Origin of the sequence: Gemmata algarum (genome assembly GCF_034097035.1) — a bacterium.
Lineage (GTDB): Bacteria > Planctomycetota > Planctomycetia > Gemmatales > Gemmataceae > Gemmata > Gemmata algarum.
Window position 1 is genome coordinate 1 of sequence record NZ_JAXBLV010000194.1, and the last position, 57195, is coordinate 57195.

Annotated in this window: 51 protein-coding genes and 1 pseudogene (1 of these 52 only partly in view); 23 read left to right on the forward strand and 29 right to left on the reverse strand. The window is 69.8% G+C overall.

All coding sequences use genetic code 11. The features are described from left to right. Nucleotides 1–271: 271 nt before the first annotated feature. The 3 genes from R5W23_RS20220 (at nt 272) to R5W23_RS20230 (ending at nt 3203) form a co-directional block, all read left to right on the forward strand. Nucleotides 272–619, forward strand: coding sequence for an endonuclease domain-containing protein (locus R5W23_RS20220; RefSeq protein WP_320687848.1), 348 nt, complete (start codon nt 272–274; stop codon nt 617–619). Nucleotides 620–687: 68 nt separating this feature from the next. Then, nucleotides 688–1437 carry an ABC transporter ATP-binding protein gene (locus tag R5W23_RS20225; protein WP_261185244.1) on the forward strand — a complete coding sequence of 250 codons (750 nt, stop codon included), beginning with the start codon at nt 688–690 and terminating at the stop codon, nt 1435–1437. A gap of 41 nt (nt 1438–1478) precedes the next feature. Then, on the forward strand, nt 1479–3203 hold the full coding sequence (locus R5W23_RS20230; RefSeq protein ID WP_320687849.1) for a putative ABC transporter permease subunit: 1725 nt from the start codon (nt 1479–1481) through the stop codon (nt 3201–3203). A gap of 208 nt (nt 3204–3411) precedes the next feature. Here the strand turns inward: R5W23_RS20230 and R5W23_RS20235 are convergent, their stop codons facing one another. The 3 genes from R5W23_RS20235 to R5W23_RS20245 all read right to left on the reverse strand — a co-directional run bounded on the left by R5W23_RS20235 (nt 3412) and on the right by R5W23_RS20245 (nt 7898). Further along, nucleotides 3412–4758, reverse strand: a complete 1347-nt coding sequence (locus tag R5W23_RS20235; protein WP_320687850.1) for a c-type cytochrome — start codon at nt 4756–4758, stop codon at nt 3412–3414. Between the two features lie 170 nt (nt 4759–4928). Beyond that, entirely contained in the window at nt 4929–6365 is a 1437-nt protein-coding gene (locus tag R5W23_RS20240; protein ID WP_320687851.1) for a sigma-54-dependent transcriptional regulator, read from the reverse strand. 63 nt (nt 6366–6428) lie between these two features. Next, the gene (locus R5W23_RS20245) at nt 6429–7898 is read right to left on the reverse strand and encodes a sensor histidine kinase (RefSeq protein WP_320687852.1); all 1470 of its coding nucleotides are present in this window, start codon (nt 7896–7898) and stop codon (nt 6429–6431) included. A 194-nt stretch (nt 7899–8092) separates the two neighbouring features. On the opposite strand from R5W23_RS20245, the gene R5W23_RS20250 reads away from it, so the two are divergent. Next, nucleotides 8093–8290 carry a hypothetical protein gene (locus tag R5W23_RS20250; protein WP_320687853.1) on the forward strand — a complete coding sequence of 66 codons (198 nt, stop codon included), beginning with the start codon at nt 8093–8095 and terminating at the stop codon, nt 8288–8290. A gap of 123 nt (nt 8291–8413) precedes the next feature. Here the strand turns inward: R5W23_RS20250 and R5W23_RS20255 are convergent, their stop codons facing one another. Next, a complete protein-coding gene (locus R5W23_RS20255) occupies nt 8414–9049 on the reverse strand; it encodes a class I SAM-dependent methyltransferase (RefSeq protein WP_010046777.1) in 636 nt (211 codons plus the stop codon). A 120-nt stretch (nt 9050–9169) separates the two neighbouring features. On the opposite strand from R5W23_RS20255, the gene R5W23_RS20260 reads away from it, so the two are divergent. Both R5W23_RS20260 and R5W23_RS20265 read left to right on the forward strand, forming a co-directional pair. Beyond that, a complete protein-coding gene (locus R5W23_RS20260; RefSeq protein WP_010046775.1) occupies nt 9170–9367 on the forward strand; it encodes a hypothetical protein in 198 nt (65 codons plus the stop codon). An 11-nt stretch (nt 9368–9378) separates the two neighbouring features. Further along, entirely contained in the window at nt 9379–10401 is a 1023-nt protein-coding gene (locus R5W23_RS20265; protein WP_320687854.1) for a TIGR02996 domain-containing protein, read from the forward strand. Nucleotides 10402–10568: 167 nt separating this feature from the next. Here R5W23_RS20265 and R5W23_RS20270 read toward each other — a convergent pair whose 3' ends face one another. Then, nucleotides 10569–11306: a hypothetical protein gene (locus R5W23_RS20270; RefSeq protein WP_261185228.1), complete on the reverse strand. Its 738-nt coding sequence runs from the start codon at nt 11304–11306 to the stop codon at nt 10569–10571. Nucleotides 11307–11518: 212 nt separating this feature from the next. Between R5W23_RS20270 and R5W23_RS20275 the strand changes: the two genes are divergently transcribed. From R5W23_RS20275 to R5W23_RS20285, 3 genes are all read left to right on the forward strand, one after another. Beyond that, on the forward strand, nt 11519–11794 hold the full coding sequence (locus R5W23_RS20275; RefSeq protein ID WP_320687855.1) for a hypothetical protein: 276 nt from the start codon (nt 11519–11521) through the stop codon (nt 11792–11794). Nucleotides 11795–12630: 836 nt separating this feature from the next. Continuing rightward, the gene (locus R5W23_RS20280) at nt 12631–12963 is read left to right on the forward strand and encodes a DMT family transporter (RefSeq protein ID WP_320687856.1); all 333 of its coding nucleotides are present in this window, start codon (nt 12631–12633) and stop codon (nt 12961–12963) included. 31 nt (nt 12964–12994) lie between these two features. After that, complete coding sequence (locus tag R5W23_RS20285) at nt 12995–13984, forward strand: cupin-like domain-containing protein (protein ID WP_320687857.1); 990 nt, start codon at nt 12995–12997, stop codon at nt 13982–13984. A gap of 6 nt (nt 13985–13990) precedes the next feature. Here R5W23_RS20285 and R5W23_RS20290 read toward each other — a convergent pair whose 3' ends face one another. Beyond that, nucleotides 13991–15019: a hypothetical protein gene (locus tag R5W23_RS20290; RefSeq protein WP_320687858.1), complete on the reverse strand. Its 1029-nt coding sequence runs from the start codon at nt 15017–15019 to the stop codon at nt 13991–13993. A 26-nt stretch (nt 15020–15045) separates the two neighbouring features. Then, nucleotides 15046–15762, reverse strand: a complete 717-nt coding sequence (locus tag R5W23_RS20295; protein WP_320687859.1) for a DUF6134 family protein — start codon at nt 15760–15762, stop codon at nt 15046–15048. Nucleotides 15763–16170: 408 nt separating this feature from the next. Here R5W23_RS20295 and R5W23_RS20300 point away from each other — a divergent pair, with 408 nt between their 5' ends. The 4 genes from R5W23_RS20300 to R5W23_RS20315 all read left to right on the forward strand — a co-directional run bounded on the left by R5W23_RS20300 (nt 16171) and on the right by R5W23_RS20315 (nt 19453). Next, on the forward strand, nt 16171–17283 hold the full coding sequence (locus tag R5W23_RS20300) for an SDR family oxidoreductase (RefSeq protein ID WP_261185221.1): 1113 nt from the start codon (nt 16171–16173) through the stop codon (nt 17281–17283). A 35-nt stretch (nt 17284–17318) separates the two neighbouring features. After that, nucleotides 17319–17522 carry a hypothetical protein gene (locus R5W23_RS20305; protein ID WP_320687860.1) on the forward strand — a complete coding sequence of 68 codons (204 nt, stop codon included), beginning with the start codon at nt 17319–17321 and terminating at the stop codon, nt 17520–17522. Nucleotides 17523–17727: 205 nt separating this feature from the next. Then, nucleotides 17728–18783 (forward strand): hypothetical protein, encoded by a 1056-nt coding sequence (locus R5W23_RS20310; protein WP_320687861.1) that lies wholly within the window; start codon nt 17728–17730, stop codon nt 18781–18783. Nucleotides 18784–18976: 193 nt separating this feature from the next. Beyond that, entirely contained in the window at nt 18977–19453 is a 477-nt protein-coding gene (locus R5W23_RS20315; RefSeq protein ID WP_320687862.1) for a hypothetical protein, read from the forward strand. 298 nt (nt 19454–19751) lie between these two features. Here R5W23_RS20315 and R5W23_RS20320 read toward each other — a convergent pair whose 3' ends face one another. After that, nucleotides 19752–21188, reverse strand: coding sequence for a sigma-54-dependent transcriptional regulator (locus R5W23_RS20320; protein ID WP_320687863.1), 1437 nt, complete (start codon nt 21186–21188; stop codon nt 19752–19754). A gap of 131 nt (nt 21189–21319) precedes the next feature. On the opposite strand from R5W23_RS20320, the gene R5W23_RS20325 reads away from it, so the two are divergent. From R5W23_RS20325 to R5W23_RS20365, 9 genes are all read left to right on the forward strand, one after another. After that, nucleotides 21320–24451 (forward strand): PAS domain S-box protein, encoded by a 3132-nt coding sequence (locus R5W23_RS20325; protein ID WP_320687864.1) that lies wholly within the window; start codon nt 21320–21322, stop codon nt 24449–24451. A 269-nt stretch (nt 24452–24720) separates the two neighbouring features. Beyond that, nucleotides 24721–25824 (forward strand): catalase family peroxidase, encoded by a 1104-nt coding sequence (locus R5W23_RS20330; RefSeq protein ID WP_320687865.1) that lies wholly within the window; start codon nt 24721–24723, stop codon nt 25822–25824. A gap of 2 nt (nt 25825–25826) precedes the next feature. Beyond that, complete coding sequence (locus R5W23_RS20335; RefSeq protein WP_320687866.1) at nt 25827–26429, forward strand: cytochrome b; 603 nt, start codon at nt 25827–25829, stop codon at nt 26427–26429. A gap of 70 nt (nt 26430–26499) precedes the next feature. Continuing rightward, a complete protein-coding gene (locus tag R5W23_RS20340) occupies nt 26500–27240 on the forward strand; it encodes an SDR family oxidoreductase (RefSeq protein ID WP_320687867.1) in 741 nt (246 codons plus the stop codon). Nucleotides 27241–27267: 27 nt separating this feature from the next. After that, on the forward strand, nt 27268–28824 hold the full coding sequence (locus tag R5W23_RS20345) for a Na+/H+ antiporter (protein ID WP_320687868.1): 1557 nt from the start codon (nt 27268–27270) through the stop codon (nt 28822–28824). 367 nt (nt 28825–29191) lie between these two features. After that, nucleotides 29192–30373, forward strand: coding sequence for a cupin domain-containing protein (locus R5W23_RS20350; protein ID WP_010040886.1), 1182 nt, complete (start codon nt 29192–29194; stop codon nt 30371–30373). Between the two features lie 305 nt (nt 30374–30678). After that, nucleotides 30679–31161: a VOC family protein gene (locus R5W23_RS20355; RefSeq protein ID WP_320687869.1), complete on the forward strand. Its 483-nt coding sequence runs from the start codon at nt 30679–30681 to the stop codon at nt 31159–31161. A gap of 47 nt (nt 31162–31208) precedes the next feature. Next, nucleotides 31209–31625 carry a VOC family protein gene (locus R5W23_RS20360; protein WP_320687870.1) on the forward strand — a complete coding sequence of 139 codons (417 nt, stop codon included), beginning with the start codon at nt 31209–31211 and terminating at the stop codon, nt 31623–31625. Nucleotides 31626–32012: 387 nt separating this feature from the next. Further along, a complete protein-coding gene (locus R5W23_RS20365) occupies nt 32013–32540 on the forward strand; it encodes a peptidylprolyl isomerase (RefSeq protein WP_029601130.1) in 528 nt (175 codons plus the stop codon). Nucleotides 32541–32679: 139 nt separating this feature from the next. Here R5W23_RS20365 and R5W23_RS20370 read toward each other — a convergent pair whose 3' ends face one another. The 7 genes from R5W23_RS20370 to R5W23_RS20400 all read right to left on the reverse strand — a co-directional run bounded on the left by R5W23_RS20370 (nt 32680) and on the right by R5W23_RS20400 (nt 38940). Beyond that, entirely contained in the window at nt 32680–33450 is a 771-nt protein-coding gene (locus tag R5W23_RS20370; RefSeq protein ID WP_320687872.1) for a carboxylesterase family protein, read from the reverse strand. A 69-nt stretch (nt 33451–33519) separates the two neighbouring features. Next, nucleotides 33520–35031, reverse strand: a complete 1512-nt coding sequence (locus R5W23_RS20375) for a glycine betaine ABC transporter substrate-binding protein (protein WP_320687873.1) — start codon at nt 35029–35031, stop codon at nt 33520–33522. After that, the gene (locus tag R5W23_RS20380; RefSeq protein WP_320687874.1) at nt 35028–35765 is read right to left on the reverse strand and encodes an ATP-binding cassette domain-containing protein; all 738 of its coding nucleotides are present in this window, start codon (nt 35763–35765) and stop codon (nt 35028–35030) included. Before R5W23_RS20380 ends, R5W23_RS20375 begins: the two co-directional genes overlap by 4 nt. Before the next feature lie 7 nt (nt 35766–35772). After that, nucleotides 35773–36057, reverse strand: coding sequence for a DUF427 domain-containing protein (locus tag R5W23_RS20385; RefSeq protein ID WP_010045465.1), 285 nt, complete (start codon nt 36055–36057; stop codon nt 35773–35775). 20 nt (nt 36058–36077) lie between these two features. Next, complete coding sequence (egtD, locus tag R5W23_RS20390) at nt 36078–37028, reverse strand: L-histidine N(alpha)-methyltransferase (RefSeq protein ID WP_320687875.1); 951 nt, start codon at nt 37026–37028, stop codon at nt 36078–36080. After that, the gene (gene egtB / locus R5W23_RS20395) at nt 37025–38290 is read right to left on the reverse strand and encodes an ergothioneine biosynthesis protein EgtB (RefSeq protein WP_320687876.1); all 1266 of its coding nucleotides are present in this window, start codon (nt 38288–38290) and stop codon (nt 37025–37027) included. The genes egtD and egtB overlap by 4 nt, the downstream gene beginning before the upstream one ends. Continuing rightward, nucleotides 38278–38940 (reverse strand): IS1595 family transposase, encoded by a 663-nt coding sequence (locus tag R5W23_RS20400; protein ID WP_320687877.1) that lies wholly within the window; start codon nt 38938–38940, stop codon nt 38278–38280. Before R5W23_RS20400 ends, egtB begins: the two co-directional genes overlap by 13 nt. A 335-nt stretch (nt 38941–39275) precedes the next feature. On the opposite strand from R5W23_RS20400, the gene R5W23_RS20405 reads away from it, so the two are divergent. Further along, nucleotides 39276–40067: a sulfite exporter TauE/SafE family protein gene (locus R5W23_RS20405; protein WP_320687878.1), complete on the forward strand. Its 792-nt coding sequence runs from the start codon at nt 39276–39278 to the stop codon at nt 40065–40067. Here R5W23_RS20405 and R5W23_RS20410 read toward each other — a convergent pair. The 14 genes and pseudogenes from R5W23_RS20410 to R5W23_RS20470 form a co-directional block, all read right to left on the reverse strand. Next, the gene (locus tag R5W23_RS20410) at nt 40051–42915 is read right to left on the reverse strand and encodes a heavy metal translocating P-type ATPase (RefSeq protein WP_320687879.1); all 2865 of its coding nucleotides are present in this window, start codon (nt 42913–42915) and stop codon (nt 40051–40053) included. The genes R5W23_RS20405 and R5W23_RS20410 overlap by 17 nt on opposite strands. A 491-nt stretch (nt 42916–43406) precedes the next feature. After that, nucleotides 43407–44282: a c-type cytochrome gene (locus tag R5W23_RS20415; RefSeq protein ID WP_320687880.1), complete on the reverse strand. Its 876-nt coding sequence runs from the start codon at nt 44280–44282 to the stop codon at nt 43407–43409. After that, on the reverse strand, nt 44279–45097 hold the full coding sequence (locus R5W23_RS20420; RefSeq protein ID WP_320687881.1) for a cbb3-type cytochrome c oxidase subunit II: 819 nt from the start codon (nt 45095–45097) through the stop codon (nt 44279–44281). Before R5W23_RS20420 ends, R5W23_RS20415 begins: the two co-directional genes overlap by 4 nt. A gap of 118 nt (nt 45098–45215) precedes the next feature. After that, nucleotides 45216–46670, reverse strand: a complete 1455-nt coding sequence (locus R5W23_RS20425) for a cbb3-type cytochrome c oxidase subunit I (RefSeq protein WP_320687882.1) — start codon at nt 46668–46670, stop codon at nt 45216–45218. A gap of 319 nt (nt 46671–46989) precedes the next feature. Further along, nucleotides 46990–47313 carry a cbb3-type cytochrome oxidase assembly protein CcoS gene (gene ccoS / locus R5W23_RS20430; RefSeq protein WP_320687883.1) on the reverse strand — a complete coding sequence of 108 codons (324 nt, stop codon included), beginning with the start codon at nt 47311–47313 and terminating at the stop codon, nt 46990–46992. Further along, nucleotides 47310–47693, reverse strand: a complete 384-nt coding sequence (locus R5W23_RS20435; RefSeq protein ID WP_320687884.1) for a hypothetical protein — start codon at nt 47691–47693, stop codon at nt 47310–47312. Before R5W23_RS20435 ends, ccoS begins: the two co-directional genes overlap by 4 nt. 35 nt (nt 47694–47728) lie before the next feature. After that, the gene (locus R5W23_RS20440; RefSeq protein WP_320687885.1) at nt 47729–49006 is read right to left on the reverse strand and encodes a hypothetical protein; all 1278 of its coding nucleotides are present in this window, start codon (nt 49004–49006) and stop codon (nt 47729–47731) included. A 30-nt stretch (nt 49007–49036) separates the two neighbouring features. Further along, nucleotides 49037–50068: a c-type cytochrome gene (locus R5W23_RS20445; protein ID WP_320687886.1), complete on the reverse strand. Its 1032-nt coding sequence runs from the start codon at nt 50066–50068 to the stop codon at nt 49037–49039. Nucleotides 50069–50128: 60 nt separating this feature from the next. Then, nucleotides 50129–50836 (reverse strand): DUF3341 domain-containing protein, encoded by a 708-nt coding sequence (locus R5W23_RS32760; protein WP_407936153.1) that lies wholly within the window; start codon nt 50834–50836, stop codon nt 50129–50131. Then, a pseudogene (gene nrfD, locus R5W23_RS20450) lies at nt 50822–52219 on the reverse strand (NrfD/PsrC family molybdoenzyme membrane anchor subunit); the annotation flags it as partial. The gene R5W23_RS32760 and the pseudogene nrfD, both read right to left, overlap by 15 nt. Nucleotides 52220–52292: 73 nt before the next feature. After that, nucleotides 52293–52673: a hypothetical protein gene (locus tag R5W23_RS20455; RefSeq protein WP_320687888.1), complete on the reverse strand. Its 381-nt coding sequence runs from the start codon at nt 52671–52673 to the stop codon at nt 52293–52295. Continuing rightward, the gene (locus R5W23_RS20460; RefSeq protein ID WP_320687889.1) at nt 52670–56155 is read right to left on the reverse strand and encodes a 4Fe-4S dicluster domain-containing protein; all 3486 of its coding nucleotides are present in this window, start codon (nt 56153–56155) and stop codon (nt 52670–52672) included. The genes R5W23_RS20455 and R5W23_RS20460 overlap by 4 nt, the downstream gene beginning before the upstream one ends. Nucleotides 56156–56237: 82 nt before the next feature. Further along, complete coding sequence (locus R5W23_RS20465; RefSeq protein ID WP_320687890.1) at nt 56238–56903, reverse strand: cytochrome c3 family protein; 666 nt, start codon at nt 56901–56903, stop codon at nt 56238–56240. A 134-nt stretch (nt 56904–57037) separates the two neighbouring features. Then, a protein-coding gene (locus R5W23_RS20470; RefSeq protein ID WP_320687891.1) for an aldo/keto reductase crosses the window boundary here: on the reverse strand, nt 57038–57195 show its final stretch. The gene runs 829 nt beyond the window's last position; the window shows 158 of its 987 coding nt (coding positions 830–987); the start codon falls outside the window, past its right edge — the gene reads right to left on this strand; it ends in the stop codon at nt 57038–57040.

Genomic DNA, 57195 nt, shown 5'->3' on the forward strand with positions numbered 1-57195 from the left:
TGCCGACCAGCGTGACGAATTGCATCGCCCTCAACCCACCCCCCCGGCCCCCCTCGTCATGCTCGCCGGCCCTGCCAGCGAAGCTTCCGCGGGCCGACGGGAAGGGAGGGGGGAGGTTGCGCTTGAGAGGCCAAAACGGAATCGGAAGCGCAAGTTGTCTTTCTCCCCCCTCCCTACAGGGAGGGGGGCTGGGGGGGTGGGTGACCCCGTTCGCCCGCCCGTGCCGCACCTCGTTACCGGTCAAAAGCTCACCGAGACAAAAGCCGCGCTGGTGCAGCGCCTCCGCCGCGACATGACGCCCGCCGAGCAGTTTCTTTGGTCGCGTCTGCGCGGGAACCGCCTTCGCGGCCTCCATTTCCGCCGCCAGCAGATCGTTCACGGGTTCGTCGCCGATTTCTACTGCCACGCCGCCGGCGTCGTTGTGGAAGTGGACGGCGGCGTTCACGACACCCAGGTCGAATACGACGCGGCCCGCGATCAGGCGTTCGCCGCGCTTGGCCTGCTTGTCCTGCGGTTCCGCAACGAAAATGTGACCGAGAGCATCACGACCGTCCTTGATCGCATCGGCGCGGCCTGTACGGAACGCATCACAGCAGCTACGGGATCACCGGCCGGATGAGTGCCCGCCTGTCTTGCTCCCCTCCCTTTAGGGAGGGGGTGGGGGTGGGTCTTCGGAGCGAGTTTACCATGATCCAAATCGACACCGTCACGAAGCTCTACGGCCCCAAGGTCGCGGTGCGGGACCTCACCCTGCACGTGCCCGCGGGCGAGCTGTTCGCGTTCCTGGGGCCGAACGGGGCCGGGAAGACCACCACCATCAAGATGCTCTGCGGGCTCCTGTTCCCCACCACGGGGAGCGTTCGCATCGGCGGGTTCGACGTGCGCGCCCAGGGCGACCAGGCCCGCGCGCTCGTCAGCTACGTGCCCGACCAGCCGTTCCTGTACGAGAAGCTCACCGGCCGCGAGTTCCTCCAGTTCACCGCGGACCTGTACGGGATGCCCCCGGGCCGGTCCGCGGACAAGATCGAAGAGGTGATCGAGCTGTTCCACCTCAACGAGTTCGTGGACGACCTCACCGAGCGGTACTCGCACGGGATGCGCCAGCGCACCGTGTTCGCCGCGGCGCTGGTCCACGAGCCCAAACTGCTCATCGCCGACGAGCCGACCGTGGGGCTCGACCCGAAGAGCATCCGCGAGCTGAAAACGCTGCTCCGCCGGCTCGCGTCCGAAGGGATGACGGTGTTCCTCAGCACCCACACGCTCGACATCGCCCAGGAGCTCGCCGACCGCATCGGGATTCTGGACCGCGGCACGCTCCTCGGGTGCGGCACCCTGACCGACCTGCGCAAGCAGGCCGCGATGGACGGCAGCCTGGAAGACCTGTTCATGAAGATCACCGAGGAAGACGCGCCGCAGCCGGCGCTGCCCCCCGCGTAGCGCGTCCCACCCGGCCCGCCCCTCACACCCACCGGTGGCCCATGTCCTCAACCATCGACGCCCGGCCGGCGGCGCCCGCGCAAGCGGCCCTGTTCCGGCGCCTGCGGCTGCAACTGTTCCGCAACGGGCTGCGCGTCGCGCTCGAGAACGGCCGCGTGCGGCTCGTCACCATGATCGCCACCAGCGCCGTGGTCGCGGCGTTCACGTTCGCGGTCAGCCTGTACCTGTTCAACCAGCTCCGGGTGAACAACATCCCGTTCAAGGGGGCCATCGTCGAGGCGCTCTTCGAGCTGCTGTTCTTCACGCTCGGGACGATGCTCATCTTCTCGACCGGCATCATCCTCTACGCGAGCCTGTTCACCAGCCCCGAGGCGCGGTTCCTGCTGTGCTCGCCGGCCCGCGCCGACCAGATCTTCGCCACCAAGTTCCAGGCCGCGGTGACGTTCAGCTCGTGGGGCTTCGTGATCCTCGGCGTGCCGATCTTCGTGGCCTACGGGCTGATGTCGGGCGTGCCCTGGTACTTCTACCCGCTGCTGCCGCTGTACCTGCTCGGGTACGTCATCCTGCCGGGCTCGGTGTCGGCCGCGGGGTGCCTCCTGCTGGTGCGGTACATGCCGCGGAACCGCAAGCAGTTCTTCGCGCTCGTGGGGCTCGTGGTCGCCGCCGGGCTGCTGTTCTGGGGGTACCGAATTCTCGTGGGGTTCCGCCGGTCGCTGGTGAGCAGCGGGCGGGAGCTGGACGACCTGATCGGCCAGTTCGACCTGCTCCGCAGCGGGTTCTCGCCGAGCCACTGGATGACCCGCGGCGTGATGGCCGCGGCCCGCGGGGACCTCACCGCCGCACTCGTCCCGCTGGCCCAGGTGTGGAGCAACGGGCTGCTGTGCTTCCTGGGCGCGGCGTGGGTCGCGGGGCGCGTGTACCGCACCGCCTACGACCGCCTCTCCGCCTTCGGGCGCGACAAGAAGGTCTACAAGACGAGCCCGCTCGACCGGCTCATGGAGGCGCTGGTGTTCTACCTCGACCGCCGCACCCGCGTGCTGGTGGTGAAGGACTTCCGCACCTTCCGGCGGGACCCGACCCAGTGGGCCGTGCTGGCCATCTTCGGGGTGCTGATGCTGATCGGGGCCAGCAACTTCCGGCAGTACTACTCCGCCGACCTCGGCATCATGGACAAGTACGCCATCAGCCTCATGAACCTGAGCGGGACGGCGGTCCTCCTGTGCGCCGGGCTGAGCCGGTTCGTGTTCCCGCTGATCTCGCTGGAGGGGCGGAAGTTCTGGATCCTGGGGCTCACCCCGGTGAGCCGCGACCAGATCCTGTGGGGCAAGTTCGCGTTCGCGGCGACCGGCTCGCTGGTCGTGGCCGAGGCGCTCATCCTGACCAGCGACGCGCTCCTCGGGCTGCCGCTCGAAGGGCTGGCGCTGCACGCGGCGGCGGTGGCGGTGGCGGCCCTGGGGCTGAGCGCGCTGAACGTGGGCCTGGGCGCGTACCTGCCGACGTTCCGCGAGACGGACCCGTCGAAGATCGTGGTCGGGTTCGGCGGCACCGTGAACATGGTGACCGGGCTCGCGTTCCTGGTCACCGTCATCGGCGTGATGGTGGTGCCGTTCCACGTGGCCCAGCTCGCGAAGGGCGCGACCGCCGGCGCGGCCAAAATCAACCCGTGGGTGTACGCGGGCATCCCGGTGGGGCTGGTTCTGGGCGCGGCGGCGGTGGTGCTACCGCTCCGCGCGGGGGCGAAATCGCTCCGCGAGATGGAGTTCTGAGCGCGGGACCGGACCGGAAGGCGTTTTGACAGGACCAACGGAATAAGCAGGTGCCGACGGCGCTTCGGAATGAAGAAGACAGGGAGGAAGCAGTTTTTGACAGGATCGACAGGATGGACAGGATTTAAGACAAGCACTGTTCTGCGGTCTTTGAAATCCTGTTCATCCTGTCGATCCTGTCAAAAACTGCTTCCGTCTTGAGCGGGCGTTACAGCGTCTTGAGGTACTCGATCACCTGGGCGCGTTCCTCGGCGCTGAAGTCGTCGCCGTAGGTGTGCCCCGCGTTGCTGCGGCCGGGCTTGGACGTGTCGTAGATCTTCCGCGCCTCGTGCGGCGCGAGGTTCGCGGGCGCGGCGCGCAGCTCGGTCACCTTCCAGCCCACGTTCACCTTGTCGTAATCTGCCTCGTCAGTCTTGTAGCTGCGGGTGTACAGTTTCGGCCGCGCCTTCGAGTTCAGGACGCCGTCGAGGGTGGGCACGCTCGCGTTGTGGAAGTACGGCGCCGTGGCCCAGACGCCGTCGAGCGGCGGGGCCTGGTAGCCGTCGGTCCAGCGGAGCCGCTTCCCGTTCACGAACCACCCGCCGCTCTCCTCCTTCCCGAACCACGACTCCGAGTACTCCTTGCCGTACTCGGCGCTGATCCCCTTGTGCCGCGTCGGGTCGGTGCCGATCTCCGCGAGCGGGATCACCTTGTTCGGATACGTCCACTTCGCGCCGTAGGTGCCGTGGCACGTGGCGCAGTGCTGTTTGAAGAGCGATTCGCCCTTAGCGGCTTTTTCCCGCTCGATCGGGAACGGGTACTTCGGCGGTTCGAGGTTCGCGAGGTACGCGGAGATGTCGCGGAACGCCGGCTCGTGCTTGTCGAAGTCCTTCGCGGTGGTGAGCGGGTGCATCATGAACTGCATCAGCGTGCGCACCGACCGGGCGTCGGTGGCCCCGGTGTAGTAAATGGTGCGCTTCTTCTTCATCAGCCACCACGCGGGCACGTCCTCGCACAGGTCGTCGCGGAGCCCCAGCTCCTTGCGCGGGGTGCGGAGGCTGAGGTCCGGGTTGCGGAACCCGAGCAGGTACACCCCGAACCCGCCGGCCTCGGTGGTGCCGCGGACGTTCGAGAACGCGAACGGCAGCTTCGGCGTCAGCCCCTCGGCCCGCGCCAGGTCCTCGAACAGCGATTGAATGTCGAGCGTGCTGTTCCCGAGCCCGACGTAGCTCCGACCGAAGATCGAGCCGCCGTGGCACAACATGCAGTCGATGCCGACGCCGGTGTTGAGGAGCAGCGGGGCCTTGCGCAGCCCCATCGGCAGCCCGTCGTTGGGGTACGGCGCGGCGTGCAGCCCGTAGCGCTCCATGACGGCCCGGTCGTAGTCCGCCGGCCGCTCGCCCACGCCCCAGCTCTTCCAGGCGTTGGGGAGCGCGAGCCGGGTCCAGAACGCCGGGATGAACGCGGTGCGCGTGAGCGCCTGGTAGCCGCGTTCCGCGGGCGCGGGAGCCTTCTCCGCGGCGCCCGCCGGCGCCGCAACCGAAACCGCGAGCAGCGCGACGGCGAACCGTGTCATCACTTCCTCCTGCGGGCCACCGGACGTGGGGCATTTTACCCGACGCGAGCGCCAGCTCCAATCTCCTGCGGAGCGCGCGGGCGAAACGCTGTGCCCGGGGCGCGTGCCGCCCGCCCCGCCTCCGAACGGAGCACCCCGACGGTTCGCACCACTCTTGGCCCGCGCTCCCGCTACTCCGTCGGTGCGTCGGCGACGACCTTGTCGAGCGTGATGCCCAACTCGCGCAGCTTGGTGCGGAGCGTCGTGCGGTTGATCCCGAGCAGGTCGCTCGCCTGCGCTTGGTGCCCGTGCGTGCGCCGCAGCGCGCGTGTCAACAACTCGCGCTCGACCAGCGCCGTCACACGGGCGTGAACGTCCCCGGCCCCGTCCCGGAGCATCGCCTCAATGGCGCCGGTCAGGTCGAACGGCGCGGTGCCCGCGGCGGGTTCGGCGCTCGCGGCGGGGGCCGCGCCCCGAGCGACCAACCCCGGTAGGTCGGCCGGCGCGAGGACGTGCCCCACGGTCTGATACACGGCGGCGCGAACGCAGTTCTGGAGCTGGCGCACGTTCCCCGGCCAGTCGGCCCGCTGGAGCAGGTCGAGCGCCTCGGGGACGAACCCGCGGACGTCGCGGTTCGCCTCCCGCGTGTAGCGGAACAGGAAGTGGTGCGCCAGCTCCGGGATGTCCTCGCGCCGGTCGCGCAGGGCCGGCACGTGGATCGTCACCACCTTCAGCCGGTAGTACAGGTCGTGCCGAAACTTCCCCTCGGCGATCAGCTTTTCGGGGTGCTGATTGGTCGCCGCCAGCACCCGCACCCGGGTCGCGATCGCTTGGCTCCCGCCGACCCGCTCGAACGTCTGGTCCTGGAGCAGGCGCAGCATCTTCGCCTGTGCCGCCAGCGGCATGTCGCCGATCTCGTCGAGCAGCAGCGTGCCGTCGCCGCACTGCTCGAACTTCCCGACCCGCTGCCGGTCGGCGCCGGTGAACGCGCCCTGCTCGTGGCCGAACAGCTCGCTCTCCACGAGCGTGTCGGGGATGGCGGCGCAGTTGATCGCCAAAAACGGCCGGGCGGCCCGCTTCGAGTGCGAATAGATGGCCCGCGCCACCAGCTCCTTGCCGGTGCCGCTCTCGCCCAGAATGAGCACGCTCGCGTCCTGCGGCGCGATGCGGCCGATCAGCTTACACATCTCCTGCATCACGGGTGAGCGCCCGATGATCCGGTCCTCGCCCGGGTCGGTGGGCAGCGCCGCCGGCTCGCGCATCAGCCGCGCGGCCTCGAACGCCCGCCCGAGGACCGCGCTCATCTGCGCCAGATCGACCGGCTTCGTGAGGTAGTCGAACGCCCCGCGCTTCATGGCCTCGATGGTGGTTTCCATGGTGCCGTAGGCGGTGATGACCACCACCGGGCGCCGCGGGTCGGCGGCGCGCACCTTCTCGAACAAGTCGAGCCCGGTGCCGTCGGGGAGTTGCAGGTCGGTGACGATGACGTCCGGCCGGTCGCGGCCGACGGCCGCCCACCCCTCTGCCACCCCGCCCGCCGTGAGCACCTCCACGTCCGGCCCGGAAAACGCCCGGCGGAACGAGTGGCAGATGATCGGCTCGTCGTCTACAACCAGGAGCTTTTGCATGGTACTCGGTACGAGCGGGGAGTGAGGGGCGGGGGCGGGCCGTCGTCTGCGCCGCGGTTGCGCTCACTCGTCACTCCCCGCTCCCTTCGGGAGTGTGAGTGCGAACATGGCCCCCCCTTCGGGCCGGTTCGTGGCGGTGAGCGCGCCGCCGTGGTCGCGGGCGATGCGGCGGGCGACGGTCAGCCCGAGCCCGGTCCCCGTCGGTTTCGTGGTCGCGAACGGCGTGAACAACTTCCCCATCGTCTCCGGAGCGATTCCCGGGCCGGAGTCGCTCACGGTTACGGTCGGGGCGCCGTCCGGCGCGCGTTCGACCCGCACCGAAACGTTCCCGCCCGCGGGCGTCGCGTCAACGGCATTAAACAGCAAATTCGTGAGCAGCGAAAGCATCTGGTCGCGGTCCGCGGAGACCGCCAGCGGAGTGGCCGCCCGTTCGACCTTTACGGCAACGGGTTTGCGCTCCGCTCGGGCGCGGGCGCGGTTGACGGCCTCGGACACCAGCGCGCGCAGGTCGTGCGGGCGGCACTCGAGCGGCGGGGTGCGGGCGAAGTCGAGCAGCCCCTGCACCGTGCGCTCCATGCGCACGATTTCCTGGCGGATCAGGTCCAGGTCTTCGTCCGTGAGCGCGGCCCGGTTCGCCGGCCGCAGCGCCCCCTCGACGAGGAGCTTGATCCCGGTGAGCGGGTTCCGCACCTCGTGCGCAACGCCCGCCGCGAGCCGCCCCACCGCGGCCAGTTGCTCGGCCCGCAGCAGGTCGCGCTCCTGGTCCTGCAACCGCCGGCACACTTCCGTCACCCGCTCCACCACCCGGTCGAACTGTTCGCCCAGGTCGGCGGTCGGCGGGTCCACCGACAGCGCGCCGACCTCCTGATCGAGTTGCGACTGAACCGCGCGCACCCGGACCGACAGTTGCGCGGCCCGGCGCCGCTGCCCGCGAGCGGTCGCGTACCCGGTCACCAGCCCGCCGAACGCCCCCGCGGACCCCAGCGCCAGCAGCACCCGCCCGGCCCACGCGGTGTCGGCCTCGCTCCGGGCCAGCCCGGCGTCCATCCGGGCGCGCTGCCGGTCGGACAGTTCGCGGCACGGCTGGAGCAGGTCGCGCATGGGGTGCGCGTCCGACCACCGGACCAGTTCGGTCAGGGTCGTGATCGGCCCCGCCGGGGCGCCGGGGCCGAGCTGCTGCTTGTACGTCGCGTAGTCGGATTCAATGACCGCGAGCAGCCCCGCGTCCTCCGCGGTGATGTCGGCGCGGATCGCGGCGAGCGCGGCGTCGGCCTGGGCGGTGTCGCGGCGGACGACCTCGCGCCGCGCGCCCGTCGGATCCGCGGCGCACACGACGGAGTGGAACCGGAGGTGCCGCAGTTGCACCTGGAACTCGTCCGCCGCCTCCATCCGCGCCGCGTCGTGCCGCACCGCCCGGGCCAGGTCGCCCTGGAGCCGGTTGATGTACCAGGTGCTCGCCAGACAGGCGGCTGCGAGTAACCCGCCGAGCGCCACGAACGGCCACGAGGACCGCGCGAACAGGAACTGGCTCATCGTGCCCCTCGGAACGCCCGTTACGGCCGGAACCCATTTTATCCCCGCGGGGGCTGAAAGCGCGCGGCGCCGGGGCGGTATGAGAAGCGAGCTTTTCGGCCCCGACCGCCCGAATCGGCCCCGCGGCGTTGACACCGGCCCGCCGGCCGCCGAAACTGATCCCGTTGCCACGCACACCACGCACGGAGTGAACCATGCTGAGCCTGTTCGCGCACCACGCGGAGGCCTTCTTCAAGGTCGAGATCAACGGCCGCGACTACCCGGACGGGATGACCGAGCACGCGATCTTCGCGGCCGTCGCGGTGTTCGTGCTCGGGATGATGAGCTACGGCATCTACGCCGGCGTGCGCGACTTCCGCCGCTGGCGCCGCCCGGTCGAGGTGAAGGCGTAAGTGGAACACCCGGCATGGGGCGCGAGCCCCGTGCCGACGAGGCTCATCGGCCCGTCGGTTTAGCCCGTCGCTCTGCGCACGGATCGAGAGGGAAATTCGCGCGAGCGGCACCCGGCACCGCGGTCAGCGCCCGCGGCGCTTCCGTTTGCCGCCGTCGCGCACCTTGCGCTTGAGCCGGAACTCGGCGCTACCGTGGTACGTGGCCAGCACCGCCCCGGCGCCCGCGTAGTGGTCGAACAGGTCGAACACCACCGCCTCCTCGTCGGGCCACGGGTAGGCGAAGATCACGTCCATGTCGTCGATCTCGAGTTCCAACTCCTCGTACGCCTGGTCGCCCTCGGTCGCGAGCCAACTGTACGCTCCGGCGCGGTGGACCCGGTCCTCCGCGCCGGGCGGCACGAAGCTCCCGTGGATCAGTTCCACCGACAGGTCGTAGTCCTCGGCGAGTTGGAGCCCCTCATCGACCAGCGCGCTCTCGATCTCGATGCCGCAGGCGTCGAACCCGACCATCTCCGCCAGCCCCGCGACCACCCCGAACCCGCACCCCCACTCGCAGAACCGCTGCCCGCGCAGCTCGTCGCTCTCGGCGAGGGCGCGGAGCACCTTGTACGCGGTCTCGTAGTCGCACGGCACGAACGCCGGCACCCGGCACGCGAGCTGGAACCGGTCGATCCGGCGCTCGGCGTCGCGCAGGAACTTGCGCACCGCGGGCGGCGGGTCGTCGTCCGAAACCGGCACCAGCAGTTCGCGCAGTGACATAGAATCGGACCGCGGGGGAAACGAGTTCGCGTTCGTCGCGGGAATTTTGCGCCCGGGCGGAAGCGGGTTATTAGGATGGAGGAAGTTGTTATACTGGTTCCCGGAACGACGAGGTCCGCGATGAGTGACGAGCAACCCGGTCCGCTCACGGTAGATCAGCGCCGGGCGATCTTCAAGGCCCTGGTCGACGCCCAGGACGGCGGCGCCGGGGTGGCGGCGTCGCGCACCACGGTGGCCGGCAAGTTCGAGGTCACCGAAGATCAGGTGCGCGACATCGAACGCGAGGGCATGGCCCAGCAGTGGCCGCCCCTCGGCTGAGGGCCTTCCGCATGACGGTCACCGACGAGCAGGCGTTCCTCGGCGCGATCCTCCGGCACCCGGACGACGACACGCCCCGGCTCGTGTTCGCCGACTGGCTCGACGAGCGCGGCACGGGCGACGACCCCGCCCGCGCCGCCCTGATCCGCGCGCAGTGCCGGCTCGAAACCCTGCCCGAGGGCAAGGAGCGCAAGGCCGCCGAGAAGGAAACCAAGGCGCTGCTGCGGGCGCACGCGCGGCGCTGGACCGCCCCGCTCCGCGGCGCCTCGCTGGGCGAGAACTGGACGTTCCGCCGCGGCTTCATCGACGGCTGCTCGATCTCGCCCACCAGCTTCGTCAACCACGCCGAGCTCATTTTCCGGCACGCCCCGCTGCTCCGGACGGTCCGCTTCCCGTACGCGAAGGGCGAGGTGGACGGCCTCGCCGCGTGCCCGTTCCTCGCCCGGCTCGCGGCGGTCGACCTGCAACAGATGTGTACCTGCGGGCAGTGCCCCATCGACGTGGAGCTGCGCGCCCTGTTCAAGTCGAAGCACGCGAGCGGGCTGTCGCGGCTCGGCGTCGCGTTCGACCGGATCGACGCGGACATGGCCCGGGCGCTGGTCGCGTCCGAGCCGCTGCGGCGCCTCGCGGCGCTCGACCTCTCGGGCAACCCGCTCGGGGAGGCCGGCGTGCGGGTGCTCGCAGGCGCGCGGCACTTCACCCGGCTCGCCGAGTTGACCCTCAACGTGACCGAACTGGACGCGGCGGCCGTGGCCGCGCTGGGAACGGCCCACCTTCCGGCGCTCACGAAGCTGAGTGTGGTCGGCAACAACCTGCGGCCGGGGGCGGTTCGAGCCCTGGTCGCCGCCCCCCTGTTCGCGCAACTCGCGGAACTGGACCTGTCGGACAACCGGATCGGCGAGGGCGGCGCCGCGGCGCTCGCCAAGCTCCCCGCGGCCGCGCCGCTCAAACTGCTGGACGTGCGCCGCAACGCGCTGAGCGAGAAGGCGATCCGGGCGCTGAAGGCGCGCTTCGGCAAGGGCGTGTGGGTCTGATTCGCGATCCGGATTGGTGTGTCTGTTTCTTGTGGCACAGACATTCCGGTCTGTGCGGCGCGTTAAGGCCGCACAGACCGGAATGTCTGTGCCACAAAGCCAACAACTACGTCCGATACCGTAAATCGAACCGGGCGCGCATCTGTTCGGTCGCTTATCAGCCGGCCCTACTTCGGCCCCTTCCGGTTCCGCGCCGCGGCCTGGCGCGGGACCGCGCCGACCGGCAGCAGCTTCGGCCGCGGCACCACCGCCCCGACGATCCCGCCGTGCGCCTCCCACAGCTCGCGCGCGCCGGCCCGCAGGAACGCGAACGCGGCCGGGGCCGGGTGGTCGGCGAGGTAGTCGTCCACCAGTTCCCCCATCCGCTCGTCGTACCGGTCCTTCGAGTGCGAGTGAACGGCGTACCGGCCCGGGTGCCGGCGCAGGTCGCCGTTGAAGCTCGGGGCCATGTGGTACAGCTCGTGGAACACCGTGATCAGCTTCTCGCGGAACGTCTGGTCTAGGAATCGGGGCAGGCAGAACGTGAGCACGTACAGCATCTCGCGCCCGTCCACGAAGAACCGCTGCACCTGGTAGTCCGTGGGGCCGTGGGAGCGGGTCAGCGCGCCGTCGCGGAACCGCAGCGGGGTGACGCGGGCCTGGAGCCCGTACCGGCTGCGGTTGCGGCTCGGGGTGAACGACACCAGCACCCGCGGCATGTGGACGTGGCGCAGCTCCTCGCACCGGGCGGCGACGTCCGCGCACAGCGCGGACATCCGGGCGCTGAAGTCGAACGCGGCCCCGGCGCGACCCGGGGCGGGCGGCCGCACGCCGTCGGGAACGACCCACCGAGAGGGGAGTGGGTGCCGGTCGTCCCAGCGGAGCTCCAGCGGGAGTGTGCGGGCGCTGTGCCGTGTGCCTGGCATCCGTCGGTCCGGCGTGGGACGATTGGTGGTCAGGGTGCCATGCTAGGGCGGAACGCGGGCCGGGTCAACACGCGCCCGGCCCGCGCCCGCACGACCCCGAAATTTGTCTGAAGCCTCACGCCCGGATCAACCGATAGAAGCAGCGTTCACGGGCGGCGCCCGCGCGGGAGTCGCGGACCGTCGTTCGGCACGTAACGGGAGCGAGGATACAGATGCGAACCAATCGGCGCTGGCTGGCGAGCGTCGCGGCCTTGCTCGGGCTGACACTGACCTGTTCGAGCGGCTGCCAGACGGTGATGGGCGGGATGACGCTGCCCAGCGGGCGGTACCTGGACCACTACCCGCAGTACTTCGCTCCGGACTCGGCGCACCCGCTGCCGCGCGAGCTGGCGAGCCAGGAAGACCCGGCCGGCGAGGCCCGGCGCGGCGCCGTCCCCGGGGCCGCGGCCCCGGTCGCCCCGGCCGGCCCGGTTCCCGGCCAGCGGTAGTTGGGGATGAGGGGTTAAGGAGTGAAGAACGCCGCTCACACACGATCCGGTCACAGGTGCCTGTTTTCGTTTTGTTTTTGTGGCACAGGCGCCCACCACCCGAACCGTGAACGAGGCCGGCCTTCTTCGCTTCTTTCTCCGTGACTGTTTCGTGTTTCACATTGGGTCGCGGGACGAACGGGCCGGCCGTTCGACCGGAGCGCACGGACGCGCTCGCCAGCCAGCGTCGGCCGAGTTAAATCGGAACCCGCGCGCCCGGTGAAACACGGAATCGGTCGCTCCTCACTCCAGAGCCATTGAACGTTTCATCTTGGCGAAATGGGGGCGTGTGCTATTCCGTCCCTCCGCCGTCGCGATTGGGGCGCCGGGCGTTTGGCGTGCTTCGACGCCTCCCACCGGCCTGTTGGATGCGTTAGCCGCCGCTCCTGAACCACGAGATAACTCGGCTCCCATCCTCGCCCTGCGGTCGTCGGCATTCTCTTGAGGCGGCGCTCGCCCGGAGCGATCGCCCCAACGGGCCGCCGATTACGGCGGCGACTCCGCCTTGATTCTGGGGTCTCCGCGGCGACGATAGCCCACGCGGATCAATGCGGCACGCATCGGCTCGCGCACGCCGAAGCCGACAACCACGCGCGATACGCAGGTTGACCGCTCGACTACACGAGGCGATCAACCTCCACACTTCGCCACAGCGAAACTTTCAATAGCCCTGGAGCCCTGAGCCCTGGTCTGCGGCCCTTGCGGGCCGCGCTCTGGCCTTGTCGCGTTCGGGTTCGTTGGGCTATGAACACGTCGTTGGCATCCAACATTCGGTCCGGTTCTGCCGAGGTCCCGTGATGGTTTGGCACGTCCTGATGCTGCTCGTCGCGATCGCGTGCGAGACGGTCGCCACCGGGCTGCTCAAGCTGTCCGACGGGATGTCCCGGCTGTGGCCCAGTGTGGGGATGCTCGCCGGGTACGTCGCGTCGCTGTTTCTTCTGTCGGTGGTCCTCAAGTCGATGCCCGTCGGGCCGGTGTACGCGGTGTGGTCGGGGCTGGGTACGGCGGTCACCGCGGTCGTCGGGGTCTGGGCGTTCGGGGACCGGCTTTCGAGCGGCGCGTGGCTCGGCTTGGCCCTCGTGATTAGCGGCGTCGCGCTGCTCTCGTACCACCTCCCGCGCCACGACTGACCACCCGCTTCGCACACCGGAGTGACCCTCGATGCAAACGCTCGCAACCGAACCGCGTCTCAGGCGCGGCGCGTCCGTCCGCGGCCCCGAGTTCCGGTTCGTTCCCGAGGTCCGCGCGGCGGACCTGGCCCGCGCCGGCGGGTTCGGCCGGCGTTCCGGCCCGGTGCTCGTCAAGGGGGCCGTGACGGCGTGGCCCGCCTGGGAGCGGTGGTCGTTCGAGTCCCTCGCGGGGTTGCGCAAGCCGGACGGCTCGGAGGCGGTCGCGCGGTTCATCACCGGCGTCGTCGAGCAGGGCGCCACCCGTGAGCAGTTCGACGCTCCCGTCGGCCCGTATTTGCGCGACCTGTCTCGCACCGCGGAGCGATTTGCGGGGGACCGACCCGCCGGGGGCTTGCTGCCCGCGCGCCGCCGCGCGGAGGTCGCCCCGGGCGACGGCTTTCACCTCGACTGGGGCCACCTCGGCACGTTCGAGCCGGACCGCGTGTACCTGTCGCAGTGGGAGATCCTGCGCGAGTTCCCGGAGCTGCGCCGCGACTTCGCGATCCGCGACCTGTGGCCCGGGCGGCGGCTCACCTGGGAGTACGTGTTCGTCGGCCCCGCGAACACCGTCACCGGCTTCCACTTCGACTTCCCCGATAACTGGTTCTGCCAGGTGCGCGGCACGAAGGAGGTGCTCCTCGTGACGCCGGAGCAGTCGCACCTGATGTGCCCGTCGCGCAAGTTCGACTGGGGCGCGACGCTCAGCGCGATCGACATCACCCGGCCCGGCGCCCAGCCCGAGTGGGCGTCGTTCGAACGGGTGAACGGACTGTACGCCCGCGTGGAGGCCGGCGACGCCCTGTTCATTCCCAAGGGAACTTGGCACGCCGTCGTGGCGCTCGAGCCGTCGGTCAGCCTCGCGGTGTTCGGGCTCACCCCGTGGGAAGTGGCGTGGAACGGCGGCCGGGCCGAACTGAAGCGCCTGCTGCACAACCTGGGGCTGTACCGCCGGGGCGACTGCGCGTGCCACCGCGCGCGGTGACCCGGATCAGTACTTCAGCTCGAACTGGACGGCCAGGAACCGCGCGGGCGCCAGGTCGGTGCGGTTCCGGCCGCGGAACCCGAACCCGCGGCTCTCGACGAACAGCCGGTCGAACGCGTACCCCGGCGTGAGCGTGAAATCGACGTTCTGGTGGACCCGCCACCCGAACCCGGCTTCGAGCCGCTTCTCGTAGAAGAACAGTTGCCGGTGCTGGCCCCTCCGGCCGGCCCGGAACCACGTCTGGTTGGTCCACTCGAACGCGGTGAACAACCGCCACTGCTCCGCGGGGTGGTAGCTGGCGCGGGCCAGCACGTCGGTGAGCGCCCCGTAGTTGAACTCGAACTGCCACTCCCGCGTCGGCCGGTAGTCCACCGAGACGAAGGGGAACCCGACCACCGCCGTCAGCCGGTCGGTGTGGAACTCGTAGGCCACCCCGGGCACCGGAATGTTGCGCCCGAGCTGCCCGTTGCTGGTACTCACTACGTAGAACAGCCAGCCGTTGCGGTCGCCGTCGGCCCGGCGCGCGAACGCCAGCGCCGACAGGGTCATTTCGCCCAAGCTGTTGAACGGCCGGTCGCTCGCGCTGCCGACGTTCAGCGTGGCACCCCAGCTCCAGTCGGCGCCGAGTTGCCCCACGTACCCGCCCCCGGCCTGCACGTCCCACAGCGACCGCGGGAATGCGACCCGGTCCGTGGGCAGCAGCGCGTTCGTGCGGATGTCGAGCGCGCGGACGGACGCGTCGGCGAAGACGAGATCGTCGGTGGATTCGTACACCGGCAGGGTGAGCCCGAACTGGTAGTTGGACAGCCCCATCGAAGCGCGCTGCCCGCGGACCGCCGCCCGCGGGCTCCACGAGTACCCGAACCCGTCGGGCACCCCCACGCTCGCGCCGAGGGCGTCGAGCGTCGAACGCAGAGTCGGCGAGATCCCGCCCCCCGGCGCGCCGGGAGCGGGATCGGGCGGATCGAGCTGCGCGCTCGCCGGTCCGGCTGCGAGCAGGAGGCCGGCGAGGGCGAGGAGGGGGCGAATCGGCACGCGATGGGTCCGTCCGAGGGGCCGGGTCACTTCACGCCGGTCAGTTCGAGCACCACCTTGTACCCGTCCCACTTCATTTCCTGGCGGATCACCCGGCCGTTCGCGTCGAACCACCACTCGGCGGCGAGGTCCTTGCCCGTGACCTTGAACCGCATGCCGTCAATGGTTTTGCCGTTGAGGGCGACCCGGCACGTGCCGAGCGGCTCGACCTTCGCGGCCGTTTCCGACCCGTCCTCCACGTCAAACACCACCGTTTGGCGGGGCTTGTCCCCGGCCGGCACGCGGACGCCGGTCGAGGTGAGCGCGTCGGCGGGGACGAGTTTGCTCTCCTTACCAATGGTGGCTTTCAAGCCGCGCTCCGTGGCGACCGCCGAGACCGTGTGTTTCTTGCCGTCGTCGTTGGCCCGGGCGGTGACGGACACTAAACGCCCGCCCTTCCACACCTCGGTGCTGTTCAGCTCGTAGGTGTACGTGCCGATCAGCGTCTTCACTTTGATCGCGGCTGCGACGGCGACGGTCTCGGTGCCGTCCGCGCCGGTGGCCGTCGCGATCGCGTACGTACCGCCGGGTTTGCCGTCCACGGTGACCGCGAACGTGCGCACCTCGTCGGCGGTCGCGGCCGCCGGGGCGCCGGCCAGTGCGGCCGCGACGAGAAGCGCCGTGGCCGCGCCCCGGCGGCCCACACGCACGAACAGGCACGCCGCCCGCGCGGCACCGACCTTCACGTTGTTCCGACCAATCATCAGGCCCCTCCGGGTGCGCGTCCTGGCATGGCGGTGGAGTGATACCCCGGGGCGGCACCCCGTGCCAATATCAAACGACGGTGACGAATCGGTGTTGCACCGCGGGAGCCGTTCCGTTAATGAGTGCGTTCTCGCTCGGTCATTGGTAGCCCCCGGCGCCATGCCCCCGGCTGCCCGCCGGGAACCCGCCGCCGGCTGCCACCCCGCTCCGACGAACCGCCGCCATTCTCGTCTCCACCGTGCCCGCACGGCATCGGGAGTGGCGCGGACCGAGTTCCGGAGTTCACGCGGAAGCGGAGCCGGCGCCCTCTTGCGGTCGTTCGACCCGGGCGCCCGCGTGCCGACGATGGCACGCTTGGCCCGCCACGCGCTCCGCCCGCCTGCGGCGGACCACTGGGGGTAGCACGGATGCGACGCAGTATCTCGAAGCACAGCAACATCCTGATCACTGGTACGACCGGACTAATCGGCGGGGAGATTCTCCGTCGACTTCTCGCCCGCGGGCACCGCGGGCGGGTTTGGGCGCTCATCCGCCCGAGCGGCGGCCGCACGCCCGCGGAGCGGCTGCACGAGCGGCTCGCCCGCAGCGGCGAGTTCTTGCGCGCCGACGCGGCGGACGCGGTCGCGGGTGACATCCTGGAACCGTTTTGGGGGTTGTCCGAGTCCGACCGGGCGCAGATCACCGAATCGGTTGACGTGATCGTTCACAACGCCGCCGACACGTCGTTCGCGGCCCACCGCGACACGGCCACCACGAACGTCGCGGGGGTGCGCCGGTTGATCGAGTTCGCGCGGGGGTGCCGCCGCGCCCCGCTCATCGCGTACATGAGCACCGCGTCGAACGTGGGCCGTGAAACGGGGCGGTGCCTGGTCGAGGACGACGGCTGCCGTCCGACCAACGAGCACTTCAACGACTACACGCACTCGAAGGCCGTGGGCGAGCAAGAGCTGCGCGACAGCGGGCTACCGGTGCTCACCTTGCGCCCGACGATCGTGCTGAGCGCCGACCTGCCGGACCCGGTGTTCGCGCGACAGATCCTGTGGTGCGCGCCGCTCACCCGGGCGTTCGGCGCGCTGCCCATCGACCCGAACAGCCGGCTCGATCTCGTGGACGTGGGGTTCGTCGCCGAGGCCACCTTGCGGCTGCTCGAGTGCCCGAGCCGGGAGCACGATTGCTACCACCTGTCCGCCGGGGCCGCCGGGTGCGTCACGGTCGGCGAACTGGAGCGGATCGTCGCCCGCGTGAACCGGCGCCGCACGCCGCTGCGGTTAGTGCCGCCGGCCGAGTGGCGCCCGTCGCTGCACCGGACCGCGGTGGACACGCCGCTACGGAAGCGGGTGTTCCGCTCGCTCCGGCACTACCTTCCGTTCCTGAACATGGATGTGGTGTACGACGACGCGCGCCTCCGTGCGGTGGTGCCGGCTGCGGAACTGCCGGTGCGACCGTCGGGCGAGTACCTGCCGGAACTGCTCGCACTGATCCGCGAGAAGGCAGCGCTACAAGAGGCGTGCCTCCCGTAGTTCCAGAGCCTTTTGGGTGTGTGAAGCCCGGCGTCGTGATCTTGACGACGCCGAACCGCGAGTACAACGTGCGCTTCGAGGGCCTGCCGGCGGGTACGCTCCGCCACGCGGACCACCGGTTCGCGTGGCCCCGGGCGCGGTTCGCGGGGTGCTGCGCGAAGGTGTGTGAGGCGCACGGGTGCGCGGTCCGGCTCGACCCGCTCGGCGCCACCGATGCAGAGGTCGGGGCGCCGAGCTAGGTGGTGACGTTCACGCGCACGTAAGCGTTCCGGTCAGCCGCATCACCTTCGCCAAAGTCTCTGGCAGTGCGTCAACCGGACCTGAATCGCCGCACGCAGGAAAACTGTGACCTCGATCTGCCTGCTGAGGTCGGATCAACGGTCTGCTCAAATGAAGTAGCTCTGTGCGTTCGCAGCGATTCACCGTCGGCCTCGGAGGCAGATCATGCTGAACGTCACCCGCGAACTGGTCGATGGCATTCGTGCGGCCTCCCCTTGCGCGAGCGCGGCCTGGGTTCTCGCCCGCACTCGCGTCGCGATTGTCGCGCGGCACGGCGGCCCGGAAGACGCCGACGCGCTGCTCGAATTGTTTCTCGAAGACCCGGCCGATTACAGACGCGCAGGCGTACTCGACGCGGTCATGCGGCGCGGCACCCGCGGCACGGCCCACAAGCTCGCGTCCGCGTGTCTCGCCGGCGGGCGGTTGCGGGAAGGCGTTCAGGAACAGGTGCTACACGCGCTCGGCTTCCTCGGCTACGCGGCAGCACGCGACACTCTCTGGCAGTACGCGGTGGGTGAAATTGAAACGAGCTACGACGGGCAAATGGGCGCGGCCCTTGGATTGCTGAGCCTGTCGTGCGACGGGCTGGAACGAGAAATCGAGTCCGCGGCTCGGGCGTGTGCTGGTAAGAACCTTTTCCCAGAGTTTCTCCCGATACTCGCGCATAAGGTCGGCAACCCGGAGCTGCTTCCGCTCCTCTTCGATATGGGACAGACGACCGCGTCCACCGACTGTAACGGCGGGTTGGTGTATGGGATCGCGCTGTTCGGCGAAACCGGGCGCCCGTACTTCGATCGGCTCCTTTTCGACTCCCAATGGGAGACACACGGACCGGGCACCGGTACGGGTGGATGGACCTACCACGGGTTTCGGCACCTTGGCGGTAGTGTCGCCGAGGTCGCGCGTCAGCTACGGGCGTGCCACTCGGCGATGTCGTATGAGAGCTGGGAGTACCGCGTGCGTGTGTGGCTCGAACTCGTGCAACACTGGTTCGACGATCCGCTCCCGCCACACTGTAACGTGGGTTACACCCCGGAGCGAGCCGTGGATGTGTGCTCCGGCGCGTTCGACCGGTCTTCGGCTAACGGAGACGATTCGCTCAGCGGCTTGGTTCGTGACAAGGGTTGGGTTTCAAGGCACGAAATCTACGCTCTTCGCACTCGGCTGGAGGACCGAATCATGTCAGAAGAAGCCAGCCGTGCATTCGCGGTTTCGAGCTGATACGGTTCTCAGGAAACGCCGTGCGTCACAACACGTGCGGTGCGTTCTCCAAACGGTGTGGAAGGGGCATTCTGTGCGAGTGCCGTAGTCAACGCGGGCACAGCTTTAACAATTCTGGCCGGAAGCGCAAGTTGGGGTAGTGAGGGCGTTCAACTGGCACAACTGACCGCCGAACTCCAACGGAGCGAATCCGATGAACGCCCTACTCCTTTCGATGACGCTGACCGCCCCGGCCCACCCGCCCGCGTTTCCCCCTCCGCCCCCGCCGGTCGTTGTCGTGCGGCCCCGCCCGCCGATTGTGGTTGTCGCCCCGCGCCCGCCAATCGTACTGGTGCCGCCGCGTCCGCCCGTGGTGGTTGTTCCGGTGTCGCCCCCGCCGGCGCTGTACCCGCCGGCGGACCTTTCCGTGCCGGTGGAGCCGGTCGCGCCCGCGGCGCTCACGCTGGGCGAATTCTCCCGGTACTTCACCCCGACCCCGGGCAAGCACGACGTGTGGGTGGTTCACCCGGTTACACGGCAGCCGGTGAAGGTGTGCTTCACGCTGCCCCCGGGGAAGCTCAGGGACTTTGAAGTCGATAAGCGCTCGATCCGGTTCGAGTTCGTCGGCGGGCGTGAAGTGGAGATCGAGTTCCGGAACAACGGCACGGTGCGGGTCGATTACGGCGATTGACGATAGCGGCCGGCGGATGTGGTCATCACAACGAGGTCGGGGCGCCGCTCGTGGCGCCCCGACCTCGTTGCATTGGAGTCATCCACTGACACGGCAGATGAATCGCAACTTCGCAGCGTTGGGCGGAACTCCTCTCACGTCCGTGTGCAGTCTTACTGGTACGGAAGTGTCCTAACTGACAACCGCGGCGCCACGGCTCGGACGCGCGGTGTGTGCTGTACCTTGTGACACGGGGCCGACACACTTCAAACAAGGCACGGCGCGCCGGTTGCTATGCCCATCCCCGAACAAAAGGGTATCAGGGTGCGTCGTCCGGTTCGTCGGTGAACCGCGGCACGATCTGGAGTTCGCGCAGCCGCCGTCGCAACGTTTGACGAGCAACGCCGAGCACCTTGGCGGCCTGGAACTGGTTCCCGCGGGTGTACTCCATCACGAGCGGGAGCAGGATCTTATCGAGTTCGCGGTGGGCCTCTTCGTGCAACGATTCCGAACCCTCGGCCAGTCGGCGGCCGATGAACTCGGCCAGTCCGGCGGTCGGGGCCGCTGGCAGCAGGGCCGTGGGCGGCTCGACCGGCAGTTCGGGAAGCATCGCCGGCAGCAGCACCGACCCGACCGCTCGCAGCAGTGCCTGCTTCAGCACGCTCTGGAGCTCCCGGAGGTTACCGGGCCAGGAGTACGCCCGCAGCCGGTCCAGCGCGTCCGCGCTCACATCTCGAACGTCCCGCCCCAGCTCCCGGCCGAACCGGCGGACGTAGTACCGGGCGAGCAGCGCCAGGTCGTCCCCGCGCTCGCGGAGCGGCGGCAGGTGGACCGTGAACACCCCGAGCCGGTAGTACAGGTCGGCCCGGAACGTCCCGTCCGCCGCCCGGCCCTTCAGGTCGCGGTGGGTGGCGGAAATGATTCGCACGTCGGTGGTGACCGTTTCGCCGCCGCCGACCCGCTCGAACGTCTGCTCCTGGAGCACCCGGAGCAGTTTCGACTGGAGCGCCAGCGGCATGTCCCCGATCTCGTCGAGGAACAGCGTTCCGCCGTTGCACTGCTCGAACCGCCCGATCCGGCGCCGGTCGGCGCCGGTGAACGCGCCCTTCTCGTGTCCGAACAGTTCCGATTCCAGCAGCGGTTCGGGGATCGCCGCGCAGTTGAGGGCCAGGAACGGCTTGTCCGCCCGCTTCGAGTGCTGGTAGATCGCCCGGGCGATCACCTCTTTGCCGGTGCCGCTCTCGCCGGTGATCAGGACCGGCACGTCCTGGGCGGAGACCCGGCCGACCGCCTTGTACACCTCGCGCATCGCCGGGCACGCCCCGACGATGGCGCCGCCCCCGTCCTCGTCCGGTGGCGCCTCGGTGAGTACGGCCGGCTCGCGCATCCGCCGGCCCACCTCGACCGCCTCGCCGATCACGCGCCGGAGCTGGGCCGGATCGACCGGCTTGAACAGGTAATCGAGGGCCCCGCGCCGCATCGCCTCGATGGCCGCGTCGGCGGCCTTCGACAGCGTGACGAACACGACCGGCACCCGCGCGTCGAGCGCCCGGATCTCCTCGAACACCTCCAGCCCGGTGCGGTCCGGGAGCCGCAGATCGAGGAGCACCGCGTCCGGCCGCTCGGCCCGGACCTGGGCCACCCCCTCCGCGCCGGTCCGGGCCACCTCGACCCGGTTGGCCGGGAGCGGGAACGCGTGCCGCACCTGATCGGCCAGCAGTTCGGGGTCGTCGTCGATGAGCAGAACGTGGGCCATGTGGCTCCGGAGCGGTAGCGGGCGGAGAGGTGTGAGAGCTACCGTCAGTATCCGCACTCCCGCTGCGGCTGTCCACCCGGCGGCGGGGCCGCGCCGCCGGTCCCGAACCGAGCACTCAGCGATTGCCGATCATGCGACCGGAACAGCATACTGACCTGATGGAGAGCTTACGCACCGGTCGGCGGAGGGGGTACGCCGTCGCGGTCGCCGCGACGGTGGTTACGGCGCTGGTCCGGTGGGCCGTTTGGCCCGTCCTGCACGACGACGTGCCCCACATGGGGTTCTTCCCGGCCGTGCTGATCGCGGCCTACTACGGTGGGCTCGGCCCCGGCCTGCTCGCCACCGCCATCGGGGCCTTCATCGCCAACTTCGCCCTGACCCCGCCGCACTTCGAGCTCAGCATCAAGAGCATCAACGCGGCCGTCGCGCTGCCGATGTTCCTGCTCGTCGGGGCGATGATGAGCGCCCTGTGCGAGTCCCTCCACCGCACCCGGTTGCGGCTCGTGGCCGAGGAGCGGGCACGGGCGGCGACGGCCGTTCAAGACGCCGAAGACCGGTTCCTCCATCTGGCCGAGAACATCCGCGATATCTTCTGGGCGCTCGACCCCGCCGGGCGCCCCGTCTACGTCAGCCCTGCTTATGAGGAGGTGTGGGGCCGCTCCCGGGAGGAACTGTACCGGTCCGCGGCCGGCGCCTGGCTGGGCACCGTTCACCCGGACGACCGCTCCGGTGCGACCGAACAATTCGACCACGTTCGGCGGGGGGCGCGCACGGACCGCGAGTTCCGCATCGTCCGCCCGGACGGCGCCGTCCGGTGGGTCCGGCTCCGCTCGTTCCCGCTCGGCGATGAGGCCGGCCGGGAGCCGCGGGTGGCCGGTCTGTGCGAGGACATTACCGAGCGGAAGCGCGCCGAGGGCAACCTCCGGGAGAGCGAGGAGCGGTTCCGCGGGACCTTCGAGAACGCCGCCGTCGGGATCGCCCACTGCGACCCGGAGGGCCGGTTCCTCCGCGTCAATCAGAAGCACTGCGACATCCTCCGGTACCCGCGGGAGGAGCTGATCGGGCTGGACTTCCGCGCCGTCACGCACCCCGACGACCGGACCGGGAGCGGCACCCAGTTCGAGCGCCTGATGCGCGGCGAGGTCCGCAGCTACTCGCTCGAAAAGCGCCACGTGTGCAAGGACGGGGCGGTGAAGTGGACCGTGGTGACCGTCTCGGCACAGCGCGACCCGGTTCAGGGCACCCTTCACAGCATCGGGGTGGTCGAGGACATTTCGGAGCGGAAGCGCCTGGAGGGTGAGTTGCTCGTTGCAAAAGAAGCGGCGGAGGCGGCCAACCGGGCCAAGGACGAGTTCCTGGCGAACGTGAGCCACGAACTCCGCACCCCGATGAACGCCATCCTCGGGATGACCGAGTTGGTGCTGGAGACGGAGCTGCGTGAGGACCAACGGCAGTGCCTCGCGACCGTGAAGTCGGCCGCCGATAACCTGCTCGGCATCCTCAACGACCTGCTCGACTTTGCGAAGATCGAGGCGGGTAAGCTCGAGCTCGACCCGACCGCGTTCTCCCTTCGGGCGGTGGTCGGGGACACCCTCCGCGCGCTGGCCGCGCGCGCCCACCGGGCGGGGCTGGAACTCGTAGGCGACGTTCACCCGGCGGTGCCCGACGCGCTGGTGGGGGACCCGGGCCGGCTGCGGCAGGTGCTGTTCAACCTGATCGGGAACGCGATCAAGTTCACTCCGGCGGGCGAGGTGGTCGTCGGCGTCGAGCCCGCCGACCCGCCAGACATCGGGGGACCTGCCGTTCGGTTCACGGTTCGGGACACCGGCATCGGGATCAAACCCGAGAAGCTCGACCGGATCTTTCACGCGTTCGAGCAGGAGGACACATCGACCACCCGGCGGTACGGCGGCACCGGGCTCGGCCTCACGATCTCGGCCCGGCTGGTCGCACTGATGGGCGGCGCAATTGGGGTGGAGAGCGAGCCCGGGCGGGGGAGCACGTTCGCGTTCACCGCCCGGTTCGGCCGGTGCGCCCGGCCCTCTGGTGTCGAACTGATCCCGACGCCGGAGGCCCTACGCGGGCTGCGGGTGCTCGTTGTGGACGACAACGCCACCAACCGGCGCATCCTGTCCGCCACCCTCCGGAACTGGCAGATGTCGCCCGACACAGCCGGGGACGCCGCCGACGCGACGGCCGCGCTATGGCACGCCGCCGGTCAGGGGCAACCGTACCCGCTCGTGGTCCTAGACGCCCGGATGCCGGGGACCGACGGGTTCAGCCTCGCGGCGCGGATTCGGGAGGCGCCCGCGCTGGCGGCCACGCGGATCGTGCTGCTGACCTCCGGTGATCGGCCGGACGACCCGGCCCGTTCGCGCGAACTCCGGATCGACGCGCACGTCCTCAAACCGATCCAGGCCGACCTGCTGCTCGGCGTGATCCGCCGGGTGATGCGCACTTCGGCCGAGCCGGTGCCCGAACGGGAACCCGAGCGGCCGGCCACGGGGGCGCGGGCGCTTCGTGTTCTGGTTGCCGAAGACAACGAGTTCAACGCCCGGCTCGTCGAGGAACTTCTGGTCCGCCGGAGACACCGCGTTCAGGTCGTGGCCGACGGGCGCCAGGCCCTGTCACGCGCCGGCACAAACGATTTCGACGTTCTGCTCCTCGACGTTCACATGCCCGAGTTAAACGGGTTCGAGGTGGTCCGGGCGCTCCGGGCCGCCGGCAGCCGGTTGCCGGTGATCGGGCTGACGGCTCGGTCCAGGCCCGAGGACCGAGAGCAGTGCTTGGCTGCCGGCATGGACGACTTCCTGACCAAGCCCGTCCGGCTCCCCGATCTGCTGGCCGCGATGGAACGGCTCGTTCCGGCCGCCGCGCCTAGGGTCCCGGCCGGGCTCAGCCCGGAGGTGCTGCTGGCGGCGTGCGACGGCGACGCCGGGCTGCTCGGCCGGCTGTGTCAGTCGTTCCGGGACCGCGCGCCCGGGCACGTGGCGGCGCTAGTAGCGGCTCGCGAGGCCGCCGATGCCGCACGGTTACGGGAGACCGCCCACAAACTGAGCGCGATGCTCGCCACGTTTTCGACGGCCGCCGGGGAACTCGCGTCCGCGACCGAGGACCGGGCCGCTGCCGGGGAAGCGGACGCCGCCGCGGAACTGGCGGCGCAGGTCGAGCGCGCGACCGCGGCGCTGCTCCGGGCCGTGGACGGCCTGACGCTTGCCGATCTCTATACGCTGGCCGGGCGCGCTCCGACGAAACCGGAGTGACCAAGCTGACAACCGGCTGGCCACGGCCCGTGGTCCACTTGCGACACGGATTGAAGGCGGGTTCTCCTCGCAGGTCCGCGCGGAGCGTTTTTTGTTTTCCGTCCGGTGCCCGTGCTCCCTTTGAAATTGCAGGCCCACACCGGCGGTCGGGCGCCACATTTTGCCCGCTCCCGCGCGGAATCTACGGTCTGGCATCCGCGTTGCGATGGCACCACTGTTGGCTCACGAACCCGCGGGACGCAAACCCCGCTCTCGACATCGGAGCACCGATGGACGTTCACACTCCGCACGCGCCCGTCGCGCCGCGCCCGCCCCGCGCCCGTGTCGTCGTAGGGCTCGCACTGATCGGGGCTGTTCTCGCCGCAATCGGGGGGACGTTCGCGTACCTCCGCGGCTGGTTCACTCCGGGGCGCCTGACCCCGGACCGGTTCACCGACACCTTCGAACAGGTGGACGGCCCCCACCCGGGGTTCCGGCGGAACCACGCGAAGGGCGTGGGGGTGACGGGCCACTTCGACAGCAACGGACAGGGCGAGCGCCTGTCAAAGGCGCTGGTGTTCCGCCCCGGGCGGGTTCCGGTGATCGGGCGGTTCTCTCTGGGCGGCGGTCAGCCGTATGGAGCGGACGCGCCGGCCGCCGTGCGCGGGCTCGGCCTCCAGTTCACCCAGCCCAACGGGGAGCTCTGGCGGACCGCGATGATTAACCTGCCGATCTTCCCCTTCCGCACGCCCGAGGCGTTCCACGAGAACCTCGAAGCGTCGAAACCCGATCCCCAGACGGGCAAGCCCGACCCGGCCCGCGGGCAAGCGTTCCTGGCCCGGCACCCGGAAACCGCGCGGGTTCTGGGGGTACTGAAGGAACGGCCCACGCCGTCCGGGTTCGGTAACAGTGCGTACCACGGGCTGAACGCGTTCCTCTTCACCAGCGCGACGGGCACAGCGACGCCGGTTCGTTGGGAGCTGACACCGGAACAGCCGTTCGTCGCCGCCGATGCGGCACCCGGTCAACGCGACAAGAGCTACCTGTTCGACGACCTCATCACGCAGATCCAGCGACAGCCGCTCCGGTGGCGGCTGATTCTGGTCGTCGGCCAACCGGGTGATCCGACCGACGACGCCACAATTCCGTGGCCGGCCGACCGGGAACGAGTCGACGCCGGCACGCTGGTGCTGGACGGGGTGGAGAGCGATGACACGGCTCTATCTACGGACATCACCTTCGACCCGCTCGTGCTGCCCGCGGGCATCGCGCCCTCGAACGATCCGCTGCTCAGCGCCCGATCGGCCGTTTACGCGCGTTCGTACACCCGGCGCGCGGGTGAGCCGAAGCAACCGGCCGCGGTCACGCCGGCCGACGCCCGGGGAGGGAAATAACCATGCCCGCCGACCAACCGCGGTTCGCCGCTTTCTCGCGGCTGCTTCACTGGCTGATGGCCGCGATGATCCTCGCGACGCTCGGGATCGGCACGGCGATGTGGGCATCGCTGGGGAGCTACCACGCACTGGTGGCGCTCCACCGGCCGCTCGGGATCGCGATCCTGGTTCTGGCCGTCGTTCGGCTGGCCAACCGGTTGTTCAACCCGCCCCCGCCGCTCCCCGCATCGATCTCGCGCACCGAGCGACTGGCGGCCGTCGGGGCCGAATACACCATGTACGGGTTGATGGTTGCTCTCCCGCTGATCGGGTGGGGGATGCTGTCCGCGGCACATTACCCGGCCGTGATGTGGGGCTCGTTCCACTTGCCCGAGATCCTGCCGCACAGCGCCCCTCTCTACGCCGTGCTGCGGAAGACGCACACCGTACTCGCGGCCGGGTTCTTGCTGGTGATCCTCTCCCACTTGGCGGCGGTGCTGTTCCATTCGCTCGTGGTGGGAGACGGCCTCTGGCGGCGGATGGTGCCGTGGCCCGTGTGGTCCGGTGCCGCTCAACCTGCTGAACCGAGCGCCTCTCCGACCGCGCGAAAGGCTGGGGCGGGCTGAACGGTAGCCGCTAATCGAAGGCGCGCAGCAGCGTCGGAGCGCGCCGTTCCCAACAGTAGAGAGAAATGACATGAGCACCGTAGCACCCCGTTCGGCCATTGTGACCGGCGCGTCGCGCGGCATCGGAAAGGCGATCGCGTTGCGGCTGGCCGCCGACGGGTTCGCCGTGACCGTCAACTACGCCGGCAGCCGCGCCGCCGCCGAGGCGGTCGCCGCGCAGATCACCGCGGCGGGCGGGCGGGCGATCGCGGTCGGGGCCGACGTGTCGAAGACCGACGAGGTGGCGCGGCTGTTCGAGGAGACCGTGCGCGCGTTGGGCCGGGTCGATGTGCTCGTGAACAACGCCGGGGCGCTGCTGACCAAGCCCGTGGCCGAAATTACGGACGAAGAGTTCGACCGGTTGTTCGCGGTGAACGTGCGCGGCACGTTCCTGTGCTGCCGGGAAGCCGCCCGGCGGATGGCCGACGGCGGCCGGATCGTTAACCTGTCGTCGTCCACCACGGCCATGATGCTGCCCGGCTACGCCGCGTACTGCGCGACCAAGGGGGCGGTCGAGCAACTGAGCCACGTGCTGGCCAAGGAGGTCGGCCCGCGCGGCATCACCGTCAACGTGGTTTCGCCGGGGCCGACCGACACCGAACTGTTCGGCCAGGGCAAGACCGAAGAACAGAAGCAGTTCTACGCCCGGATGGCGGCGCTGGGGCGGCTGGGCGCCCCGGAAGACATCGCGGGCGTGGTCGCCGCGCTGGTCGGACCGGACGGCCGGTGGGTGAGCGGCCAGAACGTCCGGGCCAACGGCGGGCTGATTTGATCCTCTGACCGCGCGGCGGCTCGTCGTATGAACCCGGTCGAAATCGTTGTCGGACTCATTTTGGTCGCCGTGGTCCTCGCCGCGGCGGCTCAGCGTTTACGGGTCCCGTACCCGGCGGCCCTGGTGCTGGGCGGGCTGGCGCTGGGGTTCGTGCCGGGGCTCCCGCACATCCAGATCCCGCCGGCCGTGGCGTTCCTGGTGTTCATACCGCCGCTCGTCTATCAGGTCGCGTCGCGGTTCGGGCTGCGGGACCTGCGGCACCACCGGTGGCCCATCTTCCGGCTGGCCGTCGGGCTGATGCTCCTCAACCTGATTTGCGTGGCCGGTGCGGTGCGGTGGGCGGACGACGGGTTCTCGTGGGCCGCCGCGTTCGTGCTGGCGGCCGTCGTGGGGCCGACCGACACGGCCGCGGTGGCCGCGGTCGCGCGCGGGCTGCCGGTCCCGCGCCGCGTCGAGCGCATCCTGGAAGGCGAGAGCCTCTTCAACGACGTGGTGGCGCTGGTCGCGTACCAGCAGGCGGTGCGGGCCGTCGCGACCGGCACGTTTTCCCCCGGCCTGACGTGCCTGAGTCTGGCCTGGGGGGCGGTCGGCGGGATCGGCGTTGGTCTGGCGGCGGGCGCCCTGGCGACTTGGTCGCGGCGCCGCGTGAGCGACCCCGCCGTTAACACAGCGGCTTCGTTCCTGACCCCGTTCGCCGCGTACCTCGGCGGGGAAGCGGTCGGGGCGTCGGGGGTGCTCGCGACGGTCGCCGCCGGGCTGTTCGTCGGGCACGTGTTGCTCCCGACGCTGCCCCCGACCGATCGCATCCAGGCGGTCGCGTTTTGGGACGGGACGCGGTTCCTGCTCGAAGGGCTGGCGTTCGTTCTGATCGGTTTTCAGCTCCGCGCCGTGCTGTCCGAGCCCGTGTCTGCCAGCGCCTGGATCACTTGCGCGGTCGTCTGTGCGACCACCGTTGCCGTGCGACTGGTCTGGACGCTCGCCTGGAACGTGCCGCTTTTCGCGCGGCGCGCCGCCCCCGATCACGTGCCCCGGTTCCGGCACGCGGTGCTGATCGGCTGGGCGGGGATGCGCGGGGTGGACTCACTGGCCGCGGCGCTGGCGCTGCCGCTCGTAACGGACGACGGCGTGACGCCGTTCCCGCAACGGGACCTGATCGCCCTCGTCGCGTTCAGCACGATCCTCGTTACGCTTGTTCTCCAGGGGCTGACGCTGCCGATCCTGATCCGCACGCTCGGGCTGCCGCCGGACGACGCCGAGCGCCGGGAGGACGCGGTCGCCCGGTTGGCCGCGGTGGCGGCCGCGCTGCGGCGCCTCGACGAACTCGAGTCGGCGCACGGCGGGTCGGCCGATGCTCTTGGGCACCTGCGCGCGATGTACCAGTTCTGCCTGCGTCAGTACCAAACGGGGCTCGATGCCCCTACCGGGGCGGATCCCGGGGACGGCCTGAGCGCGCTGACGCGGGAACTGCTAAAAGCCGAGCGCGAAGCGGTCCGGACGCTGTGGGCGGACGGGCGGATCGGCGATGAGACGCGCCGCCGGGCGGAACAGGCGCTGGACCACGAAGAGCTGACGTTCGGGGCGTAGGCGCCCGGGCCGTGGAGCGATCGGTCGCAAACTGGCACTGATCGCACCTGTCACCGCGCCCATTCCACCGGTCCACGGCGCTGCGGTGGACCGATTGATTGCAGACTGACACCTCCTGCACCAACCGCCCCCCGCTCGTACCGCTCGTTCGGGTTCATCTCCTGTGATTTCAGGGCGAAAACGTATTTCCACGCGGTCGGCACACCCGTTGCAATTAGGTCCTGACGTACCCGACTGGCCGGCCCCGCGAAGGGCGACGAGATCGCAAACCGTCCGAACACGGACGGGCCACGATCCCTCACCCCGGCGGTGCGCGCAACGTGCGTTTGCTCTCACCAGCTCCGATGTCACTTACCAAGGAGATGCGATGTCGATGCTTCAGCGCCGTGACTTCCTGGCCCGCTCGATGGTGTTCGGTGCCGCGGCGGGGGCGATGGGCCTCGGCGGCCGGGTCGCCGCCGGGGACCCGAGCTTCGCGAACAACGTCCCCGATCCGCTGCTCGCGGGGAAGGAACTGCCCACGTTCAAGTTCGCCCTGGAGAAGACGGAAGGGAAGGTGATCGGCAAGAGTTCCGGGAAAGAGGCCACCGTCGAACAGTTGCCGATTTCCAAAGGGATCGCCGGCGTCTCCATGCGGCTCGAGCCGGGCGCGATGCGGGAACTCCACTGGCACGCCACCGCCGCCGAGTGGGCGTTCGTCCACAAGGGGCGCGTCCGCACGACCGTGATCGCCCCCGGCGGCAGCGCGGAGACGAACGACTTCGAGCCGGGCGACATCTGGTACTTCCCCCGCGGCCACGGGCACATGCTCGAGTGCCTGGGCGACGAGCCCTGCCACTTCATCCTGATCTTCGACAACGGGTACTTCTCGGAGTTCGGCACGTTCAGCATCACCGACTGGATGGGGCACACGCCCAAGCCGCTCCTTGCGAAAAACTTCGGCGTCCCCGAATCGACCTTCGACGGGTTCCCCAAGAGCGAGGTCTATTTCGCCCGCGGGGCGAAGCCGCCCGAACCGGCCGCCAACCCGCTGGCCGGGCGCTACCCGCCGAAGCTGACGCACAAGTACCGGCTGTTCGCCGACGCCCCGCTGGTCGACAACCGCGGCGGGAAGCTGTGGATGGTGGACTCCAACAAGTTCCCCATCTCCAAGACCATCACCGGGGCGGTGCTGGACCTGGCCCCCGGCGCCCTGCGAGAACTGCACTGGCACCCGACGGCCGACGAGTGGCAGTACGTGCTCGGCGGGAACGTGAGCGTCACGATGTTCGGGTCGGGCGGGCGGTATCGCACCGAGACGCTGGAGGCGGGCGACGTCGGGTACATCCCGCAGGGGTACGGGCACTCGCTCGAGAACACGGGCGACAAGCCGGCCCGCATCCTCATCGGGTTCAACTCCGGCGTGTACGAGGACATCGACCTGACCGAGTGGATCGCCGGTAACCCGATCGACGTTCTGGCCACCAACTTCGGCAAGCCGGCCGCGGTGTTCGAGAAGTTCCCGAAGAAAGACGTGTTCATCTCGCCGGCGAACGGCGCGCGGGAATAACATTCGGGCACCATGTGCCCGCCAACACGGGCCGCTATCCGGACATACCGCTCCCCCGCGGCCCCAGTTCACTTCTGGGGCCGCGGGGGAGCGGCGCGTCCGGATGAAGCTCCGTTTCCGCAACGCTTTCTTCTCGAACGCGAGACCGCTCTGGGGCGCGCGACTAGTCCAAGGCGAGGAGCGCGGAAACGCCAAACCGGCTACGCAGTTTGACACCTCACCTGGTCGTGGTTAGCTTCACCCCCCTCCCGCCGAACCGAATTCGTTCCGGTTGGTTTCGGAGTTCCTTCCTCTGGAGGCGCGACGTGGCGAAGCCCGCGAAGAACACGATTTGCCTGTGGTTCGACAAAGACGCGGCGGAGGCGGCCCGGTTCTACGCCGCCACCTTCCCGGACAGTCAGGTGACCGCCGTCCACAAAGCCCCCGGCGACTTTCCGGGCGGCAAGGCGGGCGACGAACTGACGGTCGAGTTCACCGTCCTCGGCGTCCCGTGCATCGGCTTGAACGGCGGACCTGTGTTCAAACACAGCGAGGCGTTCTCGTTCCAGGTAGCCACCGACACGCAGGAGGAGACCGACCGGTACTGGAACGCCATCGTCGGCAACGGCGGGCAGGAGAGCGCGTGCGGGTGGTGCAAGGACAAGTGGGGGCTGTCGTGGCAGATCACCCCGCGGACACTGACCGAGGCGCTGGCCAAGGGGGGCGACGAGGCCCGGCGGGCGTTCGCAGCCATGATGACGATGACGAAAATCGATGTCGCCACAATCGACGCGGCACGCCGCGGTTGAAACGGCGCCACGAACAATGTCACCAAAACAATACAAGGAGCGAGCCGATGAAGTGGAACCCGCACCTGGCCTTCAATAACCAGTGCAAAGAGGCGTTTGAGTTCTACGAGAAGTGCCTGGGCGGCAAGATCGTCGCCATGATCGGCTACGGTGATACCCCCGCCAAGGATCACATGCCGGCCGACACCGGGGCGCGCATCATGCACGCCCGCCTCGTCCTGGGCGACCAGGTGCTCATGGGCTGCGACGCCCACCCCGCCATGCCGTATGACGGGATCAAGGGCAGCGATGTGGCGCTCCAGGTCGAGACGCCCGAAGAGGCCGAGCGGCTGTTCGCGGCGCTCTCCGAAGGGGGCACGGTCCAGATGCCGATCGGTGAGACCTTCTGGTCCGTTCGTTTCGCCATGCTCACCGACAAGTTCGGCGTCCCGTGGATGATTAACTGCGAAAAGGCCCCGGAGTGATGACTTCGGGTCTCGATTGCAACCCCGTGCCCTGCGCCCGTCCGCTGACGGCGCGGGGCACAACTCCACACCGATCGCCTCGGCGCTACCTTGGACTCTTCGGCACCGAAACACCTCCGTCACCGCGCGCCCGATCCGAACTCCGCTTGACCGGCCTCCTGCCCAGCAGTACACGCCGCAGTTTCACGTGCGCAGCGTCCCGATCCGATGTTTATGGAGGTCGCCATGATCCACCGGCCCATGATTCTCCTGCGCCGAGCCGTTTTGTTGGCCTGCATCGCGGTTCTGCCCGCGTGTACGACAAATTGGCCGGACGCCGACGGCGGTCGCTCCGCGGCGCCCGAGCGCGGGGGGCTCCTCGGCGACGATTACAAGCCCTTCCACGCCGTGAACCCGAAGAACCCCAAGGCGTTCTTCGAGATCGCCATCGACGGCAAGCCGGCCGGGCGGATCGAGATGGAGCTGTTCGCCGACACGTGCCCCAAAACCGCCGAGAACTTCCTGCAACTGTGCGTCGGCACCAAGAGCAAGGCCGGCGCGGCACTGGCTTACAAGGGTTCGTCGTTCCACCGCGTGATCCCGGGCTTCATGTGCCAGGGGGGCGACTTCACCTCCGGCGACGGCCGCGGCGGTGAGTCGATCTACGGCGGCAAGTTCGACGACGAGACCTTCCAGGGCAAGGCGGGCAAGCACTTCGGCCGCGGCACCCTTTCGATGGCGAACGCCGGCCCGAACACGAACGGCTCCCAGTTCTTCCTCTGCACCGCCGCGACACCACACCTCGACGGGAAGCACGTCGTTTTCGGGCAGGTCGTGACGGGCTACGACGTGGTCAAGAAGATCGAGGCCGTCGGCTCGCGGAGCGGGAAGACATCCGCCAAGGTCACCATCAGCGACTGCGGCAAGGTCGGATAGTTTCGCTGTACGGTGGGATCGCACACACGCAACCGCGAACCGTGACGGGGATCGCGGTCGCATCGCGTTCGTTGACAACTCCGCCGTTCGGGGGCGTGGCACGAGCCGTCTTGCCCGTTCCGCGCGCCGCACTCTGGGCTCATTTCTTGGTCTGCCGCTTCTGAGCGAAGATCCAGTTCCAGAACTCTTTCTCCTCGAACGCCGGGGACCAACTGTTGTGCCCGACCTTCGGGTACTCGGTGTACTTCGGCTCCGCGCCGGCCTTCTTCAGCGCCGCGACGATATCCCGCGAGCCCTTGGCGGGCACGACGGTGTCCGCGTCGCCGTGGAACGCCCACACCGCGACATGGGCGATGTCTTTGGCCTTGGCGGGATCACCGGCGCCGCAAATCGGCACGCACGCGGCGAACAGTTCCGGGCGCCGCTGCACGGCGTCCAGCGCCCCGTACCCGCCCATCGACATCCCCACGATCGAAACCCGATCCGGGTCAATCGGCTGCTCCTTGAGGAGCGAGTCCGTAAGGGCGAGCGCGAGTTTCAGCGGCTCGCTGATCTCCGGCGACGTGTAGGAGCCCTTCTCCCACGGCACCTCAACCCACTTCTTGCCCTCCGGGCACTGCGGGATCAGCACGAACGCCTTGGCCGCTCCGACTTCGGGGCGCGTGAGAACGCTGGGCTGTTTGTCCTTCCAGAACCACACCAGTTGCTTCTTGTTGTCGCTCCCGCGCTCGCCGGCCCCGTGCAGGAGCACCACCAGCGGGTACTGTTTGCCCGGTTCGGCGTCGGCGGGCTTCAGCAGCCGGTACGGGAGCGACTTGCCGTCGGCCTTGAACTCCTTGGCCTCCGGCTCGGCCGCACGCACGGGTGCGGTGAGAAGCGCCAGCGCGCACGCGGCGAGAACGTGTTTCATGGGGTGGGCTCGCGGGGGAAGGTGCCGACGCTGTTGTAGCGACCACCGGCCCGGTCGGCGGGTGCGCACTCACCCCCGTCGAGCGACGGCCCGTTCGACCAATCCGAACAGCCCTTCGATCGCCAGCGCGAGCACCGCGGCGGGGATCGCCCCTTCGAGCATCAGCGGCACATCGAACTTGTCGATCCCGCGGAGGATCGGGCGCCCGTACCCGCCCGCGCCGATGAACCCGCCGAGCGTCGCCGTACCCACGTTGATGACCGCCGCGGTGCGCACGCCCGCGAGGATCGTCGGCGCCGCGAGCGGCAACTCGACCCGCCACAGGATCGCCCACGGGGACAGCCCCAGCGCCGCGGCCGACTCGCGCAGGGGGGCGGGAATGCTCGTCAGCCCGGCGTGCGCGTTCCGGACGATCGGCAGCAGGCTGTACAGGAACAGCGCCGCGATCGCGGGGGCCGGCCCCGTCCCCTCGTCGACGAGCCACTTCATCACCGGGATCATGAACAGCAGGAGCGCCAGCGACGGGACCGTCTGAAGCACGCCGGTCGCGCCGAGCGCGACCCGTCCGAGCGCCGGCCGCCGGGCGGCGAGTACGCCGAGCGGCACCGCGACCAGCACCGCCGCGAGCAGCGACGGCAGCACCAGCTTGAGGTGCTCGCGCGTCGTCTCCAGCACGCGCCCGGCGAGCGTCCCGTCACCCGGCTCGGCCGTTGCCCCGGCCGCAACCCCCAAGGTCTGGGTCAGGAACTCGCCGGCGACCTCGCGCTCGTCCTTCTTCTGCTCGCCTTGCGCCAAGCTGTTCATCCGCTGCATCTGCGGCTCGGTGACGCGCCCTTCGAGCCGCCGCAGTTGCTCGACCGCCTTGGGGTGCCGCGATTCCAGGTCCGCGCGGTAGAGCCAGACCGCTTCGTAGGCCGGGAAGAAGTTGCGGTCGTCGTCGAGCACGAGCAGGTCGTACTGGGCGATCTCGCCGTCGGTGGTGTACACCTCGGTCACGTCGATCGCCCGCTCGACGAGCGCCCGGTACGCGAGCGTGTGGTTCATCCCGCGCACGTCCGTTTGCGGCAGGTCGTAGTGCCGCTTGACGCCGGGCCACCCGTCGGGGCGGTCGAGGAACTCGTGAATGAATCCGCACCGCAGTTCCGGGTGCTGCCGCAGGTGCGAGATACTCCGCACGCCCTTCGCGGCGGCAACGTCCTTACGCATCCCGAGCGCGTAGTTGTTGCGGAACCCGAGCGGCTGGCTGATCCGGACCCCCTGCGCCGCCAGCGCCGCGGCGAGGTCCGGCGGGTCGTCTTTGAGGATCTGCCGGGTGATGGTCCCCGTGTACTCGGGGTACGCGTCGATGTCGCCCTGCGCGAGCGCGAGCCACAGCGCCGGGGTGCCGCCGAGGTCGTCGCGCCGGGCCTCGGCCCCGCCGGCGCGGGCGAGTTGCGTTCCCATCTCGGCCAGAATCACCGACTCGGTGAACTTCTTCGACCCGATCACGACCGGCCTCTTCGCCGCCGGCGAGCAACCGGGGACGAGGGCGACCGTCGCGGCCAGGGCCGCGCACACGAATGCGGGCAGCCGGCGCGTCACGCGGGCACCTCCGGCCCACGCTGGGCCTGTACGAACTTCGTGACGAACGGGTCTGCGGGGCGGTGCCACAGGTCCGCCGCGCTCCCCTGTTGAACGATCTGTCCGTCGCGCAACAGGACGATGCGGTCCGCGAAGAACACGGCCTCGCCGAGGTCGTGGGTCACGAGCACCACCGTCTTGCCGAGCGCCCGGAAGATGTCGCGCAGCTCGCCTTGGAGGTCCGCCCGCACGAGCGGGTCGAGCGCGCCGAGCGGCTCGTCGAGGAGCAGCGCGTCCGGGTCGAGCATGAGGGCGCGCATCAGGCCGACCCGCTGCCGCTGGCCGCCCGAGAGCTGCTGCGGGTGGCGGTCCAGTCCGTCCGCCGGGAAGCGGGTGAGGTCGGCCAGCTCGCCCACCCGCGCCGCGATCCGCGCGCGGTCCCAGCCGAGGTGGCGGGCCATCAGGGTCACGTTCCCCCGCGCGGTCAGGTGCGGAAACAGCCCGCCGTCCTGGATGACGTACCCGGTGCGCAGCCGCACCGCGCGGGCCGTGGCCGGCGTGACGGGCGTGCCGTTGAACGTGACGGCGCCGGCGTCCGGTTCGACCAGCCCGACCAGCAGCCGGACGAGCGTGGACTTCCCGCACCCGCTCGGGCCGATCAGCACCGTCGTGCGCCCGGCCGGCACGTCGAGCGCGAGCGGCCCCAGGGCCGGGCGCCCGGCGTACACCTTGGTCACGTCCGTGAGTCGAAACATCGCGCCGTCACCACTCCAACTGGACGCCCTTCCAGAACGCCACCCGCCCGGCGATCTCCTTCGCCGCGTCCTTCGGCTCCGGGTAGTACCACGCGGCGTCCGGGTTCTGCTGCCCGTTCACCTCGATGGTGTAGTAACTGGCCGTGCCCTTCCACCCGCAGACGGTGTGCGTGGCGCTCGGCTTGAAGAACTCCGCGCGGATCGCGCTCGCCGGGAAGTAGTGGTTCCCCTCGACCACGACCGTGTCCCCGGACTCGGCCAGCACGGCCCCGTTCCAAACTGCTTTCGGCACGACGATCTCCGTGAGAAGGTTCAGGGTACGGCGGTCAGGTGCATCACGGCGAAAAAGCCGTTCGCGTCGGTCCAGGTCGCGTCCGCGCGCAGCCCGCACGCGGCGGCCCGCTGGGCGAACTCGGCCGGGGCGTATTTGTACGAGTTTTCGGTGTGGATCGACTCGCCGGCGCGGAACACGAACGTCGCGCCGCCCATCTGCACCCGCTGCTCGGCGGCGCTCACGAGGTGCATCTCGATCCGGGACCGCTCGTGGTTGTAGAACGCCCGGTGGCGGAACGCGGCCGGGTCGAAGTCGGCGCCGAGTTCGCGGTTGATACGGACCAGCAGGTTCCGGTTGAACGCGGCGGTCACGCCGCGGGCGTCGTTGTACGCGGGCTCCAGGACGGCGGTGTCCTTCCGCAGGTCGATGCCCAGGAGCAGCCCGCCGCCCGGCCCGACCAGCCGGGCGACGCGCCCCAGGAGGTCGTCGGCCTCGGCCGGGTCGAAGTTGCCGATCGTCGACCCCGGGAAGTACACCACCCGCCGCGCCGCGGGCACCGGCGGGAGTTCGAACGGCCGGGTGAAGTCCGCCACCACGGGGTGAACGCCGAGCCCGGGGTAGTCGGCGGCGAGTTCCCGCGCGGCGCCGCGCAGGTGCTCGCCGGACACGTCCACCGGGACGTACCCCGCCGGGGCAACTAACTCGTCGAGGAGCAGCCGCACCTTCACCAAGCTGCCGGCGCCGAGCTCGACGAGCAGGCACCGCGGCCCGCACCGGGCGGCCATCGCCGCCGCGTGCTCCCGCATCACGGCCAGTTCGGTCCGCGTGGGGTAGTACTCGGGCAGCTCGGTGATGCGGTCGAACAGTTGCGAGCCGGCCGCGTCGTAGAAGTACTTGGACGGGAGCCGCTTCTGGGGCCGCGACAGTCCGGCGAGGACATCCGCCCGGAACTGGTCGCGTGTCCGTCGGGCGGCGCAGGTGCTCGTCATACGGAGAGGTCCTTCGCGAGTCGGAGGCCGGAGAACTGCCAGCGGGCGTCTGGCGGGAAGAAGTTCCGGTACGTCGGCCGGACGTGCCCGGCGGGGGTCACACACGACCCGCCGCGGAGCACCATCTGGTTGCACATGAACTTGCCATTGTACTCGCCGATCGCGCCGGCCGCGGGCCGGTAACCGGGGTACGCGGTGTACGGGCTGGCCGTCCACACCCACACGTCGCCGTAGAAGGACGCGCCGCCGGGCGCAGGGTGCAAACGCCCCGAATCGAGCAGGTTGCCGCCCACCGGCCCTGCGCCGGCCGCGACCTCCCACTCCTGTTCGGTGGGCAGCCGCGCGCCGACCCACCGGGCATACGCGTCGGCCTCGTAGAAGCTTACATGGCACACCGGTTCGTCCGGGTTGAGCGGCCGCTGGCCGCGGAGCGTAAACTGCGCCCAGGAGCCGCCGTCGCGCTCCCAATAAAGCGGTGCGGTCCAGCCGTTCCGCTGCCGGGCCGCCCACCCGTCGGAGAGCCAGAACTCCGGGCGGTCGTAACCGCCATCTTCAATGAACCGCAAGAACTCGCCGTTACTAACCGTGCGCGCCGCGATCTCGAAGTCGTTCACGTACACGCTGTGGACCGGTCCCTCATTATCGAAGGCAAACCCTGCGGAGGTGTGGCCGATCCGGCGCACGCCCGCCGCGTGCCGCTCCCACCGGGTCGGCCCGTGGGGCGCGTCCGACCGCTCGTCCTGCGGTGCGGCATACACCGGCCGCAGCGGGTTCAGACCGAATGCGTGTTTTAGATCCGTAAGGAGCAGTTCCTGGTGCTGCTGCTCATGGTTCAGCCCTAACTCGACGAGCTGCGCGATTGCGGTCAGTGTGCCCGCGTCTGCCGTCGCGATCAGCGCGAGAATTTGCTCATCGACGGCAGCGCGGTACGTGGACACTTCGGCCACGGTCGGCCGGGAGAGTAGCCCGCGCGCCGCGCGGGGCCAGCGGTCGCCGACGGCGTCGTAGTACGAGTTGAACAGGTAGTTGAACCGCGGGTGGAACGGGCGGTAGCGGTGCTCGTGTGCGGAAAGTATGAAGGTCTCGAAGAACCAAGCGGTGTGGGCCAGGTGCCACTTCGGCGGGCTACAGTCGGGCATCGACTGAAGTTGGTAGTCTTCGACCGCGAGCGGCTCGCAGAGCCGCTCCGTTTCGGCCCGAACGGCGGAGAACCGGGCGGCGAGAGCCGTCCGGACAGCAGCGTGGGGGGTCAGTTCTGACATTCCACCTCTCGGATTTTGGCCCGCGGATCGGGTGACGGTTGTGTGCGATAGCCGTGCCAGGACCGACAACAATTTACGCACGCCGGGCGTGATGGCGTGATGGGTATGGCAAATTTGGTGATTAGCAAAATTCTAGGGCTGGGTTTAGGTTGGAACGGTGGCCGGTACAGGCGCTTGGTGAAGCTCCAGAACTCCTCGATCCCGTTGATGTGTGCGGCCACCACTCCGAACGTCTCCTGATGGTTGATGGGCACGTGCTTGCCGTGGCTCTGGCCGTCGTTATAGCTGGCGAACTCGTCGGTGTAGAACACGCTCCCTTTGACCGTCGTGGCTCGGATCTTGGCCAGCAGGGCCTCCTTGGTGCCGTTCGGAACGGCCACCGTGTACACCCGCCCGGCCCGTTCCAGGATGCCGAACACCGGGACTTTTCCGCCCGCGCCGCGGCCCGGCTTGCCCTTCCGCTTGCCCGCGAAGTACGACTCGTCCAGCTCCAAAGTTCCGAGCCAGGGCCGCTTCTCCTCATCGGTCATGGCCTGGAGGGCGAGGCGGAACCGGGTGTACGCGGCATGGGCCGTGGGGTCGCTACACCGGACCACCTGAGCCGCGTGGTGGCCGTGGTACTTAATGCGAACGCCCGGAGCAACTCCCACTGGACCTTGCGACGGTGGTAGCTCCATTTAGTCCGGCCCCCGGGGCACTGCCGCTGCCCAGCCGAGCTCCCGTGGGTGGCCTGATGGCGCCGCCAGCAGAGCGGCCCAACCACGTGGCGTTCATACTCTTCGAGGGTCATTGGGACAGCCTACTTGCTGCCCTAGAATTTTGCTAATCACCTAACCTGATGACACCGCCCGCCCCAGCCGGTCGCTTCGGGCGGCGCCTTCCGGTTCGATGTGCCGCGCCCCCTGTTGCCTCCGGCGCGGGGACCGAGAATAGTCCGAGCGCCCCGGGCGGTCTTGCCGGCGCGCGTCTCTCCTAGGCTCCGGGCATGCCGATCGACTTTTGGACCTACTCGTTCCTGTGCGGCTCCGCGTTCCTGGCCGGAATCATGAACGCCGTGGCCGGCGGCGGGACGCTGCTCACGTTCCCCGCGCTGACGGGCGTCCTCAGCGCGGCGATGGCGAACGGCACCAGCACCGTGGCACTCCTGCCCGGCTCGTGCGCCGGGGCACTGGGCTACCGCAAGGAACTGTGGGAGTGCCGAAGGTTCGTGCTGCGGATGTGCGCGCCGAGCCTCGCGGGCGGGTTCCTTGGCGCGTGGCTCGTCGGCGAGAACCAGGACGCCTTCGCCACCCTCGTGCCGTGGCTGATCCTGACGGCCGCGCTGCTGTTCGTGGCACAGGCCCCGCTCTCGAAGTGGGTGAAGAGCCGGGCCGCGAGAGACGGGGTGCAACCCGAGCACCACGAGCCGGGGCGGCTCACGCAGGCGCTGGTGATCGGGTTCCAGTTCCTGGTCGCGACCTACGGCGGGTACTTCGGCGCCGGGATCGGCATCCTCATGCTCAGCGCCCTGGGGTTCATGGGGGTGGGCGACATCCACCGCATGAACGCGGTGAAGACATGCCTCGCGGCGCTCATCAACGCGGCGAGCGTGGTGGTCTTCGTGCGCGACGGGCTGGTGGACTGGAACTTCGTGCTGGTCATGGCGGCGGCGGCCACCGCCGGGGGCTACATCGGCGCCCGCGTGGCGCGGCGGCTCCCGGCGAGCTACGTGCGGTACGCGGTCATCGCCATCGGGTTCGGGCTGTCGGCGTTCTACTTCGTCAAGAAGTACGTGTAGCCCCGATCCGCCACCCGGCCGGCCAGAACCCGACGGCCCGGAGCCCGACGAGCAACCGCTCGACGAGCCACGTCCCGGCGAGCATCCCGGCGAGCATCCCGGCCGTCATGCCCGCGAAGCTGAGCGCCACGCCCGCGACCATGTTCGCGAGCGTGGTCTTGGCCGCGAGCCACCCGCCGCCGATCATCCCCAGCGCCATCCCGACGTTGCCGCCGGTGTACATCGCGACCGCGTGCTCGCCCCCCGGCGCCGGCCCCTTGCCGAACCACTTCATCGCGACGTTGGCGAGTGCCAGCATCCCGACCCACATCCACGGCCTCATGACGCCCTCGCGCATGGCCTCGACGCAGCCGCAGCAGGCGTGATCGGGCAGCGCGGCGCACCCGTTGTCGGCCCACCACCCGAGCACCATTCCGAGGTTGCCGAAGGTGACCATTCCGAAACACATGTCGAGCCAGTGCGGGACGGCGCACCGGTGCCACGCCACCGCGAGCCCCGCGCCGACCGCCGCGAACCCAACAAGGGTGAGCGCACCCGCGACCGGGGTGCGGAGCGCAGCGAGGAGGAGCAGGAACGCGGCGCCCTGGAGCGCGAACGCGAGCGCGTGGGCGAGACCTACCCCCCCGGCCCCCCTCCCTGAAGGGAAGGGGGAGAAAGACCCACCCCCCAGCCCCATCCCTGAAGGGAGAGGGGAGGAAAACAAAGGACGCGCGGAAACGTTGTCGCTCGGCAAAGATTCTTTCTCCCCCTTCCCTTCAGGGAGGGGGGCCGGGGGGGTAGGTTCTTCGTGCCCGCACCCGACGCGCGTGGACGAGAAGATCAGCGTCAGGCTCGACACCACCATCAGCACGGCCGCGACCACCGGGTACAGCACCCCGCACGCGGCGAGCGTCATGCCCACGAGGTTGTACGCCACCGCGCGGGCCAGGTTCACGCGCACGGCCCGCACCGCGCTGCGGCTCAGTTCGACCGCCCACGGCAGCGCCGACAGGTCGCCCCCGTACAGCGTGACCGGGGCCGCGCTGACCGCGAGGTCGGTGCCGCTCGCGAGGGCCACCCCGACGTGCGCCGACGCCAGCGCGGACGCGTCGTTGATCCCGTCGCCGACGAACAGCGGCTTCGCGCCGTCGGCCCTTGCGCGCGCGACCGCGGCGCGCTTCTCGTCCGGCAGCATCCCGCCCCGCGCGTCCGGCAGCCCGAGCGCCTCGGCCCGGCCCGGAACGTCGCCGGTGAGCACTTGCACCGGCACCCCGAGCTTCGCGAAGTGCGCCAGCGCCCGAGGGGTCGAATCGCGGAGCCGTTCCGTCAGAACCGCCACGCCGGCCCACGACCCGTCGACGGAAATGTGAACCGCCTTGCTCCCGTCTGGTTCCGGCGCGCCCGCGCCCGCCGCGGCCCATTCCGCGACGCCGGCCTTCACCTCGTGCCGCGTTCCGTCGGCTTCGACCAGTTGCGCGACCACGCCGCACCCCGGGACCGCGTGCAGCGCGTCCACCCGCGGCTCGGCGCCCGGTGCGAACGGCCGGGGGAGTTCGGCGAACGGCTTCGCCACCGGGTGCGAACTCTGGGCCTGCACCAGCGACAGCCACCCGAGCAGTTTCGCGCGCTCCGCCCCGACCGCGACCGTCCGTACATCGACCAGCGCGAACGCGTCGTCGGTCAGGGTGCCGGTCTTGTCGAACATCACGCGATCGACGGCCGCGAGGCGCTCGAGCGCGTCCCCGCTGTTCACGATCACCCCGCGCTCCGCGAGCCGGTTCAGCGCGGACCAGACCACCACCGGCGTCGCCAGCCCGATCACGCACGGGCACGCGACCAGCAGCACCGACATGGCGTTGAACAGCCCGACCTCCCACCCGGCCCCGGCGCCCAGGGACCAGTACGCGAACGTGCCGAGCGCGGTGAGCACGACCAGGGGGAAGAGCCACCGCCCGAGCCGGTCGGCGCGGCTCTGGAGCGACAGCGGCTTGTCGCGCGCCTCTTCGACCACCTTCAGGAGCCGGTCGATCTCGCGCTCGCGGCCGCTGGCCGTCGCGGTCACACGAAAGGCGGCGTCGAAGCTGGCCGAGCCGGCGAGGACGCGGTCGCCGGGCCGGCGCACCACCGCGAACGGCTCGCCGCTCACGGCGGACTCGGACACGAAGCCGGTGCCGTCGCGAACCAGCCCGTCCACGGGGACCAGCTCGCCGGGGTGAACCTCCACCACGTCGCCGGGCCTCACGTCCGCGACCGCCACCGTCCGCGCGCCCCCGTCCGCGCCCAGCAGGCGGCACAAGCTGAGCCGGTCGCCCCAGGCCCGCGAGCCGGCCAGCGCGGCGGCGCGGGACCGCGCCCCGATCACCTTCCCGAGCGTGTAAACGACCAGCAGGACCGACACGACCTCGAAGTAGATCTTGCCGTGTCCGGTGAGGTGCGCTTGAAGGGACGCGGCCAGCGCCCCGGTGGCCGTGAGGAGAAAGAGGGCCTCGATGGTGAGCCGCCCGCGGCGCATCTCGCGCGCGGCGGCGCGGACCAGTGGCCCGCCCAGGAGCGCCGCGACCAGGGCCGTGCCCGCGAGGATGCCCCACTGGGCGAGCTCGCGGGCCGCCGGGGGCACGTCGTCGTGGACGTTCAGCGCGAGGCCGAAGATCATCGACTGACCGACGACCAGGACCCCGACCCCGAGGCGCCACCCGAGTTGCGTGAACTCCGGTTCCGCGCCGGCCCCGCACGCGCCGGCGTCGCACGCGCGCTCGCCGACCGCGACGCAGCCGAAGCAGCAGTAGAGCGGCGCGGGGCGGGCGCCGCCGGCGCGGCCGGCGTACCCGGCCCCGGTGATCGGCCCGTGACAGTTCGCGCAGGTGGTCATTGTGTTGTGGCCGTGCTTCCGACCTCGCGGCCCGGCGGGTGTTTCGTGTTCGTTTCCCGGGGTGACGCGACTTGGGGAACGAACACGAAATCGATTCTGTCAGAACCCGCGTCGTACCAAGTTCGCGCCGCCGTTCTGCCGTGAGTGTGGCCTGCGCGCCAAGTCTGTTCCGGGGGGCCGGCGTGGTCGTGGCGCCCCCCGCGCATCCGACACCCGGAGCACCCGCTCACGGAGTGAGCGGGCCACACCGAGAACCGGGGCACCGGCGCCGTCTGCGACTCTGCCCGCGAGTGTGGCCCGCTCACTCCGTGAGCGGGTGCCCCGCGCACCAAGTCCGTTCCGGGGGCCGGCGTGGTCGTGGCGCGCCGCGCACATCCGACACCCGGAGCACCCGCTCACGGAGTGAGCGGGCCACACCGAGAACCAGGGCACGCTCCGCAGCTCGAACTTAAAACGACTAAGATCCGATTGAAGACCAACCGAAAGCCGGGTCACTTCTTCGGCGCCGGCGGGTCGGCGTAGTCCTTCGGGAACTTCTCTTGCAGCTCGGCCGCGGTCACCGAGTCGCGCTTGCCGTCCTTCGCCCGGGCGGCGCGGACCGTCGCGGCGGTGATCGCCGGCTTCTTGTCGTCCGGGTCGGCCTTGTTCGACCAACTGTTGCGCACGTAGGTCAGCACGCCCGCGATCTCGTAGTCCTTGAGCTGGTCCGCGTGCGGCGGCATGGCGGCGGCGCCCCACGCCGTGCGCGGCACCTGCGGGGACTTCACCTCGATGTTCCCCTTGAGCCCGTACAGCACGATGCGCGACAGCCGCGCCGGCGACGACTGGTCGCCCGTGACCCAGTTCGACCCGTCGAGCGGCGGGATGTTCTCCGCGGGCTTGCCCACCCCTTCCGGCAAATGGCACGCGGCGCAGATGGCATTGTACTTACGCCCACCGATCGCCTTCAGCTCCTCGACCGTTTGTGGGTCGGGGTCGGTGACCGGCCCGGCCACCGGGGTGGCGACCGGGTTCGGCTCGTCGAACACGTCGGCGCGGAAGTCGGCGGAGTTAGAGCCGACGTAGAACCCGCCCCACATGAGCAGCGCGCCGCACACCACCGCCACCCAGAACGGCACCGGCTCGAACCCGTCGCGGGGCTCGGCCTGCTCGCGCATCAGCACGTCGTGCATCGACTGCACCGAGTCCGCGCCGCCGGCCCCGGGCTCGTCCACCGCGGTGTCGTCCACGCCGTCGGCGGTGAGCATCACCGGGTCGTTCATCTGCGCCATGTGGGCGCGGTGCAGGTCCTGGACCGAGTCGCCGCCGGTGGGGACCACGGGGGCGTCGGTGCGGACCGGGGCGTTGGTCGGGTTGGTGTCGCTCATTCCTTCGCCTCCGGCAGCGGAACTTCGGCCTTCCGCAGTGCGAGCAAATACGCGACCAGCGCGTCGCCGTCGGCGTTCGGCACCACCTGGTAGTCCTCTTCCGGGGTCGTGAGCCAGAACTCCAGGAGCCGCTTCTTCCCGTCCGCGGTGGAGATGTCGATGGACTCCGCCCGCCCGGCCGTGTACTGCGCCACCAGCTCCGGCCCGCGCTTCGCCACGATGTCGGCCCACTCGCCGTCGCTCGGCCGCCACCGGTACCCGGGGTCAACGGTCCACTCGCGGCCCAGCGCCAGCGCCCGGTCGCTCCGCGCCCCGGTGACCTTCTCGCGGGTGTAGAAGAACGGGAACGACGGCATGACGCTCCACACGTTCGCCGACCGCGGGTTCAGCAGGTGCGTGTGGTGCCACGCGTCGGACGGGTTCCGCACCCCGATGTTCGCGAGGTCCGGGCCGGTGCGCATGGTCCCGAGCATGGTCGGGTTGTCGTAGATGTAGTCGCGCGAGACGGTTCGCCGCAGCCCGTAGCTGCGCTTGATGTCGGCCCCGGTCCGCTCGACGCCGTCGGCGTCGGTCCAGCCGCCGAACCGCGCGCTGCGCACCTGCTGCGTGTGGCAGTACATGCACCCGTTGTGCTGGTACACCTTCATGCCGGCCAGCTCGGCGCCCGACAGGGGCCGCGGGTACGGGTCCTCACCCTCGCTCTTCTGGTACGGCTTCTCGTTCCCCAACTGCCAGTACGGGAACACGATCAGGCCGAGCCAGCTCGACGAGAACGTGAGCAGCGCGCCCAGGAAGATCACCATCCCGCGGTCCATCGTTCCCGTCCTCAAAACACAGAGAAGAGCGTTCACCGCAGAGGGCACAGAGGGCACGAGAGTTACTCAATTCTTTGTCTTTCTCTCGTGCCCTCTGTGCCCTCTGCGGTGAACGCTCTTATGTCTTCTGCCCCGCCGGCTGCGCGAACAGCGTCGGGCCGCTGGAGCGCCGCCGGCCCCACCCGCCCACGTTCGCCGCGAACGACACCGCGAACGCCAGGTGCCCCACGGTCAGCAGCACGCCGGCCAGCGACCGGCCCAGCAGGTGCGGCTGGGTGTACTGCACGATGCGCGCGAACGGCACGTCCGGGTTGTTCATCATCACCCCCTGCCACCACCCGCCGACCGACAGCCCGACCACGTAAGCGGTGATCCCGATCGACGTGCACCAGAAGTGGACCCGGATGAGCCGGCTGCTGACCCACTCCCGCCCGGTGAGCCGGGGGACCATGTAGTAGAACAGCCCGAACAGGATCATCGTCACGAACGCGTACGCCCCGAAGTGGGCGTGCGCCACGATGTAGTGCGTGAAGTGGGCCGTCTCGCTGTACCACTTCAGGGACATGAGCGAGCCCTGGAAGCTCACCAGCGTGTACGAGATCGCGCCGAACACCGTGAACCGCAGGGCCGGGCTGTACCGCAGCCGGTGGAAGTGGCCCAGCATGGTCATGTGGTGGTTGATCGCCACCGCCAGCACCGGGATGATCATCATCATGCTGCCCACGGTGCTGGCGGTGGCCAGCCACGCCGGGATCGGCCCGCCGATCAGGTGGTGCATCCCGGCCCACGCGTAGAACAGGGCCAGCGACCAGAACCCGATGATGCTCAGGTAGTAGCTGTGGACCGGGCGGCCGATGATCTTGGGGATCAGGTAGTACGCGGTGCCCACGGCGATCGGGGTGAACCAGAGCCCGAGCACGTTGTGCCCGAACCACCAGTTCACGATCGGCTGCACCACCCCGGTCACCGGCATCCAGAAGATCACGAACTGGGCCACGAGGTACAGCCACGGGAACCAGAACACCGCCCCGAAGATGTACCACTGGGTCACGTACACGTGCGCCTCGCGGCGGCGGCGGAACACCGCCACCACCCACGCCGACACGATCCCCAGGCCGGTCACGAAGAACGGGGCCGCGGCCGGCGGCGCGTCCAGCCACTCGACCGACTGGCCGGCCCCGAGCAGCACGCCGAACACGGCGATGCACACGCCCACGTTCCAGAGCGCGCCGGCCAGGTACAGGAGCTTCGGGTACGGCAGCTCGGCGCGGGACAGCCGGCACATCTGCCACAGGCAGGCGGCCATCGACGCGAGGGTGGCCCAGCCGAGCGCGACCGCCTGGAGGTGCGCCATCCGGGCGCGGCCGAACGTCAGCTCGGCGGTGCCGGTGAGGAAGTACGGGCTGTGCAGCTTGACCGAGGCCACCAGGGCCAGCAGCGACCCGACCAGCAGCCACAGGACCGCGGCGGACGCGAAGAACAGCACCGGGCCGCGGCACGACGCGTCGATCGCGGCGCGCTCCGCGGCCGACTTCGCGCGGTCGTACGGGGATAGCTCAGCGGTCGCGGCCATGTCGCATCGGTCTCCCAAAAATCGCGTTCTCGCCCGGATCGCCGGCGCTGGGCACCCAGCCCTGCACAGGGCGGGAGCCCTGTGCATCCATTCACGCCGCTCTCGCCCTGTGCGCCCACTCGCGGCGCCTCTGGGCACAGGGCTGCCGCCCTGTGCTACGCCCGCCGGCCCCTCCGGGGCGGAAAAGAAGTTAAAAGACAAAAGCGCTGCATCCTCTTTGCCTTTTGACTTTGCTCTTGTGCCTTGGTCTGGCACCCCGGAGGGGTCGCCGGGCGTAGCACAGGGCGGGAGCCCTGTGCGCCCCAGCGCCCCCCGTCACTCACCGCCGGGCCGGCGGCCCGGTCACGGAAACCGGTTCCGGCGCGAGGTCGGCTTCGGCCGGCCGCGCGCCCGGGAACGCGTCCGTCCCCTCGCCGATCGGCTCGTCCGGCCCGAAGATCGACCGCGCGCCCTGCTGGAAGTTGTCGAACTGCCCCGCCCGGAACGCCCAGCTCAGCGCCAGCACGGCGGCCCCGCCGAACAGCAGCATGGAGCCGATCACGGTGGCGAACAGTGCGACGTCGGTCGGGCTCATGCCCCCGGCCGCCGCGCCCTCGGCGGCCCCGCCCCCGGCAGCGAACAGTGCGGAGTGGAACGCGCTCACTGTTTCTCCTTCGCGTCCTTCTTGGGCTCGTCCTTCTTCGGCGCCGCCGGCTGGACCGGCTCGGGCACGGGGAACGGCATCGTGTCGCCCGGCCCCTTCAGCCGCGCGAGCAGTTTGCCGCGTGCCTCGTCGCGGGACATCTTCGCACCGACCCCGTTGAGGGCGGCCTCGTTGCGGGCCTTCACCTCGTCGAGCTTGGTCGCGGCGTCGGGCTTCGGCTCGGCCTTCGTGTCGGCGGCCCGCTGGGCGTCCGCCTCCTTCTCGCGGGTGGTCACGAGCCACATGAGGAACAGGAACGCGAACAGCACGCCCAGCGCCGCCCCCACCGTCACGAACGGGAAGCGCGGCGACCGATCGGCGGAGGCGGGTGTGTCGGACATCGTATGGTCTCGTGTGTCGGGGCCGCGCCGGCCGCTCACGGCGTCTCGTTCTCGTACCCGATCGTCTCGTTCAGCCGGGCGTCGCGGATCGGGATCAGCGGAAGCCGCGCGAAGCCCCACACCGCGGACAGCAGCAGCACCCCGAACATGCACACCGGGGCGGCCACGTCCAGCCAGTGGAAGTGGACCGTGTCCTGGTGCAGCACCGGCATCACCTGCCAGTAGAGGTCGTAAGCGTGCATGACGAGGATCCACGCGCTGGCGACCGCGAGCCAGAACGGCGACCGCTTGTGCGCCCGCGGCAGCAGCATGAAGAACGGCACCACGAAATACAGGATCGGCAGCAGCATCGATAGCGTGTACCAGCCCCCGTTGCGCCGCAGCAGGTAGAACTGCGTCTCCTCGGGCACGTTCCCGTACCAGATCAGGAAGTACTGCGAGAACGCGATGTACGTCCAGAACACAGTGAACCCGAACATGATCTTCGCGACGTCGTGCAGGTGCTCGACGGTGATCGTGTTCCGCAGGAAGCCGGCCGCGCGGAGCGCCAGCACGAGCAGCACGCCGGTCGCGAGCGAGCCGCGGATGCCGCCGGCCCAGAAGTACACGCCGTAGATCGTGCTGAACCACGAGTACTGGAGGCTCATCAGCACGTCGAACGCGAAGAAGCTGCTCGTCAGCCCCAGCAGCGCCACGCCGGACGGCGCCCACCACTGCATCGTCCGCGTGAGGGCCACGCCGCCCACCGCGTCCTGTTTCGTGGACCAGCGGCGCATCGCCACCGAGTACCCGACCCACACGGCGAAGTAGAGCGCGAGCCGCGCCAGGAAGAACGGCGTGGCGAAGTACGTGTGCTTCACGTGCCAGAGGTGCTTCAGGTACCCCTCCAGCGGCTCCTGGCCGTGGACGAAACTATACCACGCGTGCAATTCGCCGGTAAATGTCCCAACGAGAACCGGCAGGAACAGCACCGTCAGCGGCAGGATCGCCCGGCTGATGTTCTCGAACACCCGGCGCAGCCCGACCGACCAGCCGGCGTCCGCGACGTGGTGGATCATCGTCCAGAACAGCGCGCCCAGTGCGATGTCGAGGGCGAACACGTACCCGAACAGGTACGAGTGGTAGAACTGTTTCGGGTCGAGGCGCCACCCAACCGCGAGCGCCGCCCCGGACACCAGCACGGCGGCGCCCAGGACGCGAGCGGCGCGGCCGAGCGCGTCGCCGACCGGCGCGACGCGGTCCGGCAGCCCCGCGGGGTACGTGAGCGGGTGCGGCTCGCCGTGCGTTTCGTTGTTGATGCTCGCGCTACTCATCGACCTTCTCTGTGTGCGGCGCCGCCGACCTCACTTCACCGCAGGGCTGCCGTAGGCGAACTGCAACTCGCGCACGTACGCCACGATCGCCCACCGGTCCAACACGTCCCGGACCTGGTGCCCGTAACCGGGCATCGCGCCCTTCCCGTTGGTCACGGTGCCGAACAACTGTCCGTCCGGCTGGGCCTGGATCTCGGGCGCGACCACGTTCGCAGGGGGCACACTCAGCCCGTATGCGCCGACGATTCCGTAAGCGAGTTCGCCGCCACCGCCCCGCCCGCTCGCGCCGTGGCACACCGCGCAGTGGCGGTCGAACTGCGCCTGCCCGCGCTTGAGCAGCGCCTCCCACCCGCCGGCCCGCTCGACGGCCGTCGGCGGCAGGTGATTGACCCAGTACGTCTCGTTCAGTTTTGTGGACCGGACCGTCACCGCGGCCGACTGCTTCACCGGCCACACCCGGGCGCCGACCCAGCGGTCCCGGAGCCGCGGCTCGACGCTCTTCTCGGGCGGGATCGTTGGCGGCACAACGCGCACGCCGAACCAGTGGCCGTGCGGCTTGAAGCGCAGCGCCACCGCCGTTTCGGTGGTCACGAATGCGGGCTTCGCCGGGGCACCGTCCGGGCCTTTGGCCGCGGCGTTCGCGACCCCGGTGTAGTAGCGCGGGTCGGCCTTCAGGAAGTCCGGGTTCGGCGCGGCGTGCCGGCCGGCGTCGGCGGCGTAGTCGGTGCCGTCGAACGGGACCGTGCCCTCCACCGGCAGGCGGCTGCTGCGCCCGTCGGCGAAGTACCGGCTCTGCCCCTGGCTCGTGTACTTCGCCTGGTACTTCATGTCCAGGAACAGGTGCCACGGCCGCGCGTCGCTGCCACGCCCGCGGAACCCGAGCACGCCCACGACGGCCCCGAACGTCACGAACAGGGCGGTGAACATGTAGAGGTACGACATCACCCGCCCGCGGCAGCCGAGCCACGCGGCCAGCACCGTCGCGACGAGAACCAGCGCGCCGGTGGCGAGGACCGCCGCCAGCACGCCGTTCATGAACAGGTTCGGGTCAACGCCGTACATGCTTCATCGGCCTCGAAGAACCCAGCCCCTCTCCCCAGAGGCGGCGCGGGCGGGTTGCCGTTACGCCTCCACCACCGCCACGTGCTTCCCGCCGAGCGACTCCAGGAAGGCCCGCGTCTGGTCGGGGGCGAACTTCGCGTCCTTCGCCTCGACCGTCAGGAAGAACCCGCCCTGCGTGCTGCGGCCGAACGTCGGGTGGCTGTCGAGCGGGTGGAAGAACTTCGGCAGCCCGCACAGCCCGATCAGGCTGAACAGCGTGAAGAACCCGGCGAACAGGATCGTCATCTCGAAGAACACCGGCACGAACGCTTCCCACGAGCGGTACTCCTTCCCGCCCACGACCGTCGGGTAGTAGTACGCCATCAGGTAGAACTGGAGCACTACCGCCGCGGTGAGGCCGGTGAGCGCGCCGGCGAGCGTGAACACCGGCAGCCGACTCCGCGTGCGGCCGATCGCTTCCTTCATCCCGTGGACGTAGAACGGGGTCCACGCATCCAAATGGGTGTACCCCGCGGCCAGCGCCGCCTTGGCCGCGGCGAGCAGTTGCGCGCCGTTGGCGAACTCCGCGACCGCGCCCCACGGGGCGCCCGTGCCGCCCGGCGTCGGGACGAACGCGGGCACCGGCTCGGGGTGCGGCCTCACCTCGGTGACGGGCTGCGACGGCGGGCCGAACGCCGCGGCCATCGCGTGGTCCGCGGTGGGGTACGTGCCGTCCGTTCCCTTGAGGTACGCCCCCGGGGCCGGCACGGTCCCGTGCGGGTTCGCCATCGGCAGCACGCCCTTCACCTCCGCCATCGCCACCATCGGCAGCGCCCGCAGGAACAGCAGCACCAGCGTGAAGAACAGCCCGAAGTCGCCGATCATCTGGAGCCAGTCCACCCACGTCGGGTGGAACTGCCCCCACGAGCCGGGCAGGAAGTCGTGGTGCAGCGACTGCACGATGATGACGAACCGCTCGTACCACATGCCCACGTTCACGAACGTGACCACCAGCAGCACGAACCACGGCGTCTGCCGGCACCACCGCACCCAGAACACCTGCGGGATGAACAGGTTGCAGGTCATCATCACCCAGTAGGCCCAGGTGTAGTCGCCGTCGAACGCGCGGTTCTTGAACGTCTGCCACTCGTAGGGGCTGCCCGAGAACCACGCGATGAACAGCTCCATGCAGTACGCGTACCCCACGATGGTGCCGGTCGCCATGATGAACTTGCACATCACGTCGATGTGCTTGACCGTCACCATGTTCTCCAGCTTGTACACCGCGCGGGCCGGGATCATCACCTGGAGCACCATCGCGAACCCGCCGAAGATCGCCCCCGCGACGAAGTACGGCGGGAAGATGGTGGTGTGCCAGCCCGGGATCAGCGAGGTCGCGAAGTCGAAGCTCACGACCGAGTGGACGCTCAGCACCAGCGGGGTGCTGAGGCCGGCGAGCATCAGGTACGCGACCTCGTAGTGGCGCCAGTGCCGGGTGCTGCCGCGCCACCCCAGCGCGAGCACCCCGAACACCATCTGCCGGGCGCGGCTCTTCGCGCGGTCGCGGAGCGTGCCGAGGTCCGGGATCAGCCCGATGTACCAGAAGATCAGCGAGATCGTGAAGTACGTCGAGATCGCGAAGAAGTCCCACAGCAGGGGCGAGCGGAAGTTCTGCCAGATGTGGTTCGCGTTGGGCAGCGGGATCGAGAACCACACGTACCAGAACCGGCCGACGTGGATGCCCGGGTAGATGAACGCGCACATCACGGCGAAGATCGTCATCGCCTCGCTGAACCGGTTGATCGACGTGCGCCACTTCTGCCGGAACAGGAACAGGATCGCGCTGATGAGCGTGCCGGCGTGGCCGATGCCGATCCAGAACACGAAGTTGGTGATGTCGAACGCCCACGCGACCGGGACGTTGCTGCCCCACACCCCGACGCCCGTCGAGATGAGGTAGGTGGCCGCGAGCACCCCGCCGCACGTGAGCGCGGACGTGAGGAGCAGCGTCGGCCACCACCAGTACGGCTGCGGCTTCTCGGTGATCTCGCTCACCTGCCGGGAGACGGAGTCGTAGTCCGCCGGCCCCCACACGAGCGGGATGCGCGGCAGCGGGTCCGGGAACGTCGGCCCGTGCGGCGTGTCGTGCGTCTCGTGTGTAGCGGTAGTCATCTCGCGGACCAAATGGGTTCTGTTCACCCGGAACCGATTTCAGCGCTCCGACCCGTTGCCCGACAGCGGCCGTTCACCGCATCGGGCCGCGAACGGCTTCAGAGATCCAGAACAGCCAAATCACCGCTCCCAGCAGCGCGAGCGGGATTCCGATCAGGCGGCGAAGCGCGCGGACCCTTCGCCGCTCGTTCACCACCGCCGGCACGGCGGTTGGCCCCGCCGACACCTTGCGCGCCCGTTTCGGACGCACGAGAGCACACGCGAGGAGCCCTCCAGCCGCGCCGATCGTACCCCCGGCACCCGCGTTAACGATCCAGAACAGCGGGCCGGCCGGGTCCTTGGCGAGCGTATCGCCGAAGGTGCCCAGGCAGCAGGTGGGCACCCCGGCCCAAGCGGCGCAGGCGATCACGACCGCCCGGCACTCGCACCACGCCCTGAGCTTTGCGTACGTCACACCATGTCCGGGTTCGGGTTCCGCACCCGCGGCAGGTAGCTCGTGCGCGGCTTCGTGTTCAACTCGCCGAGCAGCAGGTAGTCCGCTTCCTTTGCCTTCAGCTTGCTCACCCGGCTGTGCGGGTCGAGCATGTTGCCGAAGGTGATCGCCCGCGTGGGGCACGCGGCTTCGCACGCGGTCACGATGACGCCGTCGGGCACGATCACGCGGCCCTGCGCGTCGAGGTCGTAGCCCGCCGCCGCCGGGTACTTCGGCCGGCAGTAGCCCGACGCCGCTGCGCCCGGCTTCAGCGTCTCGCCAAGCTCGATCGTGCGCCGGCCCTGCGCCACCTCCGCGGCGGCGATCTTCGCCCCGTATTTGCCGCGCTCGATCCGCTGCTGGCAGTAGGTGCACTTCTCCATCACCCCGCGCATCCGCACGGTCACGTCGGGGTTTTTCTGCATCTTCAGCGTCTCGGGCACGCCGCTGTCGGTGAAGCTGGCGCCGCCGCTCGCCAGCGGGGTCGGGACGCGGAGCTCGTCCAGCCGCCGCTTGTTGAAGTCGAACCAGTTGAACCGCCGGACCTTGTAGGGGCACGCGTTTGAGCAGTACCGGGTGCCGATGCACCGGTTGTAGACCTGGAGGTTCAGGCCCTCGGGGCTGTGGACCGCGGCGTTCACCGGGCACACCTGCTCGCACGGCGCGGCCTCGCAGTGGACGCACGCGAGCGGCTGCGAGACGACCCGCGGGTCGGCGTCGGCGGTCTCGCCGTCCTGCGCCGAGAAGTACCGGTCGATGCGGATCCAGTGCATCTCGCGGTTGCGCTTCACCTCGTGCTTACCCACGACGGGGATGTTGTTCTCCGCCTGGCACGCGATCACGCACACCGAGCAGCCGGTGCAGGCCGACAGATCGAACACCATGCCCCACTGGAACTGGCTGTCCAGCAGTTCCGGGCGGGCGAGGTCGAGCGGGAACCGCTCCTGCTTCTCCTTGGCGGGCGCCGGCTTCTGCTGCTTGTTCCCGTAACCGCCCTGGAACTGCTTCTTGAGCGCCTCTTCGGTCAGGTGCGCGTCCGGCGCGAGGCCGAGCTTCGGCCCGTGTCCGCCGGGGGGCTGGTGCGTGTGTGCGTCGCCAGCGGTCCCGTGATCGGCGTGCGCGATCGTCTCGCGGACGATGTCGCGGCCCTCGGGTATGACGCCGTGCTCCTGCGTAACGACGAGATCCGCCGTGCGCCCGGTCTTTTTGAGCTTCACCCCGGTGACGGTGTGGAGCGCGTCGGACGTGCGGAACGGGAACACGTTCGTGCCGCCGCCGTCGGGCACGTGCGCGATGCGCATCTCGCCGAAGTGCCCGAAGCTCAGCGCGACGGAGCGGTCCGCCTGCCCCGGCGCCACGAACACCGGCACCTCCAGGGCGCGGCCGTCGCGGTCGAGCCGCACCACGTCGCCGGTGGACAGGCCGAACTCGCGCGCGGTCGCGGGGCTGACGAGCGCCGCGTTGTCCCACACCAGCTTCGTGATCGGGTCCGGCATCTCCTGGAGCCACGGGTTCATCGCGCCGCGGCCGTCGTGCAGCGCGTAGGACGGGCGGAACGTGACTTCCAGTGCGTCCTTGCTCGGCGCCGCCGGGGCCTTCACCGCCGCGAGCGCCGCGGCGACGCTCGCCTTATTCGCGGTCACGCTCTTGAGCTTGGGCGCCTTCTCGTCGGCCTTCGCGAACCCGAGCGCCTTCGCCTTTTCGGCATCGACCGGGAAGAAGCCGACCTGCTTGTACCGGTTGAACTCGGTGTCGAAGTTCGGCGCGGTCGGCGCGAGTCCGCTGCGGTCGCCGAACGCCTTACGAACGTAGTGGTAACCGGCCTTCTGGGCCGCGAAGAACGACCCGACGGACTTCCCGTCGGCGCCGGGTGCTTGCGCGAGCAGGGCCAGCACTTCGAGCGCCGTGCGCCCGCCGCGCGCGGGCGGGGCCGCGTCGTCGGCCGAACTCTTACCGCTGTTCAGCGGCGCGATCAGCGGTTGCACGCAGCACAGCGAGCCGTCACCCGCCTCGGCATCGCCCCAGCTCTCCAGCGGGTGCGAAAGCGGCAGGTGCCAGTCGCACAGCTCCGAGGTGTGGTCGTAGTAGAGTCCCAGCCGGAGCTTCTTCGCGACCTTTGCGAGCCCCTCTGCGAACTTCAGGTCGGCGGGGGCGCTGAACGCCGGGTTGCCGCCGACAACGAGCAGCGTGCTCACATGCCCCGCGGCCATCGCGGTCGTCAGTTCCGCGAGCGTCTTGTCGGTGTGTTCGGGCGGCGCGTCGCGGAACTCGGTGAGCCCCGCGGCGTAGTTGCCGAGGGCCTCGTTCATCGCGTGCGCGAGGGCGTGAACCCAGGCCGGCTGGCGCGGGCCGACGACGACGAGCCCACGCCCCGCGTGCACGGCAACGTCCTTCGCGACGGCTTTGACCCACTTCTCGGGGAACTCGGGCGCCGCCGGGAAGCGGTCCGGCAGCGCGTCGGGCTTCTTGAGCGCCTTTGCGTGCGCGGCCTTCAACTCCTTCGCGAGGGCAACGAGGTACGCGCCGATCTGCGACGCCGCGAGGCGCAACCGGTGATCGGCCATCGTGCCCGTGACCGTGTACGTCGGTTCCACGACGTAGAGCCGGTTCATGTGCGCTTCGTCTTGGCGCTTGGCCGCGAACCCGCGTGATTGGTAAACGTGGTCGCCCTCGTTGCCGAGGAAGTCGCCGTCGAGCGCAAGGACGAGGTCCGCGCGGTCGAAGCGATACCGCGCGACGAGCTTCGCCCCGAACGCGATCTCCGCGCCCTTCAGCGCCTCGCCGGTGTCGGCGGCCTCGTAGCTGAACCAAGTAGCCTGCGGGAGCTTCGCCTTGAGGGCCTCACGCAAGGCCCGGAGCGAAGGCGAGGGGACCTGCTCCGTCAGGATCGCGAACCCCTTACCCTTGTCCGCCAAGAGGCTCTCAGTTGTGGCACGGGCGAAGCGGTCGAAGTCCTCCCACTTGCGCGGCGCCTTGCCCTCCATGACGCCGGGGCACTTCTCCGACATCAGCCGGTCGGGGCTGTAGAGGTCGTACACCGTCGCCTGCGCCTGTGCGTCGGTGCTCCCCAGGCTGCACGGGTGCTGCGGGTTCCCCTCGACCTTGGTGGGGCGCCCGTCGTGGCTCTCGACCAGGACCGGCAGCGCGCCGCCGGGGCGCGGGAGGCTCGTCGCGTAGAACGTCGGCTTGCCGGGCACGGCGTGGCCGATCTGGTCGTCCGGGACGGCCGAGAACGGGAGGATCTGGATGTCCGGGCGGCGGCACCCGGCTAGCGTCGCGGCGCTCAGGGTGGCGGCGGACAGCGCGAGGAACTTGCGGCGGTTGATGCCGGCTTCCGCGGGGTGATCGTCGAGCGGCTCCGCCTCGCCCGCGGACTCGAACACGTTCGCGAAGCCGGGGAACTCCGGGGCCGGCGCGCCGGGCCGGCGTTCGGAGCTGCGGGGGTAGTCGGTTCGCTCGGTCATGTGCTCGTGAGCGGCGCGGCGCAGAGCCCGCCGGTTTGGGTCCGACGCACCGGCGGGCTCTGCGCCGCGCCGCTCGCCTCACTTACCGGTGACACGCCTGACAGTGCATCGGCGGGGCGACCTGAAGGTCCTTCTGGATCGCGGCGCCGATCTCGTTCACCGTCTTACCGGGCGGGGGCTTCCAGCTCAGGTTCGTCACGTCCTTCACGTCGCGCAGGTGCGCGTGCGGGTCGGCGTGGCACTGGAGGCACCAGCCCATCGTGAGCGGCTTGTCGTGCCGCACCACCGGCATCTCGTTCACCTGCCCGTGGCACGACACGCACGACACGCCCTTGTTCACGTGAACGGCGTGGTTGAAGTACGAGTACTCCGGCAGCTTGTGGACCCGCTTCCACTCCACCGGGCGGCCGGTGTCGTAGCTGTTGCGCACCGGGGCGAGCAGCAGGCTGGCGCCCTTCACGTTCGCCTTCTTCGGGTTGTGGCAGTTCATGCACGTCTGCGCGGCCGGCACGCTGGCGTGCGGCGAGTCCCACACGGACTGGTGGCAGTACGCGCAGTCCATTCCGAGCTTGCCGGCGTGCAACTCGTGTGAGAACGGCACCGGCTGCTCCGGCGTGAAGCCGACCCGGGTGTAGCTCGGCAGCGCGTAGTAGTACCACCCGGTCGCGGCGAGCGCGGCCGCCACCGCCAGACCAATAGCGCCTTGGCGGACGTAACCGTCGAGTGATCGCGGGAAGATCGCAGGCACGCACTCGCCTCCGCCGGGGCGACCGGCACGGGTCGCCCTCGCGACTTTGTGAAAAGTTTCACAAGTGTAGCGTTATGCTACGGAACCTGAGTGTACGGCGGCAAGAAACGGGTGCGAGAAAAATTTCGCTCGGATCAGTCCGGCCCGCGCACCGCCGGCTTCACGGTCGCAACGAAGAACTCGCGGAGCCGCGCCAGCGCCTCGGGCGCGATCGGCGGCAGAGCGCTGGCGGCGGCGTTCGCTTCGGCCTGCGCGCGGTTCCGGGCGCCCGGGATGATCGTCGTGACCGCGG

Excerpts from the sequence above, each read along its gene's own strand:
- R5W23_RS20345 (WP_320687868.1), top strand. The coding sequence starts at position 27,268 with ATGAACCCGGTCGAAATCGTTGTCGGACTCATTTTGGTCGCCGTGGTC.
- R5W23_RS20240 (WP_320687851.1), bottom strand. The coding sequence starts at position 6,365 with ATGCAAAAGCTCCTGGTTGTAGACGACGAGCCGATCATCTGCCACTCG.
- R5W23_RS20360 (WP_320687870.1), top strand. The coding sequence starts at position 31,209 with ATGAAGTGGAACCCGCACCTGGCCTTCAATAACCAGTGCAAAGAGGCG.
- R5W23_RS20320 (WP_320687863.1), bottom strand. The coding sequence starts at position 21,188 with ATGGCCCACGTTCTGCTCATCGACGACGACCCCGAACTGCTGGCCGAT.
- R5W23_RS20285 (WP_320687857.1), top strand. The coding sequence starts at position 12,995 with ATGCAAACGCTCGCAACCGAACCGCGTCTCAGGCGCGGCGCGTCCGTC.
- R5W23_RS20340 (WP_320687867.1), top strand. The coding sequence starts at position 26,500 with ATGAGCACCGTAGCACCCCGTTCGGCCATTGTGACCGGCGCGTCGCGC.
- R5W23_RS20445 (WP_320687886.1), bottom strand. The coding sequence starts at position 50,068 with ATGTACGGCGTTGACCCGAACCTGTTCATGAACGGCGTGCTGGCGGCG.
- R5W23_RS20420 (WP_320687881.1), bottom strand. The coding sequence starts at position 45,097 with ATGGACCGCGGGATGGTGATCTTCCTGGGCGCGCTGCTCACGTTCTCG.
- R5W23_RS20280 (WP_320687856.1), top strand. The coding sequence starts at position 12,631 with ATGGTTTGGCACGTCCTGATGCTGCTCGTCGCGATCGCGTGCGAGACG.
- R5W23_RS32760 (WP_407936153.1), bottom strand. The coding sequence starts at position 50,836 with ATGGCGAACCCGCACGGGACCGTGCCGGCCCCGGGGGCGTACCTCAAG.
- R5W23_RS20410 (WP_320687879.1), bottom strand. The coding sequence starts at position 42,915 with ATGACCACCTGCGCGAACTGTCACGGGCCGATCACCGGGGCCGGGTAC.
- R5W23_RS20225 (WP_261185244.1), top strand. The coding sequence starts at position 688 with ATGATCCAAATCGACACCGTCACGAAGCTCTACGGCCCCAAGGTCGCG.
- R5W23_RS20405 (WP_320687878.1), top strand. The coding sequence starts at position 39,276 with ATGCCGATCGACTTTTGGACCTACTCGTTCCTGTGCGGCTCCGCGTTC.
- R5W23_RS20245 (WP_320687852.1), bottom strand. The coding sequence starts at position 7,898 with ATGAGCCAGTTCCTGTTCGCGCGGTCCTCGTGGCCGTTCGTGGCGCTC.
- R5W23_RS20350 (WP_010040886.1), top strand. The coding sequence starts at position 29,192 with ATGTCGATGCTTCAGCGCCGTGACTTCCTGGCCCGCTCGATGGTGTTC.
- R5W23_RS20330 (WP_320687865.1), top strand. The coding sequence starts at position 24,721 with ATGGACGTTCACACTCCGCACGCGCCCGTCGCGCCGCGCCCGCCCCGC.
- R5W23_RS20425 (WP_320687882.1), bottom strand. The coding sequence starts at position 46,670 with ATGGCCGCGACCGCTGAGCTATCCCCGTACGACCGCGCGAAGTCGGCC.
- R5W23_RS20440 (WP_320687885.1), bottom strand. The coding sequence starts at position 49,006 with ATGAGTAGCGCGAGCATCAACAACGAAACGCACGGCGAGCCGCACCCG.
- R5W23_RS20315 (WP_320687862.1), top strand. The coding sequence starts at position 18,977 with ATGAACGCCCTACTCCTTTCGATGACGCTGACCGCCCCGGCCCACCCG.
- R5W23_RS20260 (WP_010046775.1), top strand. The coding sequence starts at position 9,170 with ATGAGTGACGAGCAACCCGGTCCGCTCACGGTAGATCAGCGCCGGGCG.
- R5W23_RS20380 (WP_320687874.1), bottom strand. The coding sequence starts at position 35,765 with ATGTTTCGACTCACGGACGTGACCAAGGTGTACGCCGGGCGCCCGGCC.
- R5W23_RS20230 (WP_320687849.1), top strand. The coding sequence starts at position 1,479 with ATGTCCTCAACCATCGACGCCCGGCCGGCGGCGCCCGCGCAAGCGGCC.
- egtD (WP_320687875.1), bottom strand. The coding sequence starts at position 37,028 with ATGACGAGCACCTGCGCCGCCCGACGGACACGCGACCAGTTCCGGGCG.
- R5W23_RS20415 (WP_320687880.1), bottom strand. The coding sequence starts at position 44,282 with ATGAGCGACACCAACCCGACCAACGCCCCGGTCCGCACCGACGCCCCC.
- R5W23_RS20250 (WP_320687853.1), top strand. The coding sequence starts at position 8,093 with ATGCTGAGCCTGTTCGCGCACCACGCGGAGGCCTTCTTCAAGGTCGAG.
- R5W23_RS20265 (WP_320687854.1), top strand. The coding sequence starts at position 9,379 with ATGACGGTCACCGACGAGCAGGCGTTCCTCGGCGCGATCCTCCGGCAC.
- R5W23_RS20370 (WP_320687872.1), bottom strand. The coding sequence starts at position 33,450 with ATGAAACACGTTCTCGCCGCGTGCGCGCTGGCGCTTCTCACCGCACCC.
- R5W23_RS20270 (WP_261185228.1), bottom strand. The coding sequence starts at position 11,306 with ATGCCAGGCACACGGCACAGCGCCCGCACACTCCCGCTGGAGCTCCGC.
- R5W23_RS20435 (WP_320687884.1), bottom strand. The coding sequence starts at position 47,693 with ATGTCCGACACACCCGCCTCCGCCGATCGGTCGCCGCGCTTCCCGTTC.
- R5W23_RS20275 (WP_320687855.1), top strand. The coding sequence starts at position 11,519 with ATGCGAACCAATCGGCGCTGGCTGGCGAGCGTCGCGGCCTTGCTCGGG.
- R5W23_RS20335 (WP_320687866.1), top strand. The coding sequence starts at position 25,827 with ATGCCCGCCGACCAACCGCGGTTCGCCGCTTTCTCGCGGCTGCTTCAC.
- R5W23_RS20255 (WP_010046777.1), bottom strand. The coding sequence starts at position 9,049 with ATGTCACTGCGCGAACTGCTGGTGCCGGTTTCGGACGACGACCCGCCG.
- R5W23_RS20460 (WP_320687889.1), bottom strand. The coding sequence starts at position 56,155 with ATGACCGAGCGAACCGACTACCCCCGCAGCTCCGAACGCCGGCCCGGC.
- egtB (WP_320687876.1), bottom strand. The coding sequence starts at position 38,290 with ATGTCAGAACTGACCCCCCACGCTGCTGTCCGGACGGCTCTCGCCGCC.
- R5W23_RS20300 (WP_261185221.1), top strand. The coding sequence starts at position 16,171 with ATGCGACGCAGTATCTCGAAGCACAGCAACATCCTGATCACTGGTACG.
- R5W23_RS20310 (WP_320687861.1), top strand. The coding sequence starts at position 17,728 with ATGCTGAACGTCACCCGCGAACTGGTCGATGGCATTCGTGCGGCCTCC.
- R5W23_RS20325 (WP_320687864.1), top strand. The coding sequence starts at position 21,320 with ATGCGACCGGAACAGCATACTGACCTGATGGAGAGCTTACGCACCGGT.
- R5W23_RS20295 (WP_320687859.1), bottom strand. The coding sequence starts at position 15,762 with ATGATTGGTCGGAACAACGTGAAGGTCGGTGCCGCGCGGGCGGCGTGC.
- R5W23_RS20235 (WP_320687850.1), bottom strand. The coding sequence starts at position 4,758 with ATGACACGGTTCGCCGTCGCGCTGCTCGCGGTTTCGGTTGCGGCGCCG.